The organism is Veillonella dispar, assembly GCF_900637515.1.
GTDB lineage: Bacteria > Bacillota > Negativicutes > Veillonellales > Veillonellaceae > Veillonella > Veillonella dispar.
Genome location: NZ_LR134375.1, coordinates 230,686 through 288,356 on the forward strand (window position 1 = coordinate 230,686; position 57,671 = coordinate 288,356).

Annotated in this window: 50 protein-coding genes (2 of these 50 only partly in view); 36 read left to right on the forward strand and 14 right to left on the reverse strand. The window is 39.5% G+C overall.

Going from position 1 to position 57,671, the window contains the following annotated elements; all coding sequences use genetic code 11:
• A protein-coding gene (bioB, locus tag EL171_RS00980) for a biotin synthase BioB (RefSeq protein WP_005387628.1) crosses the window boundary here: on the reverse strand, positions 1-681 show its 5' portion. The gene continues 348 nt to the left of window position 1, outside the view; only the first 681 of its 1,029 coding nucleotides appear in the window; the start codon lies at positions 679-681; the stop codon falls past the left edge of the window.
• A gap of 312 nt (positions 682-993) precedes the next feature.
• Here bioB and EL171_RS00985 point away from each other — a divergent pair, with 312 nt between their 5' ends.
• The 6 genes from EL171_RS00985 (at position 994) to hemQ (ending at position 9,741) form a co-directional block, all read left to right on the forward strand.
• Positions 994-2,265 carry a metallophosphoesterase family protein gene (locus EL171_RS00985; RefSeq protein WP_005387629.1) on the forward strand — a complete coding sequence of 424 codons (1,272 nt, stop codon included), beginning with the start codon at positions 994-996 and terminating at the stop codon, positions 2,263-2,265.
• Positions 2,255-5,137, forward strand: coding sequence for an ATP-binding protein (locus EL171_RS00990; protein WP_005387630.1), 2,883 nt, complete (start codon positions 2,255-2,257; stop codon positions 5,135-5,137). The genes EL171_RS00985 and EL171_RS00990 overlap by 11 nt, the downstream gene beginning before the upstream one ends.
• 163 nt (positions 5,138-5,300) lie before the next feature.
• Positions 5,301-6,344, forward strand: a complete 1,044-nt coding sequence (gene hemE, locus EL171_RS00995; RefSeq protein WP_039969523.1) for a uroporphyrinogen decarboxylase — start codon at positions 5,301-5,303, stop codon at positions 6,342-6,344.
• A 4-nt stretch (positions 6,345-6,348) separates the two neighbouring features.
• The gene (hemH, locus tag EL171_RS01000; RefSeq protein WP_039969524.1) at positions 6,349-7,248 is read left to right on the forward strand and encodes a ferrochelatase; all 900 of its coding nucleotides are present in this window, start codon (positions 6,349-6,351) and stop codon (positions 7,246-7,248) included.
• A complete protein-coding gene (gene hemG, locus EL171_RS01005; RefSeq protein WP_005387633.1) occupies positions 7,245-8,867 on the forward strand; it encodes a protoporphyrinogen oxidase in 1,623 nt (540 codons plus the stop codon). Before hemH ends, hemG begins: the two co-directional genes overlap by 4 nt.
• Before the next feature lie 142 nt (positions 8,868-9,009).
• Positions 9,010-9,741, forward strand: a complete 732-nt coding sequence (gene hemQ / locus EL171_RS01010) for a hydrogen peroxide-dependent heme synthase (RefSeq protein WP_005387634.1) — start codon at positions 9,010-9,012, stop codon at positions 9,739-9,741.
• Between the two features lie 307 nt (positions 9,742-10,048).
• Here hemQ and EL171_RS01015 read toward each other — a convergent pair whose 3' ends face one another.
• Positions 10,049-11,386 carry an MFS transporter gene (locus EL171_RS01015; protein ID WP_005387635.1) on the reverse strand — a complete coding sequence of 446 codons (1,338 nt, stop codon included), beginning with the start codon at positions 11,384-11,386 and terminating at the stop codon, positions 10,049-10,051.
• A 356-nt stretch (positions 11,387-11,742) separates the two neighbouring features.
• Between EL171_RS01015 and EL171_RS01020 the strand changes: the two genes are divergently transcribed.
• The 10 genes from EL171_RS01020 to EL171_RS01065 all read left to right on the forward strand — a co-directional run bounded on the left by EL171_RS01020 (position 11,743) and on the right by EL171_RS01065 (position 24,646).
• Positions 11,743-12,429, forward strand: coding sequence for a Crp/Fnr family transcriptional regulator (locus EL171_RS01020; RefSeq protein ID WP_039969527.1), 687 nt, complete (start codon positions 11,743-11,745; stop codon positions 12,427-12,429).
• Between the two features lie 71 nt (positions 12,430-12,500).
• Complete coding sequence (locus EL171_RS01025; RefSeq protein WP_005387637.1) at positions 12,501-16,178, forward strand: nitrate reductase subunit alpha; 3,678 nt, start codon at positions 12,501-12,503, stop codon at positions 16,176-16,178.
• Positions 16,168-17,595: a nitrate reductase subunit beta gene (narH, locus tag EL171_RS01030; RefSeq protein WP_005387639.1), complete on the forward strand. Its 1,428-nt coding sequence runs from the start codon at positions 16,168-16,170 to the stop codon at positions 17,593-17,595. Before EL171_RS01025 ends, narH begins: the two co-directional genes overlap by 11 nt.
• Entirely contained in the window at positions 17,595-18,119 is a 525-nt protein-coding gene (gene narJ, locus EL171_RS01035; RefSeq protein WP_039969529.1) for a nitrate reductase molybdenum cofactor assembly chaperone, read from the forward strand. Before narH ends, narJ begins: the two co-directional genes overlap by 1 nt.
• A complete protein-coding gene (gene narI, locus EL171_RS01040; RefSeq protein ID WP_005387642.1) occupies positions 18,116-18,787 on the forward strand; it encodes a respiratory nitrate reductase subunit gamma in 672 nt (223 codons plus the stop codon). The genes narJ and narI overlap by 4 nt, the downstream gene beginning before the upstream one ends.
• Before the next feature lie 321 nt (positions 18,788-19,108).
• Entirely contained in the window at positions 19,109-19,711 is a 603-nt protein-coding gene (locus EL171_RS01045; protein ID WP_039969531.1) for a ferric reductase-like transmembrane domain-containing protein, read from the forward strand.
• A gap of 251 nt (positions 19,712-19,962) precedes the next feature.
• Positions 19,963-21,234 (forward strand): putative porin, encoded by a 1,272-nt coding sequence (locus tag EL171_RS01050; protein ID WP_005387644.1) that lies wholly within the window; start codon positions 19,963-19,965, stop codon positions 21,232-21,234.
• Between the two features lie 141 nt (positions 21,235-21,375).
• The gene (locus tag EL171_RS01055; protein WP_005387645.1) at positions 21,376-21,981 is read left to right on the forward strand and encodes a hypothetical protein; all 606 of its coding nucleotides are present in this window, start codon (positions 21,376-21,378) and stop codon (positions 21,979-21,981) included.
• Positions 21,982-22,343: 362 nt separating this feature from the next.
• Positions 22,344-23,549, forward strand: a complete 1,206-nt coding sequence (locus EL171_RS01060) for an MFS transporter (RefSeq protein ID WP_005387646.1) — start codon at positions 22,344-22,346, stop codon at positions 23,547-23,549.
• 212 nt (positions 23,550-23,761) lie between these two features.
• On the forward strand, positions 23,762-24,646 hold the full coding sequence (locus EL171_RS01065; protein WP_005387647.1) for a LysR family transcriptional regulator: 885 nt from the start codon (positions 23,762-23,764) through the stop codon (positions 24,644-24,646).
• 163 nt (positions 24,647-24,809) lie between these two features.
• On the opposite strand, the gene EL171_RS01070 is transcribed toward EL171_RS01065, so the two are convergent.
• Entirely contained in the window at positions 24,810-25,424 is a 615-nt protein-coding gene (locus EL171_RS01070) for a LysE/ArgO family amino acid transporter (RefSeq protein WP_005387649.1), read from the reverse strand.
• A 135-nt stretch (positions 25,425-25,559) separates the two neighbouring features.
• A complete protein-coding gene (locus EL171_RS01075) occupies positions 25,560-26,600 on the reverse strand; it encodes a YeiH family protein (protein WP_039969534.1) in 1,041 nt (346 codons plus the stop codon).
• Positions 26,601-26,942: 342 nt separating this feature from the next.
• Here EL171_RS01075 and EL171_RS01080 point away from each other — a divergent pair, with 342 nt between their 5' ends.
• The 4 genes from EL171_RS01080 (at position 26,943) to EL171_RS01095 (ending at position 31,715) form a co-directional block, all read left to right on the forward strand.
• Complete coding sequence (locus EL171_RS01080) at positions 26,943-27,488, forward strand: beta-class carbonic anhydrase (protein ID WP_039969536.1); 546 nt, start codon at positions 26,943-26,945, stop codon at positions 27,486-27,488.
• Positions 27,489-27,896: 408 nt separating this feature from the next.
• On the forward strand, positions 27,897-28,649 hold the full coding sequence (bioD, locus tag EL171_RS01085) for a dethiobiotin synthase (protein ID WP_005387661.1): 753 nt from the start codon (positions 27,897-27,899) through the stop codon (positions 28,647-28,649).
• A 120-nt stretch (positions 28,650-28,769) separates the two neighbouring features.
• Positions 28,770-30,158, forward strand: a complete 1,389-nt coding sequence (gene bioA, locus EL171_RS01090; protein WP_005387663.1) for an adenosylmethionine--8-amino-7-oxononanoate transaminase — start codon at positions 28,770-28,772, stop codon at positions 30,156-30,158.
• A gap of 216 nt (positions 30,159-30,374) precedes the next feature.
• Positions 30,375-31,715, forward strand: coding sequence for an anaerobic C4-dicarboxylate transporter (locus EL171_RS01095; protein ID WP_039969538.1), 1,341 nt, complete (start codon positions 30,375-30,377; stop codon positions 31,713-31,715).
• Between the two features lie 102 nt (positions 31,716-31,817).
• Here the strand turns inward: EL171_RS01095 and EL171_RS01100 are convergent, their stop codons facing one another.
• The 3 genes from EL171_RS01100 to EL171_RS01110 form a co-directional block, all read right to left on the reverse strand.
• Positions 31,818-32,225 carry a Fur family transcriptional regulator gene (locus tag EL171_RS01100; RefSeq protein ID WP_039969540.1) on the reverse strand — a complete coding sequence of 136 codons (408 nt, stop codon included), beginning with the start codon at positions 32,223-32,225 and terminating at the stop codon, positions 31,818-31,820.
• Positions 32,226-32,354: 129 nt separating this feature from the next.
• Positions 32,355-33,173 (reverse strand): metal ABC transporter permease, encoded by an 819-nt coding sequence (locus EL171_RS01105; protein WP_039969541.1) that lies wholly within the window; start codon positions 33,171-33,173, stop codon positions 32,355-32,357.
• On the reverse strand, positions 33,166-33,933 hold the full coding sequence (locus EL171_RS01110; RefSeq protein ID WP_005387668.1) for a metal ABC transporter ATP-binding protein: 768 nt from the start codon (positions 33,931-33,933) through the stop codon (positions 33,166-33,168). Before EL171_RS01110 ends, EL171_RS01105 begins: the two co-directional genes overlap by 8 nt.
• A gap of 147 nt (positions 33,934-34,080) precedes the next feature.
• On the opposite strand from EL171_RS01110, the gene EL171_RS01115 reads away from it, so the two are divergent.
• From EL171_RS01115 to EL171_RS01145, 7 genes are all read left to right on the forward strand, one after another.
• A complete protein-coding gene (locus EL171_RS01115) occupies positions 34,081-34,986 on the forward strand; it encodes a metal ABC transporter substrate-binding protein (RefSeq protein WP_005387669.1) in 906 nt (301 codons plus the stop codon).
• 141 nt (positions 34,987-35,127) lie between these two features.
• The gene (gene fic, locus EL171_RS01120) at positions 35,128-35,733 is read left to right on the forward strand and encodes a protein adenylyltransferase Fic (protein ID WP_005387671.1); all 606 of its coding nucleotides are present in this window, start codon (positions 35,128-35,130) and stop codon (positions 35,731-35,733) included.
• 11 nt (positions 35,734-35,744) lie between these two features.
• A complete protein-coding gene (locus tag EL171_RS01125; RefSeq protein WP_005387674.1) occupies positions 35,745-36,314 on the forward strand; it encodes a hypothetical protein in 570 nt (189 codons plus the stop codon).
• Positions 36,315-36,479: 165 nt separating this feature from the next.
• On the forward strand, positions 36,480-37,151 hold the full coding sequence (locus EL171_RS01130) for a hypothetical protein (RefSeq protein WP_005387676.1): 672 nt from the start codon (positions 36,480-36,482) through the stop codon (positions 37,149-37,151).
• A 182-nt stretch (positions 37,152-37,333) separates the two neighbouring features.
• On the forward strand, positions 37,334-38,017 hold the full coding sequence (locus tag EL171_RS01135) for a hypothetical protein (RefSeq protein WP_039969543.1): 684 nt from the start codon (positions 37,334-37,336) through the stop codon (positions 38,015-38,017).
• Between the two features lie 15 nt (positions 38,018-38,032).
• Complete coding sequence (locus tag EL171_RS01140; protein ID WP_005387679.1) at positions 38,033-38,662, forward strand: hypothetical protein; 630 nt, start codon at positions 38,033-38,035, stop codon at positions 38,660-38,662.
• 148 nt (positions 38,663-38,810) lie between these two features.
• Positions 38,811-39,419 carry a hypothetical protein gene (locus tag EL171_RS01145; protein ID WP_005387681.1) on the forward strand — a complete coding sequence of 203 codons (609 nt, stop codon included), beginning with the start codon at positions 38,811-38,813 and terminating at the stop codon, positions 39,417-39,419.
• 76 nt (positions 39,420-39,495) lie between these two features.
• On the opposite strand, the gene fliB is transcribed toward EL171_RS01145, so the two are convergent.
• Entirely contained in the window at positions 39,496-40,398 is a 903-nt protein-coding gene (gene fliB / locus EL171_RS01150; protein WP_005387683.1) for a flagellin lysine-N-methylase, read from the reverse strand.
• A gap of 157 nt (positions 40,399-40,555) precedes the next feature.
• Between fliB and EL171_RS01155 the strand changes: the two genes are divergently transcribed.
• The 3 genes from EL171_RS01155 (at position 40,556) to EL171_RS01165 (ending at position 42,761) form a co-directional block, all read left to right on the forward strand.
• Positions 40,556-41,119, forward strand: coding sequence for a PepSY domain-containing protein (locus EL171_RS01155; RefSeq protein ID WP_039969545.1), 564 nt, complete (start codon positions 40,556-40,558; stop codon positions 41,117-41,119).
• 515 nt (positions 41,120-41,634) lie between these two features.
• Positions 41,635-42,324: a hypothetical protein gene (locus EL171_RS01160; RefSeq protein WP_039969547.1), complete on the forward strand. Its 690-nt coding sequence runs from the start codon at positions 41,635-41,637 to the stop codon at positions 42,322-42,324.
• A 158-nt stretch (positions 42,325-42,482) separates the two neighbouring features.
• A complete protein-coding gene (locus tag EL171_RS01165) occupies positions 42,483-42,761 on the forward strand; it encodes a PepSY domain-containing protein (protein ID WP_005387689.1) in 279 nt (92 codons plus the stop codon).
• A 498-nt stretch (positions 42,762-43,259) separates the two neighbouring features.
• On the opposite strand, the gene alr is transcribed toward EL171_RS01165, so the two are convergent.
• Positions 43,260-44,372, reverse strand: coding sequence for an alanine racemase (gene alr / locus EL171_RS01170; protein WP_005387690.1), 1,113 nt, complete (start codon positions 44,370-44,372; stop codon positions 43,260-43,262).
• Between the two features lie 369 nt (positions 44,373-44,741).
• Here alr and EL171_RS01175 point away from each other — a divergent pair, with 369 nt between their 5' ends.
• Positions 44,742-45,695: a 2-hydroxyacid dehydrogenase gene (locus tag EL171_RS01175; RefSeq protein ID WP_005387694.1), complete on the forward strand. Its 954-nt coding sequence runs from the start codon at positions 44,742-44,744 to the stop codon at positions 45,693-45,695.
• 120 nt (positions 45,696-45,815) lie between these two features.
• On the opposite strand, the gene pflA is transcribed toward EL171_RS01175, so the two are convergent.
• From pflA to pflB, 3 genes are all read right to left on the reverse strand, one after another.
• Entirely contained in the window at positions 45,816-46,592 is a 777-nt protein-coding gene (gene pflA, locus EL171_RS01180) for a pyruvate formate-lyase-activating protein (RefSeq protein WP_005387696.1), read from the reverse strand.
• A gap of 12 nt (positions 46,593-46,604) precedes the next feature.
• A complete protein-coding gene (gene grcA3 / locus EL171_RS01185) occupies positions 46,605-46,844 on the reverse strand; it encodes an autonomous glycyl radical cofactor GrcA3 (RefSeq protein ID WP_005387698.1) in 240 nt (79 codons plus the stop codon).
• 75 nt (positions 46,845-46,919) lie between these two features.
• Positions 46,920-49,037, reverse strand: coding sequence for a formate C-acetyltransferase (pflB, locus tag EL171_RS01190; protein ID WP_039969550.1), 2,118 nt, complete (start codon positions 49,035-49,037; stop codon positions 46,920-46,922).
• A gap of 376 nt (positions 49,038-49,413) precedes the next feature.
• On the opposite strand from pflB, the gene EL171_RS01195 reads away from it, so the two are divergent.
• The 4 genes from EL171_RS01195 to EL171_RS01210 all read left to right on the forward strand — a co-directional run bounded on the left by EL171_RS01195 (position 49,414) and on the right by EL171_RS01210 (position 53,098).
• Positions 49,414-50,280 carry a DMT family transporter gene (locus EL171_RS01195; RefSeq protein ID WP_039969551.1) on the forward strand — a complete coding sequence of 289 codons (867 nt, stop codon included), beginning with the start codon at positions 49,414-49,416 and terminating at the stop codon, positions 50,278-50,280.
• Between the two features lie 245 nt (positions 50,281-50,525).
• The gene (locus EL171_RS01200; RefSeq protein ID WP_005387704.1) at positions 50,526-51,548 is read left to right on the forward strand and encodes a methionine ABC transporter ATP-binding protein; all 1,023 of its coding nucleotides are present in this window, start codon (positions 50,526-50,528) and stop codon (positions 51,546-51,548) included.
• Positions 51,548-52,219 carry a methionine ABC transporter permease gene (locus EL171_RS01205; RefSeq protein WP_005381510.1) on the forward strand — a complete coding sequence of 224 codons (672 nt, stop codon included), beginning with the start codon at positions 51,548-51,550 and terminating at the stop codon, positions 52,217-52,219. The genes EL171_RS01200 and EL171_RS01205 overlap by 1 nt, the downstream gene beginning before the upstream one ends.
• Before the next feature lie 54 nt (positions 52,220-52,273).
• Positions 52,274-53,098 carry a MetQ/NlpA family ABC transporter substrate-binding protein gene (locus EL171_RS01210; RefSeq protein WP_005387707.1) on the forward strand — a complete coding sequence of 275 codons (825 nt, stop codon included), beginning with the start codon at positions 52,274-52,276 and terminating at the stop codon, positions 53,096-53,098.
• A gap of 141 nt (positions 53,099-53,239) precedes the next feature.
• Here EL171_RS01210 and EL171_RS01215 read toward each other — a convergent pair whose 3' ends face one another.
• Both EL171_RS01215 and EL171_RS01220 read right to left on the reverse strand, forming a co-directional pair.
• Complete coding sequence (locus EL171_RS01215) at positions 53,240-54,997, reverse strand: ABC transporter ATP-binding protein (protein ID WP_005387708.1); 1,758 nt, start codon at positions 54,995-54,997, stop codon at positions 53,240-53,242.
• Positions 54,994-56,829: an ABC transporter ATP-binding protein gene (locus tag EL171_RS01220; protein ID WP_005387709.1), complete on the reverse strand. Its 1,836-nt coding sequence runs from the start codon at positions 56,827-56,829 to the stop codon at positions 54,994-54,996. Before EL171_RS01220 ends, EL171_RS01215 begins: the two co-directional genes overlap by 4 nt.
• A 213-nt stretch (positions 56,830-57,042) precedes the next feature.
• Here EL171_RS01220 and EL171_RS01225 point away from each other — a divergent pair, with 213 nt between their 5' ends.
• Positions 57,043-57,671, forward strand: the 5' portion of a protein-coding gene (locus EL171_RS01225) for a DASS family sodium-coupled anion symporter (RefSeq protein WP_005387710.1). The gene runs 838 nt beyond the window's last position; 629 of the gene's 1,467 nt are visible here — the first part of the coding sequence; the start codon lies at positions 57,043-57,045; its stop codon lies beyond the right edge, outside the window.

A 57,671-nucleotide genomic window follows, 5' to 3' on the forward strand; every position in this document is an offset into this window, starting at 1 on the left:
TAATGTTTCATTAAGCCCGAGGATGCCGCCAGAGCAAACGCGAATACCTGCTTTTTGAGCATTATCGATAGTAGACATTTTATCTTCGTAGGAATGGGTTGTACAAATATCTGGGAAGTGACTAGGCGCTGTTTCGATATTGGAGTGGTATCGAGTTACACCCACTTCTTTTAATTTGAGAGCTTGTTCGTAAGTTAACAAACCAAGAGAACAGCAAATTTCGAGACCTACTTCGTTTTTAATACGGTCTAATACGCGAATGATTTGGTTAAATTCGTTTGGGTTATTAGTATTACGACCACTCGTTACGATAGAAAAACGAATAGCGCCTGCTTCTTTAGCTTTGCGCGCCGCATCGAGGATACTTTCATCATCCATGAACGGATATACTTGAACACCTGTTTCGTGATGGGCAGATTGGGCACAGAATTTACAGTTTTCAGGACATTTGCCAGAACGTGCATTTACAATGGCGCATACATCCACGGAGTTGTCATTGAAATGTTGGCGAATTTTATCGGCCATAGCAAGTAGAATCATAGTGTCATCATCTGAAGTATGAATCAGCTCGATTGCTTCTTTCTTAGTGATTTCGCCGCCGTTCATAATGCGGTTGGCAATAGTAAGAATTTTTTCGTATGTACCCACTTGGGATGATTGTTGATCTGTAGGCAAAGCCATAATAGCCTCCAAGGATTGTTAACTTAATAAAAACATAAAATATTGACAATTTGATTGTAAACGTTCGTGTATAAATTGTCAACTTAATGTATTTTTAAGTTAACAAAAATGTGGCAGTAGGTTTTAGACCATTTTTAATACAGGTAAGTCGTATAGTTTAAATCTAATGGGAGATACTATATTTTAGTATCTATTTTGATAGATTGATTGATAGTTATTTTTAAGTAATCTTTACGGTTTTGTAGTATAATAAAATATTGTAATTACTATATATAACTATAATAAAAGTACTAATACAAGGAGTGGATATAGATGCAGCCATTTCGATTTATACACTGTGGTGACCTGCATTTAGGGGCACCCTTTCAATATGCTACAGGTATTAGCCGCGCCGTTGATCGTGCCGTGAGCGAAGCTACCTATGTAGCCTTTGATACAATTATTGATACTGCTATTGATGAGCATGTTCATGCTGTTGTCATAGCCGGTGATATTTATAATAGCGAAGATCATAATTTAGAGGCACAGGTGCGATTTGTGCGCGCCATGTATCGTTTGGCAGAACATCGCATTGCAGTATATATGGTGCAAGGTAATCATGATCCTGCTGAAAGCTGGAAGGCTCAATTGCAGATGCCGGATAATGTGCATGTATTCTCTAGTGAACAAGTACAACGTTTCCCATTAATTGTTAACAATATAGAAATTGGTGGCGTTTACGGCATTAGCTGTGGCCATGGTAATGAAAGCGACAATTATGCGCGCCAATACCGCGCCTTTGAACGTGATGAATTTTCTCTGGCTGTCATGCATGGGACGGTAGGTTCTAGTGCAGGCTCTGAAAACCATAATGTGACCGGCCCATGCAGTTTAACTGATCTAGCAGAGGCGGCTATGGATTATTGGGCATTAGGACATATTCACAAATCTCAAGTTCTTAGCGAGGAACCTCTTGTTGTTTATTCCGGTAATCCGCAAGGTTTACACCGCAAGGAAATAGGGCCTAAGGGGTGCTATCTCGTCTCTGTATCTCATAATGGTCATTGTGAACCTCGTTTCATTGAAACAAGTGCAATCCGTTTTGAAGAAATCAAAATTGATATTGCAGGCATGAAAACGGAAGCAGAATTTTTAGAAATTTTACGCCATAAAAAAGAGAATTTGCGTAAACAACATAAGAAAAATATCTTGCTTTCCATTGTTCTCGTAGGTACAGGCCCATTGCATCGCTTGTGTACACAAGAAGGTGTGCGCAAATTATGGTTGCAAGAGTCCCAAAGTGAAGAGAAAAGCAAGTCTATATTTGTTATGCCGTATCGCATGATGTGTAATACGCGACCTAGCATTAATTTGGCTGAACGTAGATTGTTATCCGATGTGGTAGGGGATTATTTACGCGCCTATGATGATATGGTTGACGGCAATGCGGTACAGACGGTACGTCAAATTTTGGCAGAACGACCTGAGTTTAAGCGCTTAGGTGTATATGCCGAGTTGTTAAGTGATGAATTATTGCTTCGCGCCTTGAAGCGCTGTGAAATTGAAGGTGTTACTGTATTGATGGGGGCTAACGATGAACATTAAACGCATACGATTTGATGAATTTGGCCCGTATTGCGACTGGTCTTTCACTACGGGGAATCATGGTGTTCAGCTCATGTATGGACCTAATGAAAGTGGCAAAACCTCCTTGCTTGAAGGGATGCGCACACTTTTATTTGGTGGTACGCATAAGGCTTATGGGTCTATGACGGGTGCCCTCGATGTAGAGCGTAATGGTGAAAGCTACTACATTGGTCGTAAGGGTAAACAACTGGACTTTTACAGTCCTGGAAATCCAGCCATTCATGAGGAGCCAGCTCAACACTGGTGGCATGGTATTGATAAAAAAACATATAATCGAATTTTTGCATTGACCCTTGATGATTTACAAGGCCTCGATGTTCTGCAAGAGGTAGAGGTTCGGTCTCGCTTCTTCGGTGCTGAAGGGGGCGAGCATTTAGGCTCTGTCGTAAAAGATGTGGAAAAAGGCGCTACTGATTTATTAGTAGCTTCCTCCAATGGTAAACGCCGCATCAATGTGTTGATGGATGAGCTTAAGGAAAATCGTCAAAAATTAAGCCATTTAGCCGAACATGAAACGCAATATGTAGAATTGCAAAAAGCCTTTCACAGTACGGAACAGACTGAAGCAGAATTACAAGGTCAGTTGCAAGAGTGGAAGGAATACCGCGATGGTATAGACGTCGTATTGCGCGCATGGGATACGTATCGCCGTAGCGAAGAAGCGCGTATGCATATGCAACAGTACAATAGTGAGCTTGCCTTGAGTCGTGATGAGTTCCTTCGTATCGATGAGGAAATCAAACGAGCTCGAGACAATATGCAGTTGTGGCAAGAAAAGGAAGCGGCCTTGATGCCAGCTAACTTTAGCCCGGATAGTCCATTTGGTACGTATGGTCAAGATATTGAAGACCTTATTCAACAAGGGGCTAAATGGGAACAATTGCGCCGTGAGTGTGAAGAAGGTGATGCGTACATCTTTAAGGTACGGGAACAACTAGAATTTTCTCGTTCTATGCATTCTGCATGGCGTGATGATGAGCCGATGGCTGATGATGTGAATTGGTTTGAAGGTGAGCGTTTAGCAAGTCGCTTGCGTACTGCTAAAGACCAATTATTGCATTGGCAAGACCGTAAACCTGCTGAGGCATCTGATGATTTGCCAGCAGCTAACCTTGATGGAGCATCCTTGCCAAATTACAGTGAAGCGGATTTGGCAAAAAAAGAGCATCTTGAACGTGAATTAGAGCTTATCTTGATGGATATAGATCGAGTTACGCAAAAACGAGATAGCTATGGTCCAGATGCACAACCGAGTCATTTGCCAAAATGGTTACAACGCATTAGCGGCGTAGCAGCCGTTATTGGTGTACTACTTGTATTAGCGGGCCTCTTAGTATTGGAGTCCGTCCTATATACAATTGGTGGCTTTATATTATTAATCCTATCGATGGCATTGTTCTGGTATGCAACATGGAAACGCCATAATGGTAATTCCGATGTATCTAAACTGAACTATGAGTTACAAATCTTGTCCTCTCGTAAATCTGATGTAGAACATCAGTTAGAGGCAATTGTTAAAGCTGCAACACCTGTAGCGAGCCCTATTCCATCCATAGAAGGGGCGGCGCATCTTGATCGTTGGATTCAAGAAGGTCATACATTACAAGCTATTTATGATGAAGCCCTTGCAGCTTGGCAGAATTGGTTACCTCAAGGGGCTGCGAAGAGTCTTAACGAAGATGATTTCTTTGGCCTCAAGCAAGAGTATGATCAATATCATGAACAATTGCGCACCATTGAAGGTTATGAAAAGCGATTAGCTGAGCATAAAGAAGGGTTGCGCGTTATTGAAGATCAAGCGATGACCTTGTGGTATAACCTTGGTGTTGAAGCGCCAGTATCTCCAATAGAGTTAAAACGTATTTATAATCAATATAAAAACTTCCAACAAAATAAAATTGTATGGGAACAAAAGGAAGCACAACGTAAAAGCTTCCGCAATGAGTACGATAACTGGCACCGCAAAGAAAAAGAATTGCTACTTCGTCAACAAGAGCTCTTGCACAAGGCGGGTGTGGAAAGCTCCAACGAATATCGTCAACATCTTATTGATGAAGATCAATACAAGCAATGGCAAACCATTTACAAACAAAGTCAGGTTCAGTTAGACTTACTAGCACCTGATGCGGAGAATAGAGATTTGTTCTATCGACGCTTGCGTGAAGGCAATAAGGATAATTGGCTTGATGAATTGGCGCATTCTGAACGAGAAATAGCATCCATTGAAGACAAGTTGGCAATCTTATATGAGCGCCGTGGTCAAATTGTAGAGTCTATGCGTGCCCTAGGTTCTGACCAAGAGCAACACCAAATGCTTCAAGAGCGTGAAGCATTACAAAATGAACTGGAATCTGCTCTTGAAGATTGGGCTACACAAGTGTTGATGAGCCACTGCATGGATAAGGCGCAGCAATCTTACGAGCAAGAAAAACAGCCTCATATGTTAGAACTTGCATCCTCTTATATAGAACGGTTAACTGGTGGTATGTATACCTTTGATGTTCTCGGTATCAACGAAGGGGTAGCATTGGTTAATGGCAATGGAGAACGATTAGAGCTTAAGTACTGGTCTAGCGGCTTGGCTGACCAAGTATATTTGGCATTGCGACTAGCACTTGCTAAGGTATTTTCTTACCAAGTTGAGTCCTTGCCGATTATCTTAGATGATATCCTCGTGCGCTTTGATGAAAACCGTCAACGTAGTGCATTAGAATTATTAGCAGAAATCGGAAAGAACCAACAAATCTGGTTATTCACGTGCCAACGGTCTGTATTTGATATGGCTCAATCTATTACAGGCATTGATTGCCACAGATTGAGTCGCAATTAAACATTGATTGCCACAGATTAAGTCGTAACTAAATTGAACCCCTGTGAAGGTGTTTAGCTTTCACAGGGAATATTCATAGTGATGATATATGTGATGTAACTAAAGTAACTGTTTTAGTTATCATAGTGTGTTAGTATAAATTAGAAAGAAAGGGGTTGAGTACTTGAATACAGCATATTTAGATATGATCCAAGGGAAGAACCCTGGTGTAACACCTGTATGGTATATGCGCCAAGCTGGTCGTAGCCAAACGGAGTACCGTAAAATTAAGGAAAAATATACGCTCTTTGAAATTACAAAAGAGCCTGAGTTGTGTGCTCGTGTTACGGAATTACCTGTAAAAGAATACGGTGTGGATGCAGCGATTCTTTATAAGGATATTATGAGTCCTATGGTGGGGATGAATGTAAAGGTAGAACTCAAGGCTGGTGTGGGCCCTGTGTTTAATACACCGATTCGCTCCATGGTTGATGTAGATAAACTAGATGCCTTTGATCCTACAAAGGTAGATTATATTGGAAAGACAATTACATTGTTAACGTCTGGTATGCTCGACGTGCCACTCATTGGTTTCTGCGGAGCGCCGTTTACCATTGCGTCTTACCTTATCGAAGGTGGACCAACAAAGAATTATAATAAGACCCGTGGCATGCTCATCGGTGCGCCTGATGTGTGGAATGCATTGATGACAAAGTTAGCGGACATGTCTATTGAATACTTGTCTATGCAAGCCGAAGCAGGTGCGAATGCACTACAAATTTTTGACTCTTGGGTAGGTGCTGTGAATGCGGACCAATACAAACAAGGGATTTATCCTCATATGGAACGCATTATTAAGACTGTTAAAGAACGATACCCTCATTTGCCTATGGCTATGAATGGTGTTGGTACCGATCATCTTGTATCTATTTGGTCTCATTTGCCATTAGATGTAATCGCCCTTGATTGGCGTAGCTCCATCGTTATGGCCAATGAACGAGGTGTAACACAGACGGTACAAGGCAATTTAGATCCAGCTTACTTATTCGCTGATGAAAAAACATTAGCTCACGAAGTAGATCGTATTTTACTTGACGGTGTTCGTTACGGTCGCCATATCTTTAATTTAGGTCATGGCGTATTCCCAGAAGCGGATCCTAAGAAGCTTCATTGGCTCACAGACTATGTACATGAACGTAGTCGTGAACTATGGGCTCAAGAGGGGTAATCTAGTGAACATTGAGAAAAAAGGATTATTATTTTTATCCTATGGTAGCCCTTTAAGTAAGGATGATTTAGTGCCATATATGACGAGCATTCGTCATGGTCGTGTGCCTACAGATGCGGAAGTGGTTAATCTTACACGCCGCTATGATGCAATTGGACAATGGTCTAATGTAGAATTACAAACAATGGCAGAGCGTCAATATGAAACATTGATTACATTGTTACCATCTATGCCATCAGCTATTGGCTATCTTCATATGAAACCTTCGATTGCTGATGCGGTAGATGATTTAGTCCAACAAGGTGTAGAACACATCGTTGCTATCGTAACGGCTCCATTTTTTACGTCTCTTGGTACAGGGGCCTATGAGAAGCAAGTACAAGCTGCCATTGGTACTCATCAAGGTGTAACATTTGATGTGATTCGCTCCTGGTGGGATCAACCACCATTTATGGAATATTGGGTAAAAGCCGTTTCGGATTGTATCAATGATACTAACGATGTATTTGTAATTTTTAGTGCTCATAGTATACCGCTTATTAATAGCCACAATGGAGATTCTTATGCGTTAGCTTTAGAGAAAAGTGCCCGAGAAATCGCAGAACGTTGTGGTTTATCTAATTGGTCTGTGGCTTGGCAGAGTGCGGCCCTACATGGTCAATGGTTAGGTCCTACCGTAGAAGAGGCTATCAATCAAGCTCTACGTAATGGTGCGATACATATCGCCTTTGTACCATTTGGCTTTGTCAGCAATCATGTAGAGGTGTTGTACGATAATGATGTGGAGTGTAAAGAACTCGTTGATGCGGGCGGCGCTGTATATATGCGTGCACAGATGCCGAATTGTAATGAAACATTCTTACAAGCTATGGCGAGTGCAATATTAGAAAGGATTCATTCGTGAATGTAACAATTGTGGGCGGTGGCCTAACAGGATTGACAGCGGCTTATTATTTAGGTCATGCTAAGCCAGAGTGGAATATTACTCTTTACGAACAAGCACCACGATTTGGTGGGAAAATACAAACACAACGGGTTGATGATTTCGTAGTGGAACTAGGGCCCGACTCGTATTTAGGCCGTAAAACAGAAATGACGGACCTAATCTATGATCTCGGCTTAGGTGATACCCTTGTGTCGAATGAAACAGGGCAAGCCTTTGTATATGACAAGGGTTCAATCCATCCTATTCCAGGGGGCTCCATTATGGGGATTCCAACGGAAATGATGCCCTTTGTGAAAGCAACGCTCATTTCGTGGCCTGGGAAACTGCGTGCTGGTTTAGATTACTTTAAAAAGCCCTACCAACTTGATAAAAATGGTGATGTATCCATTGGTCATTTCTTTAAATACCATTTGGGACAAGAAATGATGGATAAGCTCATCGAACCACTATTAGCTGGTATCTATGGTGGCGATATTTATAAAATCAGCTTATTGTCTACGTTCCCTCATTTTATTCAAGTAGAACAAAAATATGGGAATATGGTAAAAGGTATGATGGCTGCTAAGATGGGCCACTCCAAAGCGGGGGTTACTAAAGCGGCTAAAGGTGCTGTTGCTGAAGGTGACGTACCGCGTGCTGGTAAAGGGACTATGACAGACCGTCAATTTGAAAGTCATGAAGCGAAGTCCATTAAGGCACAAGCTGATATGGTAAGTCGTAAGGGCACTGCTGCTCAATCTGGTATGTTCCGTCAATTGACAGGTGGCCTTGAAAGCGTTATTACTGCCATCGTTGAAGCAATGCCTAGCAATGTAACACTGCATACTAGTGCCTTAGTATCTGATATTCGTTATACTGATGGTCAATATGCATTAGACGTCGTAAAACAAGATTCCGAGGACTGTAACTGTAACGGTCAATTAGCAAGTCATGAAAATTCCAATGTAGAATTAGGCCTTGATATGAGAACTAGTAGTGATGACGTTACTGCTAATGCAGATTACGTGATTATCTGCACACCGCCGGCAACGTATAGCCAATGGTTCAAGGACGATGCTGGTTTTGATTTCTTGCGCTCCATGGAGCAATCTAGTTGCGCTATTGCCATCATGGCCTTTGATAAAAGTACCTTTGATGGTGAATTAAAAGGCTCTGGCCTGTTGATTACACGCAACACAGATACACCGCTCACGGCATGTACTATCCTCAATCAAAAGTGGCCGCAAACAACGCCTGACGATAAGATTGTATTGCGCGTCTTTATCGGTAAACCTGGCAATGATGTAGTAGAACATCTCAATGATGAGGAACTTTCAGAATTAGCGGTAAAAGAAATTCAACGCATTATGAATTTTTCCGCACAACCTGAATGGGTTCGCATTAACCGTCTCATTCACTGTATGCCGCAATATAATGTGGGGCATCGCGCAGGTATTAAAGCTGTACGTGAACACGTAGCTGAACATTATCCAAACTTACACCTCATTGGCACTCCATTTGATGGAATTGGTATTCCTGATGGTGTGAAACAGGCGAAAGAACTCATACAGTCTATTGTAGGCAGTAATGAAAACTAATATTAAGTAGTGAGAACTAATATTAATAAATAATTATAAGAAAAGACTCCATATGCTATAATAGTATATGGAGTCTTTTCGATTCTTATAGTAATAGAAATATATCATTTTAATATAATCACCATAGATAGGAGTGATCATAATGGGGAAAGCAATCCCTACAGTAGAAGGTTGGCATAGCCAACACATGGTATTTGCCATGGACTTTAGCGCATGGAACTGCTTTACAGCTGAAGAAAAAGCGGAAGCGCGCAACGAATTAAAAGTATTTTTAGCGGATCTTGAGGCTAAACATCAAGCTAAAGAAGGTAGCTATGCATTCTATGATTGCAATGGCGCAAAAGGGGATTTAATCCTATGGATCCTTGGTCCATCCCTTGAATACTTGGCACAAGTAGAACGCAAATTCCGTCGCCTCGCTATTGCAAGCGTATTAGTTCAAACATATTCCTATACATCTGTAACAGAAGTCAGTGCTTACGTTAAAGCTAAACTCGATACAGAAGAAGTCAACCAAAAACTGTACCCTCATGTACCTCGCGATAAATACATCTGCTTCTATAACATGAGCAAAAAACGTGAAGGTGATGACAACTGGTTCATGCTACCACCACAAGAACGCGGCATGTTGATGAAATCTCACGGCGAGCTTGGTAAAACATATTTAGACGTTCTATCTGAATTTACAACAGGTGGCTGTGGACTAGACGACTGGGAATGGGGTATTACTATCTTCAGTAACGACGACATCCAATTCAAAAAAATCGTATACGATATGCGCTTTGAAATCGCCAGTGCAAAATACGGCATCTTTAGCGACTTCTACGTTGGTACCATCATCGACGATGCATTACTAGAAGAAATCTTTGGATAATAAAAAAAGGGACTGCCTAGCAGTCCCTTTTTCTTCCATTAATATGAAGGTTATAATTTTGAACAGAAAATTTGTTAACGTCTTGTACTGCGTAAAATATAATTCACTATGTTTGAGTAGCTTATCCATAACTATATTTTCATAAAAGAAAACCCCGCATTGATCCGACTTACGAGGTCAAGGCCCTAGGCCGCAGACCTGATAAGTATGGAGGAGAGATGCGGGGTTTCTTTTATCACTTAGTTAAGAAAAGTGAATTATATTTTGTAGTATGCTGATGTGAACGTAAATTTTCTGTTCCAGAAAATTATACGTTCATGTTTGCACTTTTACGCACATAGAACCAGTAGCATACTGCTACAGTTACGATGTTGAAGGCTAACAATACTGCGAAGGCTGGATAGATATTACCGAATGTGGAATATGTGAAGCCGAAGATTTTAGGTGTAATGAAAGCACCGTATGCAGCTACGGCAGCTACGAAGCCTGTAATTAAAGAGGAAAGTAATGGATTGCCGAATACGTGTGGAATCATACGGAATGTTGCACCAGTTGCGAAGCCACAGCATACAAATGTCAATACGGACATAGCGAAGAAGAATGGGAAGTTGTGCATATCTACGCCAAATGCAATCAATGCAGTTGTTGCACATAAACCGAGAAGACTCACAAAGGTAACTTTTGTACCGCTGTTGATTTTATCGGCTAACCAACCACCTACAGGACGAAGCGCACCTGCTACAAGTGGGCCTACGAATGCGATAGAAGCAAATGGAATTTCAGGGAATTCTTTACCTACTAATAGGCCAAGTGCTGCTGCATAACCAGAGAAGGCACCGAAGGAACAAGTATATAACAATGTAAGCGCCCAAGTGTGTTTGTTACCAAAGATTTGTACAAGGTTTTTAGGATTTGGTTTTTCTAATGGCAAGTTATCCATGAAACGTGTCATAAGTGCAAGGATAACAACGAGTGGTACGATCCACATGAAAGCAGCATTGGCAAGGTACACTGCATTACCTTTGATGATAGCTGGTGTTACACCGAATACGCTACCTAATGCAGCGGAACCCATAGCGAATGGAGCTAAGAAGTAGATTACGGAAATACCAAGGTTACCAACACCGCCGTTGATACCAAGAGCAGTACCTTTTTCGGATTTAGGGAAGAAGTTGCCAATGTACGCCATGGAGGACGAGAAGTTGGCGCCTGCCAAACCGATGAGGGCCGTTAAGATCATAAATGTCATATAAGAAGTTGTTGTATCTTGAACGGCAAAGCCAAGCCATACAACAGGAACTAATAAAATAAGTGTGGAGATAAATGTCCAGTTTTTACCACCGATCAATGCTGGCATATAGGTATATACGAAACGCAATGTAGCACCTACAAGGCCTGGCAAGGCAGCTAATGTAAATAATTGATCTGTTGTGAAATTAAAGCCTGCGCCGTTGAGTTGTGCTGCAATGGTTGCCCACAAGTACCATACGCAGAATGAAAGTGTTAGTGCGATTGTAGAGATAACCAAGTTTTGTTTAGCAATTTTTTTACCAAACTTTTCCCAAAATTCTGGATTTTCTGGTTGCCAATTAGCTACAATTTCGCTACGGCTTGCCCCTACTTGAGGCATTTTTAGTTCGCTCATTTTGAACTTCTCCTTACTGAAAAACTATACATGCAATGAAGACAAGGAAGATACAACTAGGGTTCTTTGTATATAAATATTGCAATCTATAATAAAAACTATAGAAAATATTCGATTAAGTGAAAGAACTGAGTTATAATTATTGTATCAACAAAATTTGCAATGTCTTATATCACAAATATATTATATATTGTAAAAATTTTTGTGAATGTGACATAAAACACACATATTCTGAAATTAATAAGTTATAATAATCTTGTATATACATGAAAGTATATAATACATGTACTTTTACTATAAATAGATTAGTATAACTAATGGATTTTATATTAAAAGTACAATGGAGTGGTGATGGTATGGATAAAAATTTAATTAACCAATTGCTTGCTTTGCCGGGCGAGGAACTCCATCTTAAAAAAGGTGATTTTCTCTTCCATGAGGGGGACAAGGCAGAACACTTTTACGTAGTAGTAAAAGGTAGAATGAGCATTAAGAAGTTCGAAGCTAGTGGGCACATTTTTGCATTGCGTCTAGTAGGGCCGAATAATGTAATTGGTGAGGTTCCGTTGTATGAGGAGAACACAAAAACATATGTGTTCAACGCCATTGCTCGGGAGGATTGCTCTGTTTATTCCATTCGCTATGATTTGTTAGAAACGGCTATTGCAAAGGACCATTCATTGGCTATTGCAATGATGAAGATCTATACATTACATATGCGTCGTCAACAGGCAAAATACCGAGACTTGCTACTATATGGCAAGAAGGGAGCATTTTATTCTACCTTGTTGCGCTTAGCCAATAGTTATGGTGTAGAGCGCAAGGATGGTATCTTTATCGATATCGCCTTAACAAATCAAGAGTTAGCTGAATTTGCTGCCACATCAAGAGAAAGTTTAAATCGCATGCTAAGTGAGTTGCGTAAGTTGGGCTATGTAGCCTATGACAAACACCATCTAGTAATCTGTGATTTTGACGCTTTAATCGGATTGCTTGATTTAGAGGTTAATAATATAGACCCTAATATTAGTAATATCGAATAACAGGATTTTCTCCCTTGTGTTAGCTCAGCTAGCACAAGGGATTTTTTTGTAGTTTTGAAGGAGGACACGAGATGAGCTTGTTGTCTCAAAAGTTTAAGTTTCTTCGCAAGAAGAACGTATCTCCAAGCGGCCATCAAATAACAGAAGATGGCGGTCGCGAGTGGGAAAATTTTTATCGTGACCGTTGGTCTTACGATAAAGTTGTCCGCACAACGCATGGCGTAAACTGTACAGGTTCTTGTAGCTGGAACATTTACGTTAAAAATGGTGTTGTTGCATGGGAAAATCAGGCTACTGACTACCCTGAAACACCAGATGATATGCCGGATTACGAACCACGTGGGTGCCCTCGTGGTGCAACATTCTCTTGGTATCTCTATAGCCCATTGCGCGTAAAATATCCATATGTGCGCGGTGAATTGGCTGAGCTTTGGAGAGAAGCGAAAAAGAATGCTAAGAACCCAATCGAAGCTTGGAAATCTATCGTAGAAGATCCAGAAAAAGCGAAAAAATACAAATCTGCCCGTGGTATGGGTGGCTTTGTGCGCTCCACATGGGATGAAGCAACAGAAATTACCGCAGCATCCTTACTATATACAGCAAAAACATACGGCCCTGACCGCAACGCAGGCTTCTCTGTAATCCCAGCGATGTCCATGTTGTCCTATGCAGCAGGTGCTCGTTTCCTTAACTTAATGGGTGGTACACCATTGTCCTTCTATGACTGGTATGCCGATTTACCACCTTCTAGCCCTCAAGTTTGGGGTGAACAAACTGATACTCCTGAATCTGGTGACTGGTACAATGCTGGTTATATCATGACTTGGGGTTCCAACGTACCATTGACTCGTACGCCAGATGCTCACTTCTTAACAGAGGTTCGTTACAAAGGTACTAAAGTTGTATCCGTATCCCCTGACTATGCGGAATCCACAACTTCTTCCGATGCTTGGCTTAATGTAAAAGCCGGCACTGATGCGGCTCTTGCTATGGCAATGGGTCACGTTATCTTAAAAGAATATTATATCGATAAAGAAACTCCATACTTCAAAGAGTATGCTAAAGAGTTTACCGATATGCCATTCCTTGTACGCGTTGAAGATATCAATGGTACTGTACAACCAGGCCGTTTCTTGAATGCTAAGGATTTAGGTCGCCAAGAAGATGGCTCTGACTTCCAAATGGTATTGATCGATGATACAACTAATGAAATCGTTGTTCCTAATGGTACAATGGGCGATCGTCACACCAACCCTGAAAAATGGAACTTACGCCTTGAAAACCGAGATACAGGGGCTAAAATCGACCCTCGCTTATCCGTGTTTGATCAACGGGAAGGTGTGACTGTTGTTAAGTTGCCATACTTTGGCGATGAAGAGCACGAAGGCGTAATTGAACGTGCTATTCCTACAATTACAGTACAAACTGTAGATGGTCCTGTAAAAGTAACTACTGTATATGACCTTATTCTTGCTAACTATGGTATCGACCGTGGTATCGGTGGTGAAGTGGCAACATCTTATACAGATGACACTCCTTACACACCTACATGGCAAGAAAAAATTACTGGCGTAAAAGCAGATATTGCCATTGCCACAGCTCGTGAATTTGCAGACAATGCAGAAAAAACTAAAGGCCGCTCCATGATTATCATGGGTGGCGGTATCAACCACTGGTACCATGCGGATATTATTTACCGTACAATATTAAACCTTATCATGTTCTGTGGTACAGAAGGTGTTAACGGTGGTGGCTGGGCTCACTACGTAGGTCAAGAAAAACTTCGTCCTATTGAAGGTTGGGGCGGTATCATGACTGCTAACGACTGGAGTAAAGCTCCTCGTTTGCAAAATAGTACATCTTGGTTCTATTTTGCTACAGAACAATATCGTTCTGATTGCATCGACTTGGCAGACCGCGTATCTAAATTAGCTAAGCCTCGTTATCGTCACCCTGGTGATTATAACGTATTAGCGGCTCGTTTAGGTTGGTTACCATCGTATCCTACATTCAATAAAGGCAGCCAAGAATTGATTAACGATGCTCGTGCAGCTGGTGCTGGTACAGAAGCAGAAATTAACCAATATGTGGCGCAAGCTTTGAAAAATAAAGAATTACAATTCTGTGTAGAAGATCCAGCAGCTAAAGAAAATCACCCACGCAACTTGTTTGTATGGCGTGCAAACCTTATCGGTTCTTCTTCTAAGGGCCACGAATACTTCTTGAAGCATTTATTAGGCACTAAAAATGCAGTATTAGAAGATGATGACGCAGCTACACGTCCAGAAGAAATCAAATGGCGTGAAGCTGATGGGGCAGGTAAACTCGACCTTCTCATCGACATCGATTTCCGCATGGCATCTACAGGCTTGTACTCTGATATCGTATTCCCTGCAGCTACATGGTATGAAAAAGAAGACTTGTCTTCTACTGATATGCATCCATATGTACATGTATTCCAAGCAGCTGTTGATTGCGCATGGGAAACTAAATCTGACTGGGATACATTCCGTACCCTTGCAGAAACAGTTTCTCGCGTAGCAAAAGAGTCTGGCTTCACAGAATACGAAGATATCGTAGCATTGCCTCTTGGTCATGATAGCCCAGGTGAAGTGGCTCAACCCGAAGGCAAGGTTCTCGACTGGAGCAAAGGCGAATGTGAACCAATTCCTGGTAAAACAATGCCTAACCTTGTTCATGTAAAACGCGACTATAGCCAAATCTTTGAAAAATACATTGCTTTGGGACCTAACATCGAAAACAAAATGGGTGCCCATGGCTTGGCTTGGGATGTATCTGATGAATATCAAACATTGTATGCACAAAATGGTACAATCGATAATCCAGAATTTATTTCTCATGGCCGTCCAAGCATTTACGAATGTAAAGAAGCTTGTAATGCTGTATTAACATTGTCTTCTTGTACAAATGGTAAATTGGCTGTTCGCTCTTGGAAAGCAATGGAAGAAAAAACAGGTCTTTCTGATCTTGAAAAGAACGCAAAAGGTCGTGAACAAGAAAAGATTACCTTCGATGACATGGTTCGCCAACCGCGCTTTATCATTAGCTCTGTAACAAGTACTGGTAAGAACGATAAAAACCGTCGTTACTCTCCATTTACAACATCTACAGAGGACAAAGTACCATTCCGTACCGTAACAGGTCGTCAATCCTTCTATTGCGATCATGAAATGATGCGTGATTATGGTGAAGCCATGGCGTTGTATAAACCTGTATTGTCCTACAAACCAGTACAAGGTGACTACAAACAAGAAGGCATTCCAGAAATTACATTGAAATACTTAACTCCACATAATAAGTGGGCTACACATAGTATGTACTTCGATAGCCAACAAATGTTGACATTGTTCCGTGGTGGTCAAACTATTTGGCTCAACGAAGATGATGCAGCAGAAATCGGTGTTAAAGATAATGACTGGGTAGAAGCTTTCAATAAAAATGGTGTTGTGGCAGCTCGTGCAGTTGTATCTCCACGTATTCCTCGTGGCATTTCCTATATGCATCACGCTCAAGATCGTCACATCAACGTTCCTGGTACGCAAGTTAAGAAAGACCGTCGCGGTGGTACACACAATGCACCAACTCATATTTACATGAAACCGACACATATGATTGGCGGTTATGGTCAATTGAGCTATGGCTTTAACTACTATGGCCCAACTGGTAACCAACGTGATATGACAATTGTGGCTCGTAAGTTGAAGGAGGTGGATTGGCTTGAAGATTAAAGCTCAAGTATCCATGGTCCTAAATTTGGATAAGTGTTTAGGCTGTCATACATGCTCTATCACTTGTAAAAATACATGGACGAACCGCGAAGGCGCGGAATATATGTACTTTAATAACGTGGAAACTCGCCCAGGTGTAGGCTATCCACGTAATTGGGAAGACCAAGAAAAATGGAAGGGTGGCTGGACGCTAGATAACTCCGGTAAATTAGCTCTTTCTACAGGTTCTAAAACAAATCGTTTGATGAAATTATTCTTCCATCCTGAACAACCAGAGTTGAAGGATTATTTCGAACCTTGGACTTACGACTATGAAACATTGATTCATGGCGGTCGTAAAAATAACCAACCAGTTGCTCGTCCTCGTTCTCTTGTAACGAAACAAAAAATGGAAGTTACTTGGGGCCCTAACTGGGATGACGATTTGGCTGGTGGTCAACATGCTCGCTCTGATGTGAACTTAACTAAGATGGGTCAAGATATCGTATTTGATTATGAAGAAGTATTCATGCGCTACTTGCCACGTCTTTGTAACCACTGTTTGAACCCTGCATGCGTAGCTGCATGTCCATCTGGTGCAATTTATAAACGCGATGAAGATGGTGTAGTTCTTGTATCTCAAGATGTATGCCGCGGTTGGAGACATTGTGTTCCATCTTGCCCATACAAAAAAATCTTCTATAACTGGGAAACTAATAAAGCTGAAAAATGCGTATTCTGTTACCCACGTTTGGAAAATGGTTTGCCTCAAATCTGCGCTGAAACATGCGTAGGTCGTATGCGCTATGTTGGTGTCGTATTCTACGACATGGACAAAGTGGAAGAAATGGCAGCTACGAAAAATGAACAAGACATTTACGAAAATACAGTTGAGTTAATCTTAGACCCTCATGATCCTGAGGTTATTAAAGCGGCTCGTGAGGAAGGTATCTCCGAAGCTTGGATTAAAGCAGCTCAAAAATCTCCTGTGTACAAACTTGTAAAAGAGTGGGGTGTGGCTTTGCCATTGCATCCTGAGTATCGTACGTTACCAATGGTATGGTATGTACCACCACTCAGCCCAATCTTGCAACGTGTAACATCTGATGTATACTTGCCAGATGCACACGAAATGCGCGTACCTGTACAATACCTTGCTAACTTGTTTACCGCAGGTAATACAGAAATCTTAGCTCGTACATTGCAACGTGTTCTCGACATGCGTGAATACATGCGCCGTCGTGAAACAGGTGACGGTCCTATCGATCACAATGTGGATTTAACAGAAGACCAAATGTACGGTATGTACAAATTGTTGGCATTGTCTAAATACAACGATCGCTTTGTTATTCCATCTGATGTTAAAGTATCTCGCGAAGGTCGCCTAGAAATGCAACAAAATCGCGGCTTTGCTTGCCCGACAGGGGGATGTCAATAATGAAGGATGCTCAGAAAATCGCTCTTATTGCGTCATTTCTTCTACGCTATCCTGATGAACAATGGTATAACGAACTACCTGAATGGAGAGAGGACGCCCAATCCGTTGGGCATCCTCAGCTTCGCCAAGGTTTATTAGAATTCTTCGACTATGTAGAGGATGCTAATAAAAAAGAATTCGAAGACCAGTATGTTCGTACCTTTGATTTTAGTCAAAATACAACGATGTACTTATCGACTTATGAATTGCAAGGTACAGGGGAACAAGCAGAAGAACTCGTTAAATTTAAAGCGTTCTTCCTTGAAAACGACTATGATTTGCCAAAAGAAATGCCAGACTATATTCCAGCACTTCTTGAATTATGTGCCGTTATCGATGAAGAAAAAGCAAAAGAAATTTACGACTATTGTAAGCCAAAATTGGAATACATTAGAGAACGCTTCATTGAGGCTAAATTGCCTTATGCATTCTTGTTTGATATTATCTTGTCTGTTGCAAATGGATTGGAGGACGGTGCACGATGAATCTATTCCTTTGGGGCGCTTTGCCTTACATCGCTTTCACCTTCTTAATCGTAGGTACTTTGGTTCGTTTCTTCTACTTTGAAAGAAACTGGACTACAAAATCGAGTGAATTTTTAGAGAAAAAACAATTGCGCATTGCCAATCCATTGTTCCACTTTGGCTTGCTTTGCGTTATCGGTGGTCACGTAGTAGGTGTGTTAATCCCTAAAACTTGGACTGCTGCAATCGGTATTAATGACCATATGTACCATGAAGGTGCGTTATACATGGGTGCTGTAGCTGGTATTATCTTTATCGTAGGCTTCTTGCTTTTGATGAAACGTCGCTTTACTGTGCCTGCTATGAAAGTTAACACATCTGGTCTTGATAAATGGTTATATTTGTTCTTAACATTAGCCATTTTCAGTGGTATGGCTGGTACATTGCTTAATGCATCTGGTTTCTTTGATTACCGCGTGTCCATTGGCCCTTGGTTCCGTAGCTTGCTATCCTTTATGCCTGATCCATCCTTGATGGAAGGCGTACCATTCATGTTTAAATTCCACATGTTGGCTTGGATGGTAGTGGCTATTATCTTCCCATTCAGCCGCTTGGTACACTGCTTGAGTGTTCCACTCAACTACTTAACACGTCCGTTCATCGTATATCGTAAACGAGACGAAAAATAATTAGGATGATGATTGATTTCTACGTCTAGATATAATAGGATTAATCAATCTATAGCCCCTTGTAGTAGTGAAAGTATATATTCACTACTACAAGGGGCTTTTTATTTTCATATTCTATATTAGATTGTATTTTACTCTCTGTAGATAAGGAATTTGTTTATTGTAATAAGATTAGAACTACTATAATAGGTATTTTAACTTAGAATTATTCTTATAATAAATACTATCTATCTAATATAGGTAATCTACAAAATTCGATTTAAATGATAAACTATATCGTATAGATTGAATTTTTTAGGTATTATATTAGAGAGGTATATGATGGATCAAGTAACAACAAAACAGCAAAAAAGTATTTACCATATCTTTATATGGATTGCTGTATTCTCCTTAATTATGATCGGTTTATTAGAGTGGGGTTACATGGCCGGTGGCCGTGCTTTTGGTAACTACAAAGTGTATACAGGTCTCGTGCCATGGTGTGTATGGATTGTTATGACCTATTTAGCAACTCGCCCTAAATGGTTTACAAGCCGCTATAATTTAGGTGATATGTATAAGGTACACCGCGCTTTAGGTATTGCTACTGTAGCTGTTATTGCATTCCATTTATACCTCTATTTCGGTAAAGCTGCTAAATCCATCCTTGGTTGGTGGGGTGGCTATGTGGCTCTTACTGCTTTTGGTATTGGTACTATTTCTGGCCTCGCGTTCTTAACACCAAAACTTAGAAAAGTTACGCCATCTGGTCGTAATGTGGGTATTTGGCTTCATCGATTAAATCTTGTAGCATTAGTTGCTGCGGATATCCATATTCATGGTTTTAATCGTATCTCTAAAATGGTACCATTCTTACAAGTCTTTGATATCATTACATACGGTCTTGTTCTTTACTGCATCTATTTGATGTTTAAAAAGAAATAATATAAATTGATAAATCCCTTCTGTATTACACAGAAGGGATTTTTAGTTATATTTTTATTTTCTAAGGAATTCAATATTCTATATTATCAGTTTGATGCATAAATGATTGTGAGATTGATATACATTATCTCTTTACTCACTTAATGAAAATTGATATTATCTGTATGTTAAATATGATAATGATAATTAGAGTCATATACTCATTATCTACTCATTTTATTTCTTGTTATTATTCGTGTGTGAGGTTTATTATGATTAAACGTAAAATGACTAGTGCTTTTGCAGTAGCAGCCATGATGGGTGTGGCTACAGCCTTTGCTGTTAACCCATTTTCTGATGTTCCATCCGATAGCTGGGCATACCAAGCCGTAGATCAATTGGCTACAGCTGGTATCATCAATGGTTATCCTGATGGTACTTTCAAAGGCCAAAACAACATTACCCGTTACGAAATGGCTCAAATGATTGCCAAAGGCATGGCTAATCAAGATCGTGCCAATGCAGAACAACAAGCTATGTTGAATCGCTTAGCAGATGAGTTTTCCAATGAATTGAATACATTGGGGGTGCGTGTAGCTAAATTAGAAGACCGCGTAGGTAATGTTAAAGTTACTGGTGATGCTCGTATTAACTACATCGGTAGAGAGGGGATCGATGGTTATGATTACGAAGATAAACTTACAGCCCGTGTACGTTTAGGCCTTGATGCAAAGGTTAATAAAAATACATCTGTAAAAGCTCGTATTACAACAGGCTCTATTGAACTAGGTGATAGTTCTAAAGATGCTCAAGCTAATTGGGATTTAGCATATGTAGAGCATAAATTCGGTAAAAATGTTGTAGTTGATGCTGGTCGTTATACCCAAAAATTTGGTGGTGGCTTGATTTATAGCTCTAACTTTGATGGTGTAGGTGCTACAGCTAAACTTGGTAAAAAAGTTACATTAAACGGTGCTTACGGTTACATGACAGCAGGTCGTTTTGCAAAGGTTTCTAAAGAAAATAACGGTGACGTAGGTATCGTGAATGCTAATGTAGCAGTCAACGATCGCTTTAGCTTTGGTGGCATGCTTGCTCATGTAGGTACAGCGAATGTGCGCATGGGTAATGGTAAGAAAAATAACGATTTCGATAATGTATATGGCTTCAATGCAAAATACAATGTAGGTAAACTAGCTGTTCACGGTGAATGGGTAAAAGCATCTGGTTTGAGTGATTCTGACGTTTGGAACGTTGGTGCTAAATGGGGCAACTATAAAATCGATAAGAAAAACTCTTGGGTTGTAGGCTTAGACTACTATGATCAATCTAAAAATGCGCCAATCTTTAAAACACAAAAATATGAATCCAATGACCTACAAAAAACTACGCGTTTTGAAGGTTACAAAGCTTGGGAGTTAGGCGCATCTTATGCACCGGAGAAAAATATCGGTATTAATGCATACTATGGTTTTAATGCTAAAACACAAGACGGCAACCGCGTAAACGATTACTACCGTGCTGACCTTAACTTCAAATTCTAATTTTAAACTTTATAATTAGTCTGAACGTTAATATGTAATTAGTTCTAAGTAGAATGCTATGTGGATTGAAATTGTTAGCATGCTACATTAGACCGACTAGATGTATACTGATAGTTTGTATAAGAAATAGTGAGGTTTATTATGGCAGAAGTAGTAAAAAAGCAGTTTAAGAGTAAATATCATATTTTGATTTGGATTGCAGTTTTATCATTAATTTTTATGGGCATGGTTGAATATGGTTATGTAACAGGTGGCCGACCATTCGGCAACTGGAAGGTTCATTTAGGCCTTGTTCCTTATGTTGCATGGCTTGTATTGACATACATTGCGACAAAACCAAAATGGTTTATCAAACGATATAATCCAAAGGAAATGTTTGAAGTTCATCGCATCGTAGGTATTGTCAGTGTCATTCTCGTATGTGCACACTGGTATGTATACTTCCTAAAAGCATTGAAATCCTTCTTGGGTTTCTGGGGCGGCTATATCTCTTTGGTAGCGATGTTTATTGCTCTTATCTTTGCAGTGTTGTATTTATCACCTTGGGTTGGCAACATGGCAAAGTCCGTATCCCGTAAAAAAGCAATCTGGATCCATCGTTTGAACCTTATTGCTATCATTGCAGCAAATATTCACGTGCATGGCTTTGGCCGTTTATCTAAAATGGTGCCATTCTTACCTGTATTTGACGTAGTGACCTATGCACTTGTTATTTATTACATCTATTGGATGTTCAAACAAAAATAAATGATGTATACGTATTTTTTTATTCTTATAAAAGACGTATCTCATAGCTGAAAAAAGAGACCATCTCTACCCTTTATATGTGGAAGAGATGGTCTTTTTTTGTTGTTTACGATACAATATTATTATGAGTATATATTCTGTAATATTGTGTAAGTAAATATTGATATCTAATATTGATATATAAAATTACATAGTTTTTATTAGCATGTATATACTCAAATAGTATACCTTTGAGTTTCTGAGACTACGTAGCGTTATGTATATGTAATCTTACGTAAAATACAGGCTGTATAAAAGTTAAAAATACAGGTCGTGTAAAAGTGTAAGATATTGGTCTCAAAAAGATAAGAAAGAAGGTCATTATGGATTCTTCTTGGAAACGAATTATCTATCTGATTTGTATTATACAGATCGGTGGGGGAATAACGATTATAGGGGTACTATCATTCCTTCCGTTATTTCTTATAGAGCTAGGTTTACATAATCCAGGTGAAGCTGCTATGTGGGCCGGTATCGTATCAGGTGTAACGCCTTGTATGGTAGCGCTCAGTGCACCGTATTGGTCGCGCAAGGCAAACCAACTTGGACCACGTAAGGTAATGATGTTTATCTTATTTACCTTAATGGTTACAGTAGGGGCCTGTGCTTTCACACAAACCCCGTCTCAGCTATTGGTTCTAAGAATTTTGCAAGGTGTAGTAGGTGGCTATGTACCGATAGGTTTAGCTATTATTGTTCTCATAACTCCTGAGGAAAAAGTACCATGGGCGATGGGGCTATATCAAGCCTCCATGGTGATGGGCCTCGTATTCGGACCTCTTATGGGGGGCTTAGCAGCCGATCTGTTAGGTTATAGAGCACCATTCTTTGTATTTTCTGGATTGACTGGAATTTGCTTATTAGGTATTTATTTCTTAATGCCTAATTTGCAGTTTAAGCACAAGGTAGATGCTCAAGAATCACAAATTTCTTTGATTAAATCCTTTTTAATGATACCCAGAGTTCGCCTATTAGTAGCGATGCAGTTTTTATGTAATTTTGGTATTACTGGCATTGGTCCAATCTTACCGCTCTATATCAAACATTATATGTCTGTGAATGATGAATTTGTTGCTACTATTGTGGGGATTATTATCTTTGGCGCTGGTTTATTTAGTGCATTGGCATCTATTTCAATCAGTAAGGTTACACAACGATTGACGATGCCACGTATTATCTTTACCGCTACATGGGCTGTGGGGTCCCTATTTATCTTGCAATACTTGATGCCTAGCATATGGGGCCTTGGTATATTCCGTGCTATTGCAGGATTCTTTATGGGCTTTATTGCACCAATCGCAAATACCCTAATATCTAAAGCTGTTCCTATTGAGCGGCGCGGTATTGTCTTTGGTGCTGTATCTAGTGTAGCTATGATGGGCAATGTATTAGGGCCTGTTATTAGTGGTGTTATTGCGCGTGCCTTTGGGTATGGTGCTGTGTTCTGGTCTACAGCAGCTATATTCTTTGTAGCATCTTGGTTTGTATACCGTAACTTAGTTGTATCTCGTGAAAGTAGTTCATCATAGTGAATCTGCTTTCAATGAAATATAATCATTGTAATTGTAATTGTAATTGTAATTGTAATTGTAATTGTAATTGTAATTGTAATAGTTTTAGTTGTATATATAAATATAAACGTTATGTGTGTAGCAAATACCAATGAGAGGGGTTGGTAGTTGTTGTGGAGTATGTTAGTGGTGTAGGTCACTAACTATAAGAGAGATGAGAGTGTATCGTTATGTTATTAAAACAATTAGAGTATTTTGTGTGTGTAGTTGATAATAATAGTTTTACCCAAGCTGCGACAGAGCAATATGTGTCTCAATCTGCTATTTCACAACAAATTAAAGCCCTTGAAACGAGTCTTGGGGTGGAGCTGATGGTGAGAGAAAAGAGAAGCTTTCACCTAACACCAGCGGGACAATATCTATATCGCTCTGGTAAAAAATTACTAGAACGGTTTCACGATATTAAGGTAGAAACAACCCGCATCGGCACAGATGCACGTGTCAGTTTACGGATTGGTTATTTGAATCGTTATAGTGGAATGGCTATGCAGCAAACGGTCATTCGCATGGCGAAGCGCTATAAAAATCTAGATATCCGTATGTATAGTGGCAGCCATGAAGAACTGTATGGCATGTTAGATGATCGCCGTGTAGATGTGATTTTTAATGATCAGTGGCAGATTTTATCTGATGATTTTGAAAGTCATTTGATCGATAAGGCGACTACCGTGATTGAGGTGCCACAAGGGTATACAAAGGAAGGCAGCGTTGAAATTAAAACGATTGATGATTTACCCCTTATCCTAGTATGCCGTGGTAAGTATACGATAGGAGAGGAGGAGCACTATCGTAAGGCCATTGGCTATGCTGGAGCCTTTGCGTATGCTCGTACTTTAGAGGAAGCGCGCTATTTAGTGGCAGGCCAACAAGGCTTATTGTTATTAGATCGCTTTAAATACTTAACAGACTCCATGCCTGGCATTGAGCGCAAGGTATTGACTAATCATGGCAAATCCATGGAACGTAATTACTACTTTGTATCTCAACGAAATCAAAGTAATACTTATGTAGAAGCCTTTAGAGAAATGTTTAATCAAGTTTTGTCAGAGTTTTAATATACTCAGAGTTTTACTATACGAAGATGAATTATAGTAAAACAAAATTCATCGTTATATAACAAAAGATATTTGTATAACAACAGATATTTGCAATATAAAAGCCGTTAGCATATGCTAACGGCTTTGTTGTTTAAGGATTATACTATTGGAGATATTTTGATTAAATATATTCTAAAAGCATTGTAACCCCATCGATGAACAATTTTATACCATAAATGACGAGGACAGCGCCACAGAAGCGGTTGATCCAAGCCATATGGGTGATTTTGATTTTTTTTGCTAACAGATGCATGGTAGCGGCTAAGGATCCAAACCAAATTGGTGTCATAACTAAAAAACCGCCAAAGAAGTGGTAAATGTTCTCTTCTGGGATATTAGCTTGAAAAGCACCGAGCATCATAGTTGCATCAAGTACTGCTTGAGGATTGCCCCAAGATACAGCGATAGCAGATATGATAATCTTACGAATAGGGATATGCGTGTTAACATTGCGCATATTTGGTTCAGTTCTGAATATATTAAAGCCCATGTACACAATGAGTAAGCCCCCAAAGAGGAGCACGATAAGCTTGGTAAGAGGCCATATTTCTAGAATGGCACCAATGCCAAAGAAGGCCGCCGTACTGAGACTCATATCAAATAGTGCCAGTATGATAAGGGTTAATATGATACGACGTATGGGTTGTACCAATGCTGTATTAATGATAAAGAGGTTTTGCATGCCAACAGGGGCAAATGTTGCGAGACCGACAAGAAGTCCTTGTAAGAAGTACATGTTAACCCTCCTAACTATAGTATGATAAAGTACTAATAAGGTGAATAGTAGCACGAAACCCCTCCATTACTGGAGGGGTTATTACTATTCTAACTATATACAATTATATCATATTAAATTTGGTATGTATATTTCTTACCATAAACCAATCATATGTTGTGCAGCTAGGCTGACTGCTGTAATAGCAACCCAACAACAAGCACCTAATGCAAGAGCGGAGCCACCGGATTTTATCAATTTTACAATATTAGTATTAAGACCGATTGCAACCATTGCCATTGTAATAAAGTACTTAGAAATAGTTTTGAATACGCTCAAGAATTGAATATCTACATTCGCATAGGATAAAGCTGTTGTAATGAGAGAACAAATTACAAAGTATAATACAAATTTAGGGAAGATTTTAGCGATACTAACACTGCCGCCATCAGTTTGAGCAGCATTTTGTTTTGCTTTATATACTTGATAACTTGCTAAACCTAAACAGATAGGAATGATAGCGAGGGTACGTGTTAATTTAACGATTGTCGCATATTCTAGTACTTGTGTACCAGTACCTTTCATGCTATCCCATACGGCTGCTGTAGCTGTTACAGAGGATGTATCATTTACGGCTGTACCAGCGAATAGGCCAAAGCCCATATTGGAAAGACCAATAGCATCACCAAATGGAGGGAATACAAACGCTGCTACTACATTGAAGAAGAATACAACGGAGATAGCTTGTGCAATATCTTGATCCTCTGCTTTGATGACTGGTGCAGCTGCAGCTATGGCAGAACCACCACAGATGGAGGAGCCTACGCCGATAAGCACCGCTGTATTAGAATCGATATGAGTTAGGCGATAGATAACATAGGACACGATTAAGGATGTAGCGATGGTTGAAATAATGACAGGTAATGAAATCCAACCTACATGTAAAATCTGTGTAATGTTTAAGCCAAAGCCCAATAAAATAACGGCCCATTGCAAAATCTTTTTAGATGTAAATCCAATGCCGGCACCAGTTTTTTCGCGCTTCCAAGATGTGAATACGGAGCCAATAATTATACCCAAGATGATAGCAAAGATTGGACTACCGATAAGGTGAAACTCTAGGCCTAATAGCCAACAAGGAATAGCGAGGACCGCGCAGAGCAGAATGCCTGGCAACGTTTTTTGATTGATACCCATAATAAAAACCTCCTTACTGTACATACAGTTCACGTCATATGTGGTATCATGTGGCGTTTCTTTTCTATAGTTTTAATAGTACCACATTGGGGGAATTATAATCTACCATTAATGTAAGAAATATACAGTATATTCATTTTTATAAATATATAAGAGTGGAAGATATAATGAATGAATATTAATTATAAATATAGAATTAATATTAGTTTTATGGGTTTCTTGTGAAAGTTATAAGTTATAATAAATATTTATGAGTGATAAATTTCACTTGTTTTGTAGTGAATATATTGTATATAATGAATAGAATCTATTTTATAGATAGAAATGTAAATGAGGTACCTTATGATTGATATCAAAAAAATAATTGAAACTAATAAAGAATATGTGAAAAATCATCCTGAATTACCAAAGGCAGGACTAACAAGCCATCCTACAAAGAAAATGGGTATTGTAACATGTATGGATACGCGTTTAGTATGCATGCTTGAAGAGGCATTAGGTTTTAATCGTGGCGAAATTATCGTCATTAAAACAGCTGGTAATAGCGTAACACAACCTATCGATAATATCGTTCAAAGCTTGCTTGTTGCTACCTATGGTATGGGGATTGAAGATGTATTAGTCATCGGCCATGAAAACTGCGGCATGATTGATTTCTCCGCTACAACATTTATGGAATCCATGAAAGAAAAAGGTATCAGTGAAGATGCAATCCGCATGATCGAACCAGGCCTTATTGATTGGATGGATCGATTCCATATCTCCGAAGATAATGTAATCTATACAGTTAACTTCTTACGTAATCATCCACTATTCCCGAAAGGAATGGGATTCTATGGTGGCATGATGGATCCTGATACAGGCGAATTCCGTTATATTGAGATTTAGTGGTGGTCTCGATGGGGCCCCTCTACATAACTACATTTAGGTAAAAAAGAGTGATGACTAAAGTCATCACTCTTTTTCTTTTCCCCAATAGCCAACCTATTATTAGCGTATTCAAAGTGGCGGTCTATGACTCTATGGGACTAGTACGGAGATAATGTTATAAAAAGCAGTGTTCCTAAGCGAAGCGCGACTTAGTTTACTATGGAGCACGGAGGTTAGGGACACTACTTTTTAATTAAAATGTAGAGATGCATATGGGCCCCATAGAGTCACAATAATGTAAACTTGAACGCTAATAATAGGTTGACTATATATTCCGTTTGGCTGTATATTGTAATTAGATTGTAAACTTACTCACATAAATTAGTTAACCTATGCGGCGTTAAGTATCGCTGAGAGGAGACATGTATGAAGCAGTTAGGTATTTCTATAATTGGTACAGATACAGATGTAGGCAAGACGTTTGTGACAGGGCTGTTAGGGGCCATGGCTGTAGATGATGGTTTTGCGGTTGGTATGGTTAAACCAGTGTCCTCTAGTGCGGTACCTTTTCCTGAATGTGTAACGATGGATGAGGATAATTATAATGTGGATCTTGAAAGTAAGGATGCTACGCATTTGATGCGTTCTGCAGGCATTCCGGAATCTCGTCGTCATGAGGTTAATCCGTATGCTATCGCAGGTGATTTTTCTCCCCGCCTTGCTGCAGAGTTATCTGGTATAGAAATCGATTATGATGGTGTAGTAGCTCATACATTAGATGTTGTTAATCGCTATGATCTAACCTTTGTAGAAGGTGCTGGTGGTATTACAACACCTCTTTACGGCGATAAAACATTCACGGATTTAATGAAAGATATTAAATTACCAGCCATCGTTGTAGCTGATGGACGATTGGGCTCCATTAACCGCGCGATTTTGACTTGTGAATACGCGAAGATGCATGGTATTGAGGTGAAAGCTATCATCGTAAATGATACAACGGCAGTAGATCCATTCTTATTGAAAACAAATGTAGAGGATATGGAACGATACACAGGTATTCCTGTAGTAGCTGTTGTACCGCCATACCAAGGGCCAGATATTCAAAAGGTTCAGCTTGGTTGGGCTCGATCCTTTGTGGATTCTAAGAAGGTATGGAATACAGTATTAGGTATATAGTAGTTAGATATTGTAATTTAATTTAGACTAATTATTTATGGTAATAGACTGTTATAGTAATTGAGTATTATAGGTATTGAGAGTTATAGTTTGTAGAATTTGTACGTATGAGGTGACGAAATGGCAGAGAAACAGCTTTCACAAGCAGCACAGTGGGACCATGAGTTTGTATGGCATCCATTTACACAAATGCAAGATTGGTTAGCACAAGAACCAGTAGTAATCGAACGTGGTGAGGGGGTATACCTCATCGATGAGAACGGTAAAAAGTATTATGACGGCGTGTCCTCCTTATGGGTTAATATTCATGGACACAATCATCCTGTATTAAACCAAGCCTTGAAGGAACAAGTGGATAAGATTGCTCATAGCACATTGCTCGGTCTTGTAAGCCCGCCATCTGCACAGTTGTGTAAAGAATTGGTAGAGCTCGCGCCAGAAGGCTTAAATAAAGTATTCTTATCCGATGATGGCAGTACGGCTATTGAAGTTGCTATCAAGATGGCCTACCAATATCGCCAACTTGTAGGACAAACAAAGAAAACTAAGTTCATTGCCCTTAATGCAGGCTATCACGGGGATACATTAGGCACCGTATCTGTAGGTGGTATTCAATTATTCCACCAAGTATTCCATAATTTATTATTCAAACCTTTGACATTGCCAAGCCCTGGTGTATATCGCGATGTAGCTGATCGAGAAAAAGCCTTTGAAGAGTCTTTGGCCGAATTAGAACGCATCCTCAACGAAGAGGGCGATGAAATCACAGCTCTCGTTATGGAACCATTAGTACAAGCTGCAGCAGGTATGCTTGTTATGCCTCATGGCTATTTGAAACGGGTTCGTGAATTAACCACGAAACATGACGTATTCCTCATTGTCGATGAAGTAGCCACAGGCTTTGGTCGTACAGGTAAATTCTTTGCCTGTGAACACGAAGGGGTAGCGCCAGACTTCATGACCTTGTCCAAAGGTATTACTGGAGGTTATATGCCTCTCGCTGCTACATTGACGACACAACGTGTATTCGATGCCTTCCTCGGTACATTTGAAGAAAAGAAAACCTTCTACCATGGCCACTCCTATACAGGGAATGCCTTGGCTTGTGCCGTCGCACTAGCTTCTTTACAAGTATTCCGCGATGAAAAGGTTATCGAAGGATTACCTAAGAAAATCGAGGCTTTCACCAATGCATTGAAGCCAATTGAAAACTTGAAACATGTTAAAGAGGTTCGTCAACGAGGCCTCATCGTAGGGATTGAACTTGAAAAAGATGTGGCTACTCATGAGGCGTATCGTCCAAATGATGCGGTAGGGGCTAAAGTGGCCATCCTTGCTCGTGAACAAGGCCTCATCTGCCGTCCAATCGGTGATGTGGTAATCCTCATGCCGCCATTGGCGTCCACTGTGGAACAATTAGAGGATATGGTTCGCATTGTTGGTGAAAGTATCCAACGCGCTACTGAAGAAGAGGGAATCCTCGAAGACTTACGACCAATAATTCTATAACAATTTACGGCTAAGTATTTTATAAAGATTTAAGGTAAACGTAAAAGCTATATATGTCATGATTCTACGGTTCTAGAGTCGTCGGCATATATAGCTTTTTATATGTTTAGCGGATAATGTTTCGTTAAGTCTTTAAACTATAGACTATACATTGTGAAAATTCGATGATATTTTTGCATATCTATGATACTATATACGTATAAAGGAGGTCATCGTATGGACATTTATGTAATTATGCAAGTTATTATTTTATTTGGTGCCATCTTCCTCGGCGTTCGTCTAGGTGGTATGGGCATCGGTTACGCTGGCGGCCTTGGTGTAGTGTTGTTAAGCCTCGGCATGGGGATGTTCCCAGGGCAGATTCCTTGGGATGTAATCCTCATCATCATGTCTGCTATCGCTGCTATTTGTGCTTTACAACTCGCTGGCGGTCTCGATTATTTGGTGCGTATTGCAGAAGGTATTTTGCGTAAAAATCCTAAGCATATCAACTACTTAGCACCAACAGTTACGTATTTCTTAACGCTATTGGCTGGTACAGGTCATACAGCATTTTCTATGATTCCTGTAATTGTAGAGGTGGCAAAAAGTGAAAATATTAAGCCATCTGTACCATTATCCATTGCCGTTGTAGCAAGCCAAATTGGTATTACAGCGAGCCCAGTATCTGCAGCAGTAGTTGCTATGAGTGGTTTCCTTGAACCATATGGTGTAAACTATCCAACATTGCTTGCCATCTGTATTTCTACAACATTCGTAGCGGTTATGATTACGGCATTTATCATGTCTACCTTTGCAAATAATGAATTGTCTTCCGATCCAGTTTACCAAGAACGTTTGGCAGCAGGTCATGTGGCTCCACCTCGTGAAAAGAGTGCTGATTTTCACTTGAAACCAGGTGCAAAAACTTCTGTATTGATTTTCTTGATTGGTATTATTTGTATCGTATTCTATGCAACTGCTATCTCCAAGAACATTGGTCTTATTAAACCAGTTATTTTCGGTCGAAATGATGCCATCGTTGGTTTCATGATGGTAATTGCAGCGGCTATTACATTCTTCTGTAAGATTGATACAGCACAACTTGTTAATACAAGCACATTTAAATCCGGTTTATCCGCATGTGTCTGCGTACTAGGCGTAGCATGGTTGGGCGATACTTTCGTAAAAGGTCATATTCCTGAAATTAAAGCTCTTGCATCTAGCTTGGTAACAGCATATCCATTCCTATTAGCTGTAGCCTTCTTCTTTGCTAGTACATTGTTGTATAGCCAAGCGGCGACTACGCAAGCGTTGGTACCAGCTGTAATTCTAGCTCTCGGTATTACTCCAGAAAACCCAGGATCCGTATACATTATTATCGCATCCTTCGCAGCCGTATCTGCACTTTTTGTATTGCCTACATACCCAACACTCTTGGGGGCTGTACAAATGGACGATACCGGCTCAACACGAATCGGTAAGCTTGTATTTAACCATCCGTTCTTTATCCCTGGCGTACTTGCCATCGCTATTTCAGTAGCACTTGGCTTTGTAGTAGCTCCATTGATGTTGTAATGGTGAAAGCTAATTAAGGCTAATACAAAAGATAATAAAATTACAAAAGGACGTAACTCTTAAAGTTACGTCCTTTTTCTTGCATTTACTTATAGATTTTTACTAGCCTTTATTCTTGCAGTTTTTACAGATCCCCGCAATTTCTAGATGATGTTCTGTCACCGTAAAGCCTGCATCTGTTAGTTCCTGTGGCATTTCTACGACAGGACAGGTGTGAAGAGGAATCATGGCCCCACATTTAGTACATACTGCATAGTGACGATGCGTATGAGGAGTTATCTCATAATATGCCATATCGCTGCCCATGAGTGTTGTACGGGTAACAATATCTTTTGTTTCTAATAATTCAAGCGTACGGTAGATGGTAGACATCCATGTGGTGCTACCATCGCCTAATCGCTCTGCGATTTCCATAGCAGTAATCGGTTTATCTGTAGTTGTTAATACTGACCAAATGGCTTCGCGCTGTTTGGTCTTTTTTATGCCTTCAGGCCAATTTGTTGTATTCATAACGCTCTTTTGATTCTGTTTTAATACTAAATATGCTACACAAGTATAAGTAGATAATTTATTTTGCACAGGATAGCTGTCTTATTTTGCTAATAGAATAGCTATCTATATATTGATGATTATCTTTGTTTACTTGCTAAATTGCATACGGCGTAGGATGGTTCTGATGTTTTTGATAACTAATACTACGAGTAGTATTGCAACCGATGTAAGAGATACAAAACCACCTGGAGCTACGTTGAGATAATAGGATCCGAATAGGCCGATGACCATGGCTAGCAAACTAAATCCAATAGAACAGAGTAATGTGGTCCTAAATCCTTTTTCTAATTGTAATGCCGATGCTACAGGTAAGGCAATCATAGCACTTAATACGAGAACGCCGACGATTTTAATAGAAATGGATACGGCTGCAGCCATTAAGATAGCAAAGATATAATTGATAAAATCAACCTTAACACCTGCTACGCGCGCGGCCTCTTCATCATAGGCGATGTAGAGGAGTGAGTTATATAAGAAATATAAGGTTAAAACAGATAGAATAGTTAGGGCTGCAATGCTAATCATATCTGTTGTGTTTACAGTCAAGATGCTACCGAAGAAGAACACATTAGCATTAGCTTTCAACTTGCCTGAACTAATAAGGGTAATAGCGGTACCAATACTAAGTGACAAGATGATGGTTAGGATCAAATCGAGATGGTGGGAGAAGTATTTTCGCAAGAACTCGATGAGGGCACCGCAGATAGCGGTAAAGATGAATGCTCCTAAGATAGGATTGGTATTTGTTAATAAGCCTAATGTAATACCTGCTAGCGATGCATGGCTCATGGTATCGCCAATCATACTAGAACGGCGTAGAACCATGAAAATACCGATGCATGGACAGAGTAGAGAAATGCAGATGGCTACGAAGAAGGCATTTTGCATGAAATCATAATTAAACATGGTGCACCTCCTTAGTTGTAGTATCATCGGCCTGAGCCTGAGCCTGAGCCTGAGGTGTTACATCTGTAAAGCAAGCACAATTTTCGTGATCCATAGGATTGCGCCCTGTGCTGTGCATGATTTCACTAGCGTATTGTTCAGGAGAGCAAAGGTGACCTTGGCCATTTGCGATGTGGTAGATATTAGTTGAATTGGCTAGGGCCATTTCAAGGTTATGTTCTACGGAGATAATTGTAATGTGGTGTACTTGGTTTAACTCGCGCAAAAGGGCGTAGATGCCTTCTTGGCTTTTCCGGTCGATACCAGTAGATGGTTCATCGAGTATGATGAGGTCAGGGCTGCCGATGAGGGCACGCGCGATAGATACGCGTTGCGCTTGACCACCTGACAGTTTACTGATTAAACGGTCTTTGAACGCCGTCATATTGGTAAGCTCTAATACGCGATCTACTTCATGCTTATCTTTAATCTTTAGTAATTTACGGTAGGAATCGAGGATTTCTTTTACCGTAATAGGGAAGCCTGCATGAGAAAAATCATTCTTCTGAGACACGTAGCGAATGTTGTTCGTATCTCGTTTGATAGAGCCTTTTACAGGTGTAAGGAATCCTAAAATGAGGCGTAGCAAGGTGCTTTTACCACACCCATTATCCCCAACAATGGATATATAATCACCACTGTGAATATGTAAGTTAAGGTCATTCAACACATAAGGTGGCTGACCTTGGTAGGAAAAATAAAGATGTTCTATGGATAACATATAAAAACCACTTTTCTAATTGACAAAATCTTGAGTAAGTTTATACTATAACTATATTACAAATGCAACTGAGTCGCAACTGCAACTAAAGAATGGTTACTATTCTATGAAAGCATAGCGATCAGGATTTCACAAAGGAGGACTACGATGGTCAAGAAGCTGGTTTTGTTAATGATAGGGATCATGATGGCTGCCTTATTTGCAGGCTGTGGCAATGATGCACCAAAGGAACAAGCAGGTAAGAAGATCCAAGTGGTAACAAGTTTTAATGCCATGGCTGAATTCGCAAAAGCTATTGGTGGTGACAAGGTAGAGGTATCTACCATTATTCCAGATGGCGTAGAGCCACATGATTTCGAGTTGAAACCTGAAAATATGAAACAATTGGCAACAGCTCAAGTATTCGTGTACAACGGTTTTGGTATGGAACCTTGGGCACAACAAGCGATTGATGCGGCTAAAAATAGCAAACTCATCACTGTTGTTGCTACAGATGGCGTAGAAGCTATCAAAAATACTGATCCTGAAGAAATTAAAGAACATGGTGCAGAAGATCCTCACGCATGGTTATCTTTGAAAAATGCAAAAATCGAAGTAAAAAATATTAAAGACGCTTTCGTAAAAGCTGACCCAGCAAACAAAGATTACTATGAAAAGAACTATAATGAATATGTTGCTAAATTAGATGCGATGATCAAAAAATATGAAGATCAATTCGCTAAAGCTCCTCATAAAAACTTCGTTACTGGTCATGCAGCATTTGCGTACTTATGCCGTGACTTTGGGTTAGAACAAAATAGTGTAGAAGATGTATTTGCCGAAGGTGAACCAAATGCGGCTCAATTGGCTGAACTCATCAAATATTGTAAAGAAAACAATATTACTACTATCTTTGCAGAAGAAATGGCTAGCCCAGAAGTTTCTAAAACGTTGGCAAGCGAAGTTGGTGCTAAGGTAGAAACTATTTACACAATCGAAAGCAACGAAGATAATAAAACATACTTAGAACGTATGGATGAAAACCTTACAAAAATTGCAGCATCTTTACAATAAGATGAACGAAAAAGCAGCCCTTATAGGGCTGCTTTTTTTTAGTTCTACGCATTGTGCGTAAGATTTAAAGTTGTAATATCTATAATTTTGGGGCCTATAGTATAATATATATAATGAAAATAAATTAAAAGGAGGTCCAACATGGTTATCACTAATAGATTGGGGATTACCGATTCCCCAACATTGGCTAGAGAAGAAGAACGAATTAGTAAAAAAGCGGCAACAACATTATTTGAAAAAAACTTACTTAATGATATGCCTAGTGGTACATGGACTACCTTACAAAAAATCCATACTATATTATTCCAAGATATATATGATTTTGCTGGTGCATTACGAAGTGTGAATATTGCTAAAGGTAATTTTCGCTTTGTTCCTGTCATGTATCTTGCTGAAGCAGTTAGAACCATTGAAGATATGCCCCAATCTACCTTTGATGAAATTGTAGAAAAGTATGTTGAAATGAATGTAGCTCATCCTTTTAGAGAAGGTAATGGGCGTAGCATGCGATTATGGCTTGATCATATGTTGTGTACAGAACTACAAAAGACCATCGATTGGAGTCAGGTTGATAAAGAGCAATATTTGTCTGCTATGGAACGAAGTCCAGTAAATGACTTAGAAATAAAAGCTATTCTTGCTAAAGCCCTTACAAGTGATATCAATAATCGAGAACTATTTATGAAAGGCCTTGACCATAGTTATTATTTTGAAGGATATCAATTATTTAAAAGTGAAGACTTATAAGGTATAGAATTATGAATGGTATGTTTGGCCCATATATAGAAAAATGGATGCATTTGATCACTATTAAGAATATGTTATTATTAGCTGTTATATCAGCAATCATAACTGACTTTGGGTTACATATATTATCGCTAATTTTCTCCAAAAGCCCATTTTTTAAAACATTTATTTGGGAGGTTATAGGCCCTATAGAACTTGAAGCAGTTCCTCTTATAGGATATGTACTTGGAATTGTAGCGTTTGTTCTTGTATCTTCTGGTATTTTATATGGTATTTTTAAGGTCTTTAAGGGGCAGGTTACATATAAGCAACTTGTGGCAGACATGCTTTTAAATAGTTGTATTACTAGTTGGATTCATTTGATTTTTGTACTTTTTGCTGCGCCTATTTATCTTTTCTTGGATTTACATATTAAAGGCGGATCTAGTGGATTAAGTACCATAGAAATATTTAATGTCATTATCATGGCGCAACTGATGTCTAAGCAATTTGGATTGAGTCCTTGGATAACAGGTATTGCATTTTATATCGTATCCTTTGTCTTTGGCATAGGTGGCATTATCTTGTCCATGTCTCTTTAAATACATATGTAATAGAAATGTTGATAGATGCTATTAGGTGTCTATCAACTTTTTTATTACTATATTTGTTTGTATAATTTATAATGAATTTATATTTAATTTAAAACTACATTGTGATACAATGATAGAAATATATGTGCTTTTAATGTATTTGGAGGGGAACATATGGAAACAAAATGGTATTCAGATATTTGGCAGCTTATTGTAGCTCCATTTAAACGTGGTATTCCACAGATTGTAGAGCATGGATCTTGTCGAAAGGGGTTTTATGCTACTGTGGCTATGGCATTGGTATCCTTGGTATTCTCAGATATCTTGCCTATTATTGTGAGTACGATATTTGCAGATAAACTTGATGGTGCACTTACTATTGTGGCAGCTCTTTTTGGGGGCGGTATATTGAATCTAGTATTAGGTTTGCTATTTACTTTTATTGGCATTGCTATTTATTCTGCTATTTTCTCTTGGGTCGCTAATAAATTTGATGCCAATACTACATATGAGTCTGTGTTAAAGATTATGTGGTATGAACAAGCTTATAACCAGATTATGGGATTAGTATATTTTATTGGACTAATATTAGTATCAGTGCCATTCTTTGTGATACTAGGTTTTAATCTTAATTCTACAGTAAATAGTATCGTATGGTTAACTATTGTTATATTTACATTAATTGCTTTTTCAGTCTTTATATTCTGGGTGTGGTTGACATTGTTGAGTCACCAAATTAATAAATCTCGTTTAGCAACTTTTGGCATCTCTATTATTACGAGTTTAATTCCTGTAGTCTTTATTGGTATTTTGGTAGGCATGGTTATGCTTGCTACATCTAGATAATTACATAGTATGAAAAATATGAAAGCAAGGTATGAATATACCTTGCTTTTGTGCTATAATGATGAACAGAGTATGAATTAAAAATAAAATAATTGTTATAAATTCGTAATCGTTGTGTTGTGTGCCGCATCATTCTATATAGAATGGTGCTTATTCTTATTGTGTAAAAGGTGGTGAGAGGCATGATGGGAGGTTTAGTAGAGTTCGTTTATCGCTTATTAAACCCCATTGAAGAAAAACATCCACGGATGTACCACTATGATGTTACGTATGGACAGCTTGTATGGATGCTGGTATTGGCTCTCATATGTTATCAATTTACCATCGTTGGTGAAAGCGTCTATTTAGATGCTATACGAGCATTTATACGTAATTCATCGCTTTTGGTAAAGTGGCAATTGTTTTCGCTTCCCGTAGGGCAGCATGAAATACAAGTCTTTTTTGAGCAGCTAAGTAAACCTCGTGAGTTTTGGAATGTAGGTCGCTTTACGTGGGTGATTTTAAAAGCGGTGCTTATGTCCGGTATCTTGATAAGTTACGCAATGTTGCAAAAGCGTAAGTTCTACATTCGCGGTGTAGTTACCGGTGTATTACACATGATGGCCTTTGCTCAATTAGTAGTAGCTATGATTACTCTTACGGCGGGTATTATGTTGATTCTTACATCCATACCGATTATATTGCAAGCCATTATTGGCTTTTGCATGATTGTTTTATGTATTCTTAGCACTGTATTGCTACTACAGACCATGGGGCGTATTGCAGGGGCTTGTATTAATGGCAGTTTTTATGAAGGGCTAAGCATTATGTTAATCGCTATTTTAGTATCACTATTATGTGAAGTGCTATATACATTAACTCGATAATATATAAGGAGTATTATGGCTTGGTATAAGGATATATTACATTTATTTACAAAACTGAGTGATCGTTCCTTTCAAAATATTATTAAGAATGGCTCGTATGCTCGAGCTATACTAAATCTTGTAATATCTACAATTGTATTATATGTGATGACCTATGCTTTGCCGTTCATAGTGAAAGCTGTGTCTCCCGCATTAGGCATAAAACGCATGACTGGTCTCACACATTTTGATCTGGTTAGTGCTTTGGCAAATGCATCCTTTTTAATTTTTCAAATTATCATAGGTGCCTTTGTTATATGGCGATTACTAGTATTGCTAGGTGGTACTGGGACCTATAGGGGCGTGATGCGAAACTATATCTATGGCTTAGCTTATACGAATGCACTGCGTACCGTAGTATTAGTGTTGATCCATATAGTGGGGCTCATATTATTTTATCTATCTATGCCGAAATATGTAGGGGATATGGCCTATCTTGTAACCATGTTTAGTCAATATTATGCTGTCTTTATTGGGGCTCAGCTCATGCGCCGCTATGTTGAATTAGGTATCGTAAAAACATATATTATTATGTTTATTGTGGCGTTGCTATCAGTGTCGGTATTGCCTCAATGGATCCGATTTGTACATACCCTAGTTAAATAATATAAGATAATAATGTAGTATAACCGCAAGATGAAAGTCTTGCGGTTTTTTTGTCGTTTAATTTATATTAAAATTAATTATATATAATTTAAATCTAGAAATTTATGATATAATTAATCTTATAGTGTAGTTGAGAGCGGAGTTAGTTATGGATACGACATTTTTACGAGAAATATCCCTGCTGGTGCGTTCACCGAAGAAGGGAATCGATGAAATCTTCTGGTTTGGTACCTTAGAAAAGGGTATCAAAGCTGGACTCGCCGGTTGGTGCGCCACTCATATTATAGGCTTTGCTTTAGGCATTGTACTATTACCTTTAGCTATGACCTTTGGCGGTTTTTTATTTGGCTTTATACCGGCTGTATATGGCATATTTTCTATATTGAGAGAGATTTTAGGCCTTGGAATCTATTGGTTTGTAGGTAGCTTCATACTTTGGAAATTACTGAGCGTTCTTTTAGAACGTGAGTTTGATTTTAAGCAAGTATTAATGGGTACTGCCTATGTGGAGGGCTATACAGGCGCACTTGGGCTAGCATTAATTTTGGTATCTATTATTTGCATTTATATTACGCCATTTTTAATGATTCTATTAGTTCCCTTAGCATTAGCCTATGTTGGTGCCGTTATCTACGTAGCCGTCATGCTTTTATCTCGGATTATGAAAGTAGAGCCTATCACTGTAGGCGCTGTATATATAGTTCTATATATTATTAACCTTTTATATAACTGGATTATGCGCATACTCTTTGCGTAAATACATAAAACCTCCTAGTTTTATACTAGGAGGTTTTTATTGCTTTGAATGAAATTTTAGTAAAAGTAGTTTGTCATTATTGAAGAGAATCATAATGTTGTAATAGTAGTTCTACATTGTCTTCATCGTATTCGATTTGTTGGGACCATCTTGCGACTTGTTTAAGCGGTGAACCCTCTATAGCACTTGTGATTAGTATGTATTCTACACCATCTCTTGCGTAGGAGAGGATAGATTCCAAAGAATAGTCTGCTAGCATATCGATTTGACGATATAAGATGTATTGGAACACCTTGTTGAATAGCCCCATATCGTGATTTGCTATATAGCTTTGTACAGCGGTAATAAGTTTTTCTATGTCATGAGATAATGTATTAATTTGTACAGTCCATTCTTCATCGATAGGCTCTGTTGTACCGTATAAATCTAACAGTTTCGCATAATACTGTACATCAGGATTTGGGCTGTATTGAAAGTATGATGAATCTATATCAAGGGCTAATAGTTCAAATATATTCTGAATAGTTAAACGCTCGTCAGGACTAAACTCGCTATCATCGTCTTCAATGGTAAAGATTACCTGATCAGATTGAGTATCCTCTGCGAGTAGTTCAACCGATGCTTCGCAGGATAGACCAACCCCACATAGTTCGAGGTCTTCAATATATTTATAAAAACGTGGGTGCATGTGGCATGTATCGCATAGGCCTTCTTCACCTAGTTCGAGCACAACCTTACAAAGACCGTTTTCATTGAGTAACGGACACATTGGTTGTTCTTTAGAAAATACGAAATGGCTGCCTTCATCATCAACAGTGATAGCTTGGCGTAAGCTTTCACCAAGAGGGCCTGTCATGGCATGATAGCGTTCAGCAGTGGACTCGTCGATATCGATGGTCCAAAGTTGACAACATGTATTTTCACATCGATCTGCTTTGCATTGAAAAGTGTGATATATAGTAGGATATAATGAAATCATAATCGTCTCACTTGTAGTAAAAAATATTCTACGTGCATTGTATCATAGGGGAGTTGTCTATGCATTAATATTATAAATAAAGATTAATAATCGTATCGATTTAGTGTATAATTGTATATATACACACTATGGTCCTGTTTGAGAGATGGAGGAGCCTATGAAATCCTTATTTGTAAAAGGTAGCCTTGTATTAGCCTTGGCAGCAGTGTTTGGTATGCCAAATGCAAGTGCAGCCCATTTAGTAGCGGTAGAACCAACTGTTGCCGTTGTTGATGGAAACCATGCAGCGATTGTAGGTGCCAATGGTTTATTAAATGCATTTATTCAGAATCATCCAAATGCAGCTATCACTGAAATCGCTTTTGATGCAGATGGTGGTCAAATTAGATATGATGTAGAAGGTTTTGATGAAAGTGGCAAGTATGAGCTTACGTATATCTATGCCACAAATCAAATCTTTGAAAAACGTGAAGGCGATTTCCATAAATCGTTAAAGAAAAAATCCTTTGATCCTCGTGAAATCTTACCGCCAGCAGCAGTAGTTAATTTTGCGTATGCTCAAACGCAAGGTAAAGCGACAAGCCTTAATGGGTGGTCTGTACAGTATGATAAAGGTAAAATAGTATACAAAGTTAGCTTCGGTACAGAAGGTGACAAAGAGGTAGACGTACGAATTGATGCTATGAATGGTACTTTATTATCTGTTAAATTTGATGATTAAACCTTATTGTAATTAGTAAATACAACTTAATAGTCAAAGGCTTATTATTTTAAATATAACAATTAAACTCCTTAAAACTGTCTTTTTTGTAGTAAATGATAGTTTTAAGGAGTTTTTTTGTGAAAGTTTGCTCATGAAATGGGATGTTTAGATTATGAGAAGTACAATGAGAGGCCATGATTCCTTTAGACATGGGACGTATAGCTTTTTAGATTTGGTTCATAGAATACTTAATTGCAAATCGAATACTATAGAATTTCATTTAAATTACATATAAATTCATTTTAGACTCACGCCAAAATAAGCTAGACTGATGGATTCTACATTTTTATTTCATAGATTATGGATAATATGTGTCCAGTCAAAGGACAGAACTCAAATATATCGGGAATTTCCAGACTATATATCTACAGTCCACGCTAGATATATGTTTTGGAACTATAACGATAACACCGAGTTGGTTAAAAATATATATGCGTAATTTTGCATATATATGGATTATCAAGGAGGATATTATGAAAAAATCTATTTTGAAAAGCAGTATTGCTTTAGCAGTAGCCGGCGTATTTGGTGCTACTGTAGCAGTAACAGCAGCTGAACAAGCAACACCAGTTCCTGTAACTCAAGAGGTAGCAGCTACTGCAGCTCCTGTCGCAGAACCTGCTACTCATCAAGCGGTTCCAACAATTCAAGTGACTCCAGCAGCTAAAGTAGAAGCAGCTCCAACAGCAGCTAAAACAGAAGTAACTCCAGCAGTTAAAGTGGTACCAACAGCGGCTAAAGCTGAAGTAGCTCCAGTTGCACCAGCAGCTCAAGATACTACACCAGTTCCAACAGCAACTCAAGACGTAAAAGCTCCAGTTGCTCAAGACACTGTAGTTCCAGCAGCAGCTAATCCTGCAGCAGCAACTCCTACAATTGAAACTGCAGCTGTAGCAAAAGCTCCTAGCGAAGCTAAAGTAGTGCGTGCAGCAGATAAAAAAGTAGAAGCTAATAAAGATGAAAAAAATACTAAAAAAGCGCAAGCACACAAAGCGCCTAAAGTAAAAGCTGACAAAGCAGTTAAAGCTGATAAAGCTGTAAAAGAAACTAAAGAAGTAAAAGCAGATAAAAAAGCTGACAAAAAAGAAACTACTAAAGAGGAAAAAAAAACTCTAAAAGTGGAAAATCACAACCTAGCACAACAAGTAAGCAAGCAGGCGTAGCCGATCAAAATAGTATTTTCGTAATTGGTGCGAATTATTTAATCGACCAATTTGAAAATAAATATGGCGACTCTAAGATTACTAATGTATCCTTCAAAGCTACCGATAAAACTGCTATCTATGAAGTAGACGGTTTCAATACTAGTGGTGCCCATTCCATGACTCTAGATGTGGCATCTGGTAATGTAACTGAAGGTACTCCTAAAGCATATGATGCATCCATGGAAGCTAGTGCTATTGATGCTGGTACTGTGTTACCTCCACATGTGGCGATCAATGCAGCCTTCGCACAAACTGGCAATGTAGCAACTGGTATTAACTCTTGGTCTGTAGTGAACCAAAATGGTAAACCTATATATACTGTAGAGTTCCATGATGCACAAAACAAACCTGTATCCATCGCATTGGATGCTAAAACAGGTATGGCCGTAAAATAAGCTGATCCTAAGCCTATCCTACTGTAAAGCAAACCCCTTTAATACACGAACACTAAACACATAATACTATACACACATACATAATACACTTACACACATACACAATACACTTACACACACAATAAACAATTACACACACGCAGCCCTCTGGATTGGATAGACAAACATTGACTCTCTCCTATGCCGTCTGTCGTTCAGAGGGCCCCTTATGCATTGTGGTTCCCTCCCAATCATAAGATTATATACTTGGTATATAATACTCTCTCTCACAATAAGAACGTAACTGCTTTACAGTACGCTAGGTATAGGAGAGCAGGAAAGCCCGTAATACATGTAGACCGCTGCATGTATTACGGGCTTTTTCTAAGCTACTATAAAACTAAATTTGAATGATATCAGTGTTATATGAACTGAAAATATAAAAAGCGCAGATACAATAATGTATACCTGCGCTTCTTGTATATGGAGCCTTTACTATTAGTAACAATAGTGGGCCTTTTATATGTATTGTCTAGGTACGCGCTCAGAGAAACCACAGAAGATTTCATATGGAATCGTAGAGGCAAGGGCGGCAATCTCTAGGGCAGAGATGCTTTCATGACCTTGGGAACCTAAAAGCACAACCTTATCACCAGGTTGTACAGTAATTGTATCAGGCACGGCTACCATAAATTGGTCCATACAGATGCGGCCTACTACAGGACAACGTGTACCATGAATAAGGACCGTACCTCGGTTAGATAAGCTGCGAGGATAGCCATCTGCATATCCCACAGGGATGGTAGCAATCGTCATTGGTTCAGGTGTTACATAGGTAGATCCATAGCCAATGCCTTCGCCAGCTTCCAAATGCTGTACATGTACTACTTCGCTATGGAAGGAGAGAACTGGCTTCAAACCTAATCGATTTGGTACATCAAGGGATGGCATAATACCGTATTGAATAATGCCAGGACGTGCATCGGTAAATAAGCTATCTTTTACAGATAATAACCCAGCACTATTGGCAAGGGAGAATCGATAATCCGCATCAGGTCTAAAGGCACGGATTTCGTCTACCATTTTATGGAATTTTTGTGCCTGCCCATGAGCGTGGCTTTGATCGGCCGCATCAGCGTTACTCATATGAGAGAAGAAACCGTCTACTTCAAGGTTTTCATAGGACTCAACACGTTTTATAAACTCCACAGCATCCTCTGGTTTAATACCAATACGATGCATGCCTGTATCAACAGCAACAGCAACGCGAATAATCATATCGTGATTTTCTGCTACTTTATCGAGCGCCTCCAAATCTGTAGATTCACATACGGCAGGAATGGAATTGGTGTCTGCTACAAGCTCAAATGATTGTGGGCGTGTGAGACCTAGTAGGTAGATTGGTACCATAATACCTGCATTGCGAAGAGGCACAGATTCTTCAGGAATGGCAACGGCTAAGGATTCATAACCTTCCTCAACGGCTATACGGCCCATCATAACGCTGCCGTGACCATAGCCATTGGCCTTGATAACAGCTGTAGATGTGCTCCATTCCGGTAAACTATCTTTAATTTTGCGCAAGTTCTCGCGAACGAGACTTGTATTTATGGTCAAATAGGTGGGTCTCATGGTATTCCTCAATTCTATATAACATTACTTTTATTTTATAACTTTTGGGGAATTAAACAATACTTTTGTGAAAGTTTTATACAGAAATATTGGTATTATTTTGAATTTTATAGCTTTTCTGCATATATTATATACAATAATTGTGAAAGTATACTAATTAATATAGTTAGCTGTGATATTAATGGTATAAATTTATATAAATAATAGTATAATTTATAGTAAGGTATGATATATGCTTTTTCTAGCTAATAGATTGGTTATGAATGATATAGACAAAATTGTAGTCATCTAACATCGTGAACATAGCCAGATTACTTGTAGGTTTGAAATTAATAAATATATAATATAGCATCTATGTAGGAGGTTCTCATGAGCGAACGTGTAGTAGTAGTAAACGCAGGTAAAATGAATTATGACCATGCATTAGATTTCTCCGTATTATCTAATGATGTACAGGTTTATGATAATAGTACAAACGAAGAGCTTATTGAGCGTATCCAAGGGGCTCGTGTAGTAGTAACAAAAGAGCTTCCTGTTAATGCTGAGTTACTTTCACAATTCCCAGATACAGTAAAGCTCATTGTAGAAGCAGGTACAGGCTATAACAATATTGATCTTAATGCAGCGAAGGAACGAGGTATTACTGTGTGCAATATTCCAGCGTATAGCACAGAGCGTGTAGCGCATACGGTAATCATGATGATCCTCAATTTTGCATCTACAATGCAAAAACAAATCGGCATGCTTGCAAAAGGTGATCGCAGCAACTTTACAAAATATTTGCAAGTGAGCCACACAGAGGTAAATGGTAAAACATTAGGTGTGGTTGGTGCTGGTCATATCGGCATGGAAGTAATCAAAGTAGCAAAAGCACTTGGCATGAATATCTTGATTCATACACGTACACCAAAAGCTGATGGCGACGGCATTCGTTATGTAAGCCTTGATGAATTACTAGAAAATAGTGATTATATTACATTACATTGCCCATTGAATGACCAAACTAAGCACATGATTAATAAAGAAACCATCGCCAAGATGAAGCCAAATGCTGTTATCGTCAATACAGGTCGTGGTCCTCTTATTAATGAAGCCGACCTTTGTGAAGCATTAGCAGCTAAACGTATTGCAGGTGCTGGCCTTGATGTACAAGAGGTAGAACCTCCAGCAGAGGATAGCCCTCTATATACATTAGATAATGTTATCATTACACCTCATATGGGGTGGAAAGGTCTAGAAACTCGCCAACGTTTGGTAGGTATCATTCGTGACAATGTACAAGCCTTCTTTAAAGGTGAACCTATTAATGTAGTATCTAAATAAATACAATAAGAGCCGTCCCCGGTTGTGTGGGGGCGGCTCTATTGTTTAGGGCTATCATAGATCAAGTTTTTAATATATATGTGTATATATATCAAGGGAGGTAGTTATCCTCGAACTTGATTATGATTGATGTTGTGTTTTGATGGGACTCCACCAATGGCGTCGATAGGCCTTGATGCCTTCCACCACGGTTCTTGTCGCTTTAGCCGCTATATCTTTTGATGCGGCTGGTATGCCCTCTAGGCGATAGGTGAGACCTAACTCCTTATATTTAGCAGTACCCATAACGTGATATGGTAAGCAATCAACGGCTTGTAAATTTTTCAGAGATCCTAGGAAAAAGCCTAGACGATAGTGATGATCTGCATTATCTGTAATTGTAGGGACCACAACGTGACGAACCCAAATGGGAACGCCCACGTCTGCCGTCAATCTAGCAAAACCGAGAATGGGCTCTAACGGTTTGCCTGTTAACCACAGATGTTTATCAGGATCAATTTCTTTAATATCTAGGATGACGAGACTAGTGACACTGAGTAATTTACGGTATGCCACCTCTTGGTGGGGATCAAAACAAATTCCACTTGTATCTAAACAGGTATGGACGTTTCTTTCACGGAAATATGTGAAAAGCTCAGTAACAAAATCAATTTGCATAAGAGCTTCCCCACCTGTGACGGTGATACCACCATTAGTATAAAATTGGCGGTTACGTTCGTACTGGTCCCACAACTCCTCAACAGTCATGAACTTAGCATCATCGCTAGTTTCATTCCATGTGTCAGGATTGTGGCAATAGGCACAACGCATGGGGCATCCTTGGAGAAAAACCACCATGCGCATGCCTGGACCATCAACCGTACCCATCGTTTCGATCGAATGAATACGTCCTGTCATAGGAAACCTCGATTAGATTTGTTGATGGAATGTACGGGAAATAACTTCGTCCTGTTGTGCTTTAGTCAATTTGCTGAAGTGCACTGCGTAACCAGACACACGAACAGTCAATTGAGGGTACAACTCAGGATGTTTTTGAGCGTCTAACAATGTTTCGCGAGTGAACACGTTAACGTTCAAATGATGACCGCCTTTTTGGGAGTAGCCATCTAATAACTCTACCAAGTTATCAATTTGTTGTTGGTTGCTCATGGGTATTACCTCCTTTCAACCAAGACTAACACTCATATCGGTGCCGGTGAAAGCACATAGATACAACGGAAGATATTATTTATCTTCCTCTATAGTAACATTTGGTTCGCTGCACGCGAAGTTTGTATTGGCGTTAGGCAATTGAGATGGATCTAACTCAATATCAAAATCGCTGACGGATACAAATGTTTCACCAGATTTACCTAATGCATCAGGAATGATAGAGAAGGTATTGGAAATACCATCGGAACTATCACGCCATGGCATTTTTGCTACGGATGCCAACGAAGAAATAGCACCGTGAGTATCACGACCATGCATTGGGTTCGCACCAGGGGCAAAAGCTTCACCAGCTTTACGGCCGTCTGGAGTGGAACCTGTTGCAGTACCATATACTACGTTGGAAGTAATTGTTAACAAGCTCATAGTAGGAACGGATTGACGGTATGTAGGATGTTTACGAATCTTGTTCATAAATGTGGAAACAACTTTTGCTGCCAAGCTATCTACACGATCGTCATCGTTACCATATTTAGGGAAGTCCCCTTCGATTTCGAAATCAACAGCAATGCCGTTTTCATCGCGAATAGGTTTTACCTTAGCATATTTAATAGCAGACAAGGAGTCAGCTACTACGGATAAACCAGCAATACCAGTTGCAAACCAACGAGTTACCTTGCGGTCATGCAATGCCATTTCTAGTTTTTCATAAGCATATTTGTCGTGCATATAGTGAATGATGTTCAATGCGTTTACATATACGCCTGCCAACCATTCCATCATGTCATCGAATTTTTCCCATACTTCGTCGAATTCTAAGTATTCGGAAGTGATAGGGCGGTATTTAGGACCAATTTGTTTTTTCAATTTTTCGTCAACGCCGCCATTGATTGCGTAAAGCAAGCATTTAGCCAAGTTGGAACGAGCGCCGAAGAATTGCATTTCTTTACCAATACGCATTGGGGATACGCAACATGCGATAGCGTAGTCATCACCAGAGTTAGGACGCATTAAGTCGTCATTTTCGTATTGGATGGAAGATGTTTCGATGGATAATTTTGCACAGAAACGGCGGAAGCCGATAGGCATGCGAGGGGACCACAATACAGTGAGGTTTGGTTCTGGAGCAGGGCCAAGGTTAGTCAATGTATGTAGGTAACGGAAGGACATTTTGGAAACCAATGTACGGCCGTCAGTACCCATACCACCAATGGATTCTGTAGTCCACACAGGATCGCCTGTGAACAAGTTATTGTATTCGTGGATACGTGCGAAGCGAACCATACGCAATTTCATGATGAAATGATCTACGAATTCTTGGATTTGTTCTTCTGTATATGTACCATTGCGAAGGTCACGTTCTGCGTAGATGTCGAGGAATGTAGAGTTACGACCGATGGACATAGCAGCACCGTTTTGCTCTTTAATAGCGCCAAGGTAGCCGAAGTAGATCCATTGCATAGCTTCTTTAACGTCTTTAGCTGGTCCAGAAATGTCGTAACCATAAGAGGCGGCCATTTCTTTCAATTCTTTCAAGGAACGGATTTGTTCTTGAATCTCTTCGCGGTCGCGAATTACGTCTTCTAGCATATCGCCCATAGTAATGTTGAATTGTTCTTTTTTATCTTCGATGAGGTAATCAATACCATACAACGCGATACGACGATAGTCGCCAATGATACGGCCACGGCTGTAAGCATCAGGCAAACCAGTTACGATATGAGCTGTGCGAGCGGCACGCATTTCAGGTGTATATACATCAAATACGCCATCATTGTGAGTTTTACGGTGCTTTTTGAAGAAGTCTTCTGTTTTTGGATCCATTTTGAAGCCGTATTCTTCAATAGCAGATTTTGCTGTACGCAAGCCACCATAAGGGAACATAGCGCGTTTTAGTGGTTTATCAGTTTGCAAACCAACGATTGTTTCGAGGTCTTTGTCGATATATCCTGGCGCATGGGCAGTAATGTGTGTGGCCACGGAAGTATCGGCATCGAGCATGCCGCCTTTTTCACGTTCTTCCTCATAAAGCTTCATTACTTGGTCCCATAATTTTGTCGTTCTTTCTGTAGGACCAGCAAGGAAGGAATCGTCCCCTTCATAGGGGATATAGTTTCTTTGAATAAAGTCGCGTACATCAACGGCTTTATCCCACACACCTGTGTTAAATTCTTTCCATGCAGTATGTTGCATTTTGCACCTCCATAAAAGGATATAACTATAGATTTCTATGCCTATAGTGTACAATGTTTGTCCTGATTTAACAAATTTTAAATGATATATATTTTCAATACATGCTATGCGATTTTCGTAAGAATAGTTCATATTTAGAATTGCACAATAATAGATTCATCACTTAAAATTCAGTAAATATATAGTTTTTATTGGATTTTGTGAGGGTGTATTCCTGAAATTTTGATTTTTGTATTATCTTTAAATAATGAAAATTCATATCAATAAATAGAAAGTATTCGATATAGTGTGATGTATATTCTTGGAATTCTAGGTCCTTATTATGGTACTATTTAGATAGAATTGATTTAGGAACTACGTAGAAAGGTGGATGCTAATGACAAATCGAATGAAAGCTATCTTAGGAGCATCTGCTACCATTGCCGTATGGGCTACGGCGTTCCCTTTTGGCAAAGTGGCATTGCAATCTGTAGACGCCTTGACTCTATCTGTAGCAAGAGTTGTAGGTGGTGCTATACTCATGCTGATTATTGGTGTATTCAAAGGATTACACATTCCTACATCTTGGCGTGAGTGGGGCATATATATTTTATTAGGTGCTACGGGGAACTTCGTTTACCAAGTCGTATTTAATGAAGGGCTTCGCACAATACCAGCAGCTACATCGAGTATTATCATGGCATTGACTCCGATGGTAACAGCTCTGATGGCATTGTTTGTTTATAAGGATAGAATACGTCCTATTGGTTGGCTTTTCACCGTAACAGCCTTTGTAGGTGTAGCGGTTATTATTCTTTGGAACTCAACTCTAACGATTCCTATGGGGGCCATATGGACGTTGATAGGGATGGTACTATTTGCAATTTATAACATTCTGAATCGCGGGCTTAGCTTGAAAGGGTATAACTCTATCACCATCGCCATGTGGTCCATGTTTACCGGTGCCATCATGGCATTACCATTTGCAGATCATGCTATTGATATGATTGTAGCCGCACCTATTAGTGCAAAGCTTGCTATGCTGTACTTAGCATTCTTCTCCAGTGCACTAGGATTCGTATTCTGGAGCTATGCCTTTGAACATGCCGAAAAGGTGTCTGATGTAACTAATTTTATGTATATCTCGCCGATTGTGGCAGCTATAGTAGCAGCCTTTTTATTAGGCGAAATACCAAATATGGGCCTCTATATTGGGGCACCTGTTATTTTAGGATCCCTATATCTATTTAATCGATATAGATAAGTTAATTTTGTTAGAGTCTGAATCATCTAGATTTGATGTAAAAGATATAAAAATAGGGATATAAACCCTTATAATATAAGCGTTATATAAAAGAGAACCTTAACCTATTGATGGGTAAGGTTCTCTTTTTGTTTGACAGTCCTTATAAATTGTAGTAATCTAAGTACATAATTAAAACATATCTTAAAGATATGTTTTAAAATTAAGATTAATTCCCACTGAAATGTGGGGAAAGAGGTGGTACAGTGATTGCTATACGAAACGTAACGAAAGAGTTTGACGTTAATAAGCAAAAGGTTACTGCATTATCTGATGTAAACTTCACCATAGAAAAAGGCGATATATTTGGCATAATTGGCTTCAGTGGAGCTGGTAAATCTACACTGTTGCGCATGATTAATGCTTTAGAGGTACCTACATCTGGTCATGTTGAAATAGATGGCGTAAATATCAATAGCCTAAGTTTTAATGAGCTTAGAAAGGTGCGTAAGCGCATTGGTATGGTGTTTCAACAATTCAATTTGTTGAATGCTAAGTCTGTATATGATAATGTGGCGATTCCATTAATTCTAAATAAAGTTTCTAAATCAGAGATTGATAAGAAGGTTAAAACCTTGTTAGACTTTGTTGATTTAGGGGATAAAGCAAATGCCTATCCAGGCGAATTATCAGGTGGTCAAAAGCAGCGCGTTGGCATTGCCCGTGCGTTAGCTACAGATCCATCGATTCTTTTATGCGATGAAGCAACAAGTGCTCTTGATCCAGATACGACAGAGTCTATTCTTCAATTATTGGAGCGCGTTAATCGTGAACTAGGGGTAACAGTAGTTATCGTAACTCATGAGATAGATGTAATTCAAAAGATTTGTAACCGCGTTGTGGTTATGGAGCATGGCAAGCTCATAGAAAGCGGCTCCGTACTTGAGGTGTTTAGTAAGCCTAAACATGAAACAACGAAACGATTTGTTAGGACTGTTATTCCTGATGAAATTCCATCTACAGTGAAACATACCTTGGCTTGTGATAAAAGACCGTATACAATTCTTAAGATGCACTTCTTAGGAAATAATACGACCGATAATGTTTTATATCATATTAATAAAACCTTTGATTTGGAAACAAGTGTATTATTTGCTACCGTAACAGAGCTAGAGCATACAGTACTTGGTATTTTTATTGTTCAGTTTATTGGCGACGATCTTGAGGTGGGCAAGGTAAAAGAATATCTTGTAACCCAAGGCATTGAATGGCAGGAGGTGGCACTATAATGGACTTCTTTATGCAAGAACTTGGTGTGCCAGGTTCACAGTTATTACTAGCTGCAGAACAGACATTATATATGGTGTTCCTGTCTCTATTCATTGGTACCGTACTAGGGCTAATTATCGCAGTGACACTGGTGGTAACAAATCCTAATGGTATTGTTAAAAATAGCATTGTTTACACCATTACAAATACAATTGTTAATATTGTGCGTTCCGTCCCATTTATCATCTTGATGGTGTTTATCTTACCATTAACAAAGATGATTGTTGGTACTCGGGTTGGTACAACGGCGGCCATCGTACCGCTTGTTATATTCATTGCGCCTTATCTTGCGCGACTCTTTGAAAACTCTATTTTAGAGGTTAATAAAGGCATTATCGAGGCTGCACAATCGATGGGGGCATCCCATTTTGAAGTGATTTGGCATTTCCTTTTACCAGAGGCAAAGGGTTCACTTATCTTATCTATTACGACCGGTACTATTGGTCTAATCGGTGCTACTGCTATGGCTGGTGCTATTGGTGCAGGTGGTGTAGGTGATTTGGCTCTCACCTATGGTTATGAACGGTTGAATTTCCCATTGATGCTATTTACCGTTGTTATTTTAATTATTTTCGTTCAAATTATTCAAACAATAGGTAACTACTTTGCACGTCGTGCGCGTCGTTCCTGATTTGATGACATAGATTTTGGTTATATTGATTGTGAAAGTATAGGAGGATGTACTATGAAATTTAAGAAACTTCTTGCCCTTGGTGCGGCATTAGTATTTAGCGTAGCTTTTATCGCAGGCTGCGGCTCAAACAATAGCGATAATGGTGCTAAAAAAGAATTATCCTATAGTAAGTCTCAAGGTCCTTACTCTGAATTGTTTGAAAAAGGTGTAAAACCAATTTTGGAAAAACAAGGCTACACCTTTAAAGGTGTAGATATGTCTGACTTGGTACAAGCGGACCAAGTGTTGAGCGATGGTGAAGTAGATTTCAACGTTGAACAACATACAGCATACATGAAAAACTTCAACGAAAAACAAAATGGTCATCTTGTAGCGTTGACTCCAATTCCAACAGTGCCAGCAGGTATCTTTAGCGGTTCTAAAACCTCTTTAGACCAAGTGGCAGATGGTGATACTATTGCAGTACCAAATGATGCATCTAACATGGCTCGTGCCTATGCATTGTTGCAAAAAATCGGTTGGATTAAACTTGATCCTAACAAAGATTTAGCAACAGTAACACAAGCTGATATCATTGAAAATCCTAAACATCTTAAATTTACAGAAATGAAATCTCTTACAATTCCTTCTGTACGTACTGATTTCGACTATATTGTTATTACCGGTGCTATCATCTATAATGCAAAAATTGATCCTAAAACTGCATTAGCAAATGAAGATGTATTACCACAATGGTTGTTACAAGTCGTAGTTAACGAGAAGAACAAAGATGCACAATGGGCAAAAGACATTGTAGCTGCTTACCACTCTCAAGAATTCAAAGACTACATGGAAAAAAATAACAACGGCCTATGGTTCGTACCAAAAGGTGAATAGAATATAGGAAACGTGCTGTATATGAGCACAAACAAAAGAACCACTGATAAGTTGTAGCTTATCAGTGGTTCTTTTGTTGTTTGTGGAGCAATCTGAAGACAAAATCACGCCTAATTTTAAATAGCGAGTAATCTCTTTGTTCTATAGGGTCATACCTGCTGCATAGTTTTCATAGAGTTCTTTATAGTGACCACCACGTTCGATCAGTTCGTGATGTGTCCCTTGTTCTACAATGGTACCGTTTTCTACTACGAGTAGGAAGTCCGCATTTTTTATTGTAGACAAGCGATGGGCGATGACGATACTTGTACGTCCCTTAAGGAGGGTATTCATAGCTTTTTGAACCTCTACCTCGGTCCGCGTATCTACGTTAGCCGTCGCTTCGTCTAGGATGAGAATAGTTGGATCCGCCAAGAAGGCACGAGCGATGGTGATTAATTGCCGTTGGCCTTGTGATAGGTCATCGCCACCTCGTTTGAGAACTGTATCATATCCATCTGGTAAGGTGCGAATGAAATGATCTGCCATAGCGAGTTTGGCAACATATTCAATCTCTTCACGACTAGCATTTGGTTTGCCGTAGCCAATATTATCGGCGATAGTGCCCGTGAAAATCCAAGCATCTTGTAATACCATACCTACCGTATTGTGTAAGCTTTCACGAGACACATCGCGAATATCGATACCGTCGATGGTGATGCGGCCATTTATAATGTCATAGAAGCGCATGATAAGGTTTACCAAAGTAGATTTACCAGCACCTGTAGGACCTACGATGGCCACCATGGAGCCACCAGGGATGTGGATGTTGATATCCTTCATAAACACATTGGACGGCGTATAGCCAAAATCAACATGCTCAAAATCGATTGTGCCTGGATGTGTTGTTGTATCACCCAATGTTTTATTTCCCTTGTCGATTTCGGATGGTGTATCAATGACTTCGTAAATACGGCCCAAGGCAGCAGAAGTTTCTTGGAATTTTGTGAGTATATAGGAACTGCGGGATAGAGGGTCCGAAACTTGACCTACATAGAGGAAGAAGGCTTGGATATCACCGATAGAAATGGACCCACGCAACACCATGAGGCCCCCTTGAATAGCGACGAGGCAATAGGTGAATTGATTTAGAAATTTTACAAGAGGTTCTACGAGCTGACTGGTAAAAGCAGCGCTTCGCATACTTTTAAATAGATTTTCATTCAGCACCTGTGCTTGATTCGTCGTAGTATCTTCTAGGCTAAAGGTTTGAATGATTGGTTTTCCTACAACGATTTCTTCAATGCCACTATTGAAAGCGCCTAAGGCATTCTGATTTCTAAGGTACACGCGGCGCGCTCGTTTAGATAGCCACGTTAAGCATACGATGCCGACCAGTATAATACCGATAATGGAGGCCCCTAATATAGGGCTAATCCAAAGCATCATAGCAGTAGCACCAATAATGCCGATAATGGCGGATACGAGGCCTGGTACACCTCTACCGATTGTTTCTGCTACAGTATCTAAATCAGACGTAAGGCGGCTTAATAAATCGCCCCGCTGGTGATCGTGAAAGTACTCGATAGGCAATGAGTATAAATGAGTACTCATGCGTGTACGTAAAGCGAGTACTGTCTTTGAACCGATAGAGGCCATCACGTATTCCCCAAAGTAGGTGAATAAGGCATGCCCACTATAGATGGCAATAAGCCAGAGGATGATTGTATCAATAGAGGTAAAGATAGTATTGATATCTTGATCTGTTTGTAATCCACTAACAATAGCATCTACCACTTTACCAAGTAACACTGGAGCGGAGACCTCAAATATAGCCGCAGTAATAAGTGCTAAGATGAGGAGCGCAAGCCAGCCCCATTGGCTTTTAGATTCGATTAGGAAACGACGTAATGGGCTCATGCTGTCACCTCCTGAGATGCTAAAATCTGTTGATATACAGTAGAGGTAGTTGCTAGCTCGTCATGTGTACCATATCCTGCAACTTGACCCCTGTTGATGATTAGAATATGGTCTGCTTTTTTTGCGGCACTTACCTTTTGCTCCACAGAAATGAGGGCTGGCCGATTGTCCTTTTGTAACTCCTCCTGTAGCGCTGTACGAACAGCACGTTCTGTAGTGCCGTCTAGGGCGGAAAAGCTATCGTCGAATATGAATAAATCAGGTTTACGCACTAAGGCTCTAGCCATGGCAAGGCGTTGCCGTTGACCACCAGATAGATTGGTACCACCTTGAGAAACCGTATACTGGTAACCACCGTCGAGACGATTGATAAACTCATCTGCCTTAGCCAAGTGGCATGCATTTTCTACATCTTCTACAGACAGTACTTGTCCTGATGCGGCTCCATATCGAACGTTCATATCGATAGTTCCGGTAAACAAATAAGCCTTTTGCGGTACATAGCCAATATGAGCTCGCAAGTCATCCACATTCCACTCATAAATGGATTTACCTTTAAAGAGAATATCTCCAGACTCGATGGCGAAGAGGCGGGGGATGAGGTTAGTGATTGTACTTTTACCGGAACCGATATCGCCCATAATCGCTAAAGTTTCGCCATGATATACCTTAAAGGAGATATTTTCAAGTGCAGGGGACTCAGCATTATCGTAACGGAAGGTAACGTTGCGAAATTCCAAAAGTGGGGTATTATCGGTTGCGGTTGCGGTTGCGGTTGCGGTTCCTGTTCCTGTAGAGGTTTGGTAGCTTCCTTGATTAGTAGAATGCTTAGTAGATTGAGACATTGAATTTGTAATACTACTAGCATATGGTTCAGGGAAAGTATCTGTATTTTCGTGTTCTAATAACTCACGAATACGAGCGTAGCACACGATAGCTTCCGGGATGTCGATGATTACGAATATGGCCATGAGCATGCTCAATAGGATGAGGTTTGCATACTCGATAACAGCCATGATATCACCAACTTGTAGGGAGCCCATGCTGACATTGTAGCCGCCAAACCAGAGAATAGCTACGGTACTCATATTAAATAGAATGAGTATAGTCGGTAAACCGATGGCAAAGGTTTGGCGCAGTTTTTTGTTCAGTCGGGCGGACTCTGTAAAAATAACAATTTCCTTGTCGTTTTCGTAGGTTCTCCTATTGAAAGCTCTGATAACAGGCATACCTACGATATGATCTCGGACTAGATCAGTAATATCATCTAGCTTTAATTGTATAGCTTTGATAATTGGCAAGGCGCGACTTTCAATAAAGATAATGGTAAGTATCATGCAAGCCATAACGGCAAGGATGACGAGACCTAGTTGCCAGCTCTTATAGAAGGTAAGTCCTAGACCGACGCAAATCATGAGTGGCATAGGGAGGATCATATTTAAACCTTCTCCGAGAACAGATTGAATTTTTTCTACGTCCCTGCTTGTGCGCATCAATATAGTGCCGGTACCAAAGTGCGTAAAGTCACGGAGTGAAAAGCATTGTAATGCTTTTACTAGATCGTCACGCAATACCTTGCCTACAGATGCTGAGATATGAGCACTCATAGCAACGCCTAGAATAGCGGATAGGACGGTTAGTAGTGCCACAACAAGCATGTTTATGCTAGAGCTGGTAATCATCTCTAGGTCGCCTTTGAGGACACCATCATTGATGATGGTTGCCGTTAATGTTGGTATATATAATGTGCCTGCCACGGTGAGTAAGGAAAGAAGCGATACTATGGCAGCAGGAAACCATAAGGGTTTTATATAATGCATAAATGGTTTCATGTGAATCCTTTTGATAAATCAATAATTTTTGATATTTATATTATATTGCATAAAATTAAAATTATCTAGTAGGATGAAATTTATTACTAAAAGTTTATTATCAATTAATAAGTGTTATGATTAAGTTTATATCATCTTATTAAAATTTTTGATATACTAAATAGGCATTTTTTTTTTGTAATTTTTGTTTTGAAGTAGTAAGGAGAGTTTCTAATGAAGTTGAATTGGAAATTATTCGCACCGCTTGTAGTAGCTATTATTGTATGGCTCATCGGTGCTCCTGAAGGTCTTAGCGCAAATTCTTGGATTTATGTAAGTATTTTCGCTGGCCTCGTGGTAGGGTTGATTTTAGAACCAATGCCACCAGCTTTTATCGGTATCATTGCTGTTACCGTGTCTATGTTGTTTAAGGTTGGTCCTGCCCCTGTGGTAGATAAAGCAACCGGTGTCGCTAAGGCGATTACTGATGCGCAAGCTATCAGCTGGGGCCTTAGTGGTTTCTCTAATGCCATCGTATGGTTGATCTTTGCCGCTTTCATGATTGGTATTGGTTATGAAAACTCTGGCCTTGGTCGTCGTATTGCTTTGTTCCTTGTAGCAAAGCTTGGTAAGTCTTCCTTAGGTCTTGGTTATGCCATTGCTATTACGGACCTTGTGTTGGCTCCATTTATTCCAAGTAATGCGGCTCGTTCTGGTGGTACGATTTATCCAATCGTATCTAGTATTTGTCCGATGTTTGATTCCTATCCAGATAAGAACCCTCGTAAAATTGGTTCTTATTTGAACTGGGTAGCGTTGGCAACTACATGTGTATCTAGCTCTATCTTCTTGACTGGTGCAGC

Excerpts from the sequence above, each read along its gene's own strand:
- EL171_RS00985 (WP_005387629.1), top strand. The coding sequence starts at position 994 with ATGCAGCCATTTCGATTTATACACTGTGGTGACCTGCATTTAGGGGCA.
- EL171_RS00990 (WP_005387630.1), top strand. The coding sequence starts at position 2,255 with ATGAACATTAAACGCATACGATTTGATGAATTTGGCCCGTATTGCGAC.
- hemQ (WP_005387634.1), top strand. The coding sequence starts at position 9,010 with ATGGGGAAAGCAATCCCTACAGTAGAAGGTTGGCATAGCCAACACATG.
- EL171_RS01015 (WP_005387635.1), bottom strand. The coding sequence starts at position 11,386 with ATGAGCGAACTAAAAATGCCTCAAGTAGGGGCAAGCCGTAGCGAAATT.
- EL171_RS01020 (WP_039969527.1), top strand. The coding sequence starts at position 11,743 with ATGGATAAAAATTTAATTAACCAATTGCTTGCTTTGCCGGGCGAGGAA.
- EL171_RS01025 (WP_005387637.1), top strand. The coding sequence starts at position 12,501 with ATGAGCTTGTTGTCTCAAAAGTTTAAGTTTCTTCGCAAGAAGAACGTA.
- narJ (WP_039969529.1), top strand. The coding sequence starts at position 17,595 with ATGAAGGATGCTCAGAAAATCGCTCTTATTGCGTCATTTCTTCTACGC.
- narI (WP_005387642.1), top strand. The coding sequence starts at position 18,116 with ATGAATCTATTCCTTTGGGGCGCTTTGCCTTACATCGCTTTCACCTTC.
- EL171_RS01045 (WP_039969531.1), top strand. The coding sequence starts at position 19,109 with ATGGATCAAGTAACAACAAAACAGCAAAAAAGTATTTACCATATCTTT.
- EL171_RS01050 (WP_005387644.1), top strand. The coding sequence starts at position 19,963 with ATGATTAAACGTAAAATGACTAGTGCTTTTGCAGTAGCAGCCATGATG.
- EL171_RS01055 (WP_005387645.1), top strand. The coding sequence starts at position 21,376 with ATGGCAGAAGTAGTAAAAAAGCAGTTTAAGAGTAAATATCATATTTTG.
- EL171_RS01060 (WP_005387646.1), top strand. The coding sequence starts at position 22,344 with ATGGATTCTTCTTGGAAACGAATTATCTATCTGATTTGTATTATACAG.
- EL171_RS01065 (WP_005387647.1), top strand. The coding sequence starts at position 23,762 with ATGTTATTAAAACAATTAGAGTATTTTGTGTGTGTAGTTGATAATAAT.
- EL171_RS01070 (WP_005387649.1), bottom strand. The coding sequence starts at position 25,424 with ATGTACTTCTTACAAGGACTTCTTGTCGGTCTCGCAACATTTGCCCCT.
- EL171_RS01075 (WP_039969534.1), bottom strand. The coding sequence starts at position 26,600 with ATGGGTATCAATCAAAAAACGTTGCCAGGCATTCTGCTCTGCGCGGTC.
- EL171_RS01080 (WP_039969536.1), top strand. The coding sequence starts at position 26,943 with ATGATTGATATCAAAAAAATAATTGAAACTAATAAAGAATATGTGAAA.
- bioD (WP_005387661.1), top strand. The coding sequence starts at position 27,897 with ATGAAGCAGTTAGGTATTTCTATAATTGGTACAGATACAGATGTAGGC.
- bioA (WP_005387663.1), top strand. The coding sequence starts at position 28,770 with ATGGCAGAGAAACAGCTTTCACAAGCAGCACAGTGGGACCATGAGTTT.
- EL171_RS01095 (WP_039969538.1), top strand. The coding sequence starts at position 30,375 with ATGGACATTTATGTAATTATGCAAGTTATTATTTTATTTGGTGCCATC.
- EL171_RS01100 (WP_039969540.1), bottom strand. The coding sequence starts at position 32,225 with ATGAATACAACAAATTGGCCTGAAGGCATAAAAAAGACCAAACAGCGC.
- EL171_RS01105 (WP_039969541.1), bottom strand. The coding sequence starts at position 33,173 with ATGTTTAATTATGATTTCATGCAAAATGCCTTCTTCGTAGCCATCTGC.
- EL171_RS01110 (WP_005387668.1), bottom strand. The coding sequence starts at position 33,933 with ATGTTATCCATAGAACATCTTTATTTTTCCTACCAAGGTCAGCCACCT.
- EL171_RS01115 (WP_005387669.1), top strand. The coding sequence starts at position 34,081 with ATGGTCAAGAAGCTGGTTTTGTTAATGATAGGGATCATGATGGCTGCC.
- fic (WP_005387671.1), top strand. The coding sequence starts at position 35,128 with ATGGTTATCACTAATAGATTGGGGATTACCGATTCCCCAACATTGGCT.
- EL171_RS01125 (WP_005387674.1), top strand. The coding sequence starts at position 35,745 with ATGAATGGTATGTTTGGCCCATATATAGAAAAATGGATGCATTTGATC.
- EL171_RS01130 (WP_005387676.1), top strand. The coding sequence starts at position 36,480 with ATGGAAACAAAATGGTATTCAGATATTTGGCAGCTTATTGTAGCTCCA.
- EL171_RS01135 (WP_039969543.1), top strand. The coding sequence starts at position 37,334 with ATGATGGGAGGTTTAGTAGAGTTCGTTTATCGCTTATTAAACCCCATT.
- EL171_RS01140 (WP_005387679.1), top strand. The coding sequence starts at position 38,033 with ATGGCTTGGTATAAGGATATATTACATTTATTTACAAAACTGAGTGAT.
- EL171_RS01145 (WP_005387681.1), top strand. The coding sequence starts at position 38,811 with ATGGATACGACATTTTTACGAGAAATATCCCTGCTGGTGCGTTCACCG.
- fliB (WP_005387683.1), bottom strand. The coding sequence starts at position 40,398 with ATGATTTCATTATATCCTACTATATATCACACTTTTCAATGCAAAGCA.
- EL171_RS01155 (WP_039969545.1), top strand. The coding sequence starts at position 40,556 with ATGAAATCCTTATTTGTAAAAGGTAGCCTTGTATTAGCCTTGGCAGCA.
- EL171_RS01160 (WP_039969547.1), top strand. The coding sequence starts at position 41,635 with ATGAAAAAATCTATTTTGAAAAGCAGTATTGCTTTAGCAGTAGCCGGC.
- EL171_RS01165 (WP_005387689.1), top strand. The coding sequence starts at position 42,483 with ATGACTCTAGATGTGGCATCTGGTAATGTAACTGAAGGTACTCCTAAA.
- alr (WP_005387690.1), bottom strand. The coding sequence starts at position 44,372 with ATGAGACCCACCTATTTGACCATAAATACAAGTCTCGTTCGCGAGAAC.
- EL171_RS01175 (WP_005387694.1), top strand. The coding sequence starts at position 44,742 with ATGAGCGAACGTGTAGTAGTAGTAAACGCAGGTAAAATGAATTATGAC.
- pflA (WP_005387696.1), bottom strand. The coding sequence starts at position 46,592 with ATGACAGGACGTATTCATTCGATCGAAACGATGGGTACGGTTGATGGT.
- grcA3 (WP_005387698.1), bottom strand. The coding sequence starts at position 46,844 with ATGAGCAACCAACAACAAATTGATAACTTGGTAGAGTTATTAGATGGC.
- pflB (WP_039969550.1), bottom strand. The coding sequence starts at position 49,037 with ATGCAACATACTGCATGGAAAGAATTTAACACAGGTGTGTGGGATAAA.
- EL171_RS01195 (WP_039969551.1), top strand. The coding sequence starts at position 49,414 with ATGACAAATCGAATGAAAGCTATCTTAGGAGCATCTGCTACCATTGCC.
- EL171_RS01205 (WP_005381510.1), top strand. The coding sequence starts at position 51,548 with ATGGACTTCTTTATGCAAGAACTTGGTGTGCCAGGTTCACAGTTATTA.
- EL171_RS01210 (WP_005387707.1), top strand. The coding sequence starts at position 52,274 with ATGAAATTTAAGAAACTTCTTGCCCTTGGTGCGGCATTAGTATTTAGC.
- EL171_RS01215 (WP_005387708.1), bottom strand. The coding sequence starts at position 54,997 with ATGAGCCCATTACGTCGTTTCCTAATCGAATCTAAAAGCCAATGGGGC.
- EL171_RS01220 (WP_005387709.1), bottom strand. The coding sequence starts at position 56,829 with ATGAAACCATTTATGCATTATATAAAACCCTTATGGTTTCCTGCTGCC.